Origin of the sequence: Photobacterium lutimaris (assembly GCF_003025555.1) — a bacterium.
Classification (GTDB): Bacteria; Pseudomonadota; Gammaproteobacteria; order Enterobacterales; family Vibrionaceae; genus Photobacterium; species Photobacterium lutimaris.
This window is the reverse complement of sequence record NZ_PYMH01000008.1, coordinates 1-56389: the sequence shown is the minus strand read 5'-3', so window position 1 is coordinate 56389 and position 56389 is coordinate 1. Positions and strand designations below refer to the sequence as shown.

The window sequence follows — 56389 nt, the reverse complement described above, 5'->3', positions numbered from 1 at the left end:
TTTGGCCGTTGGCCTGGCCTTGCAGGGCTCGCTGTCAAACTTTGCCGCTGGTGTTTTGATCGTTGCCTTCCGCCCGTTCAAATCCGGTGACTTTGTCGAGATTGGTGGTGTGTCTGGTTCGGTAGAATCGATCCAGGTGTTCTCTACCATATTGAAAACCCCAGACAATAAAATGGTGGTAGTACCGAATGCGGGGGTCATTGGTGGCCCAATTACCAACTACTCACGCCATAACACCCGTCGAATCGACTTGGTGATTGGTGTTTCTTACGATGCCGATCTCAAGCATACCAAAGCGGTGCTGAACCGGGTGATCGAAGCCGATGCACGTATTTTGAAAGATCCTGAGCCAACGGTTGGTGTGTTGGCGCTGGCTGATTCCTCGGTGAACTTCGCGGTACGCCCTTGGGTGAATACGGCTGATTACTGGGCGGTATACTTCGATTTGATGCAGGCGATCAAAGAAGAGCTGGATAAAGAGAACATCGGGATCCCGTATCCGCAGATGGATGTCCATCTCAACAAGGTCCTCGAGCAATAATATCGATACCAACAAAAAATGGAGCCACAAGGCTCCATTTTTTATCCTGCCTACTCAGCTGGCAATGGGATCACGGTGTTCGGCAGTGCCGCCAGCAGCTTGTCGAGATCGCGGCTGGCAAAGGCAAAGGTCAGCTCAGGTTTTCCCGGGGTAAACATCAGTTCGTCATGCTGGTACAGCACCGGATCAACCAAGAGGGAAATCGCTTCCGGTAGGCCGAATGGGCAGACCGCGCCGGGGACGCAGCCTATCACTTCAACCATCTCTTCATGGCTGCATACCGAGACTTTCTTCCCCAGTACCTGCTTGACCCGTTTACTGTCGAGCCGGCTGTCGCGGTGGGTCAGCAGCAGGCTGTGGCCTCCGCCCTTGAGGCGCATGAACAGGCTCTTGGTTGGGGCTGCTGTCCAGCCAAGCTCATTGGCAATTTTCGCGTCGGTCTCAAAGTCCAATATCGGCTCGTGCTGCCATTGCTGGTAGCTGACTTTGGTTTGGCCGAACAAGGCGAGGTTGCTCAGGTAAATCTGCTCTAATTTCTCAGGCTGCATATTGGCTCCATAATCCCTGTGCCAGATGAGTGGCGATGATGAACATCATAGCGGCAATGGCGAGGCCGATTCCGCGCTTAACCTTGGGTTTTGGCAATGTCGGACCTAATTTTGCTGCTCCAACGATAAGGCATCGAGCCACAAGCGGTTGCCTGAGCTGACACCGGATGACAGCAGGATGAAGCCCGCACTATGGGTAAGTTGCCCGGTGGCGATAGGTGACGGAGGGGGATTGCTGCAATAAATATAAAACAACGTACAAAAAAATCCTCAATCAAGGGAATTTTTTGTCTTTACCTGTTGTCATATGGTCAATGCATGAAAAAAGATGAATGAAATAGGAAATGGCCAGATGAAAAAACAACTTGTCGCAGTCATGTTGGGATTGGGTTTGCTGGGCACCAGTGGTATGGCTGCAGCCACGGTGAGTGTTCCGCATTTACAGACAACCGGTAATGGCGAGATCACCGCGCAGCCGGATATGGCGGTGTTTGCCGTCGCTGTGGAAGAGATCCGTCCCACGGCGAAAGAAGCCAAGCAAGCGGTGGATAAAGCCGTTGAAGCCTTTGTGACGCGCTTGCTTGAGCAGGGGCTGGATCGCAATCACATCCAAAGTGCTAATATCAGCTTGCAGCCTCAGTATCGCTACCCGAAAGACAAAGAGCCTGAGCTTAAGGGCTACCGTGCCAGCCGCCATGTGACGGTAACGGTCAATGAGTTGGATAACCTCAATACTTACCTTGATAACGCGCTGGGTGACGGTATCAACCGCATCAATAACATTGAACTTAAGGTCAGCAATGAAGATGAGTACATGGAGCAAGCGCGCCAGGCAGCAATCAAAGATGCCATTGCCAAGGCGGAGTCATTGGCTAAAGGGTTTGGCGAATCCTTGGATGGAGTATGGCAGATCTCCTATCAGGCAAGCCAGCCTCGCCCGATGATGATGCGCATGGCGATGGACGCCGCACCGGAGAATTCCGTCAGCTATCAGGATACCCAGATCACCATCCGTGATCGCGTTGAGGTGGTGTTTAAGCTGGAAGAGTAGCCAATAGCCAATAGCCAGAATTAAAAAGGAGAGCCCGGTGCTCTCCTTTTTCGATCTTGGTTGCCGTGAATGTCTAGTGCAGGATACGGGCGCGGATGGTGCCGTCGATTAATTTCAGTTTCGACAGAGCTTCTTCCGAGCGCTCGGTTTCGACATCTATTACCACATAGCCGATTTCAGCACCGGTCTGCAGGTACTGGGCGGCGATGTTGATCCCTTCCTCGGCAAAGATGGTGGTGATCTGGTTGAGGATCCCCGGACGGTTTTCGTGAATGTGCAGCAAGCGCGAACACTCTTTGTGTTCAGGCAGAGAGACTTCTGGGAAACCAACCGCAGACAGGGTCGAGCCGTTGTCCGAGTATTTCGCCATTTTGCCGGCGACTTCAATACCGATATTCGCCTGTGCTTCTTGGGTCGAACCGCCGATATGCGGTGTCAGCAGTACGTTGTCGTACTTGGTCAACGGGCTCTCGAACGGGTCGTTGTTGGTTTTCGGTTCTAGCGGGAACACATCGATAGCGGCACCGGCAATATGGTTGCTTTCCAGCGCGCTGCATAGCGAGTCGATATCGACCACGGTACCACGGGCCGCGTTGATGAAAACAGAGCCAGGCTTCATACGGGCGAACTCCTCGGCACCCATCATATCTTGGGTTTCTGGGGTTTCCGGCACGTGCAGGCTGATCACATCACATTTGTTAAGCAGCTCGGTCAACGACGGTACTTGGGTCGCATTGCCCAGTGACAGTTTGTTTTCGATATCGTAGAAGTACACCTTCATGCCGAGGTTTTCGGCCAAGATCCCAAGCTGGGTACCGATATGGCCATAACCGATAATACCGAGGCGCTTGCCACGGGCCTCGAAAGACTGATCGGCAGACTTGAACCACTCGCCACGGTGGGCCTTGGCATTTTTTTCTGGAATACCGCGTAGCAATAGCAGGATTTCACCGAGCACCAGCTCAGCCACACTTCGGGTGTTGGAGAACGGCGCATTGAAGACCGGGATCCCGCGTTTGGCTGCGGCACCCAGTTCAACCTGGTTGGTACCAATACAGAAACAGCCGACGGCAATCAGCTTTTGTGCGGCACTGAAGACTTCCTCTGTCAGCTGGGTACGGGATCGGATGCCGACGAAGTGGGCGTCTGCAATGGCAGCAAGCAGCTCGTCACCGGAAAGGGAGCCTTTGTGGTATTCGATGTTGCTGTAGCCAGCTTGCTGTAGTACCTCGATTGCAGAAGGGTGAACGCCTTCTAACAGCAGGATCTTTATTTTGTCTTTTTCCAGTGAAACTTTAGCCATTGATACTCATCCTTAATGCTGGTGGCAGAGGGCTCATGGCAGCTGGGCAGAGGCAGGAAAAGGAAGGGATAGATTTCCTGTATACGGGCAATCCATGAGCACCATAATTAGGTTTGCTTACATGCTGCCAGTTAAGTTATCAAAAAATAACCAGAATGGGTAAGAATATTACAGGATTGATAATAAAAAACGGCATATATTATGCCGTTTTGAAAGTGAGTAACGTTAAAAGCGCCTTTTTCCTTGTCCGCCAAGGTAAAAAAGGGCTAAGTGATTACTTCTCGAATTTTTTCACGCCTTCTGGGCTGCCAACCAGTAGCACATCGGCACCGCGGTGGGCAAATAGGCCAACAGTGACAACACCCGGCAGAGCGTTGATTTTGTCTTCCATTGCTTTTGGATCGGTGATGGCCATATTGTGAACATCCAGGATGATATTGCCGTTGTCAGTGACACAGCCTTCGCGGTATTCAGGATCACCCCCCAGTTTAACCAGCTCGCGGCCGATGTAAGAGCGTGCCATTGGGATCACTTCAACCGGCAGCGGGAAGTTGCCCAGTACATCAACTTGCTTGGTGTCATCAACAATACAGATAAACTGCTTGGCAATCGCTGCCACGATTTTTTCGCGGGTCAGAGCGGCGCCACCGCCTTTGATCATGTCGTATTCGCCGTTGATTTCGTCAGCGCCATCAACATAAATATCGAGGCTAGAGACTTCATTGGCATCAAATACTGGGATACCGATTTGCTCAAGGCGCTCGGTCGATGCGACAGAGCTTGATACTGCACCTTTGATTTCTTCTTTGCGGGTAGCCAAAGCATCGATGAAGTGATTAACCGTCGAGCCAGTACCGACACCTACAATGCTGCCTTTCTTCACGTACTCTAGAGCAGCCCAGCCAGCAGCTTTCTTCATTTCATCTTGTGTCATGCTTATCTCCTAGTGATGACAAACGTTGCGCGGAGCGCTGATTATAGCCAAATAGCGGTCGGGCGTCAGTCCCTATCTGGCCTGATAAATGCAACCTAAGTTGGAGTAAAAAGACAATTCTATTAATAACATAGGCTTAAGTTGTTAGCTGTGGCACAGAAAAAACAAACGTTTGCGTCTGGTTGGCGTTTTTTTATCAATATTGCCGTTTTTAATCTGTGTTTGTCGGTATTTACCAGTGAAAATGGTAGGACGGGGTGATGATCTCGGGGAGCGGAACATCCCAGGCTTCAAACGGCAGGCTGTCGACTTGTTGGCAGTCATGAGCCAAACCGACCGGTCGTGGGCCGCGTCGGTTATTGTGCCACTGGCTCAAGGTACGGTCGTAATACCCCCCACCCATTCCCAGCCGCTGGCCGGTATTGTCGAAAGCAACCAGGGGCGTGCAGATAGTATCGAGCTCCATGACCGGTTTGACGAGTCGGATATCCAAAACCGGTTCTTGAATGCCATAGCGGTTGCGGTTCATTCGCGTTGCTGGGGTGTAGCGGAGGAACAGCAGATGGCCTTTGCTAAATGGGTGGAGTACCGGTAGGTAGACCTCTTTTCCTTGCTGCCATAGCCATTCGATCACCGGGGTGGTATCGAGCTCACCATCGTTGGCGAGATAGAGGGCAATATGCTGCGCATCGAGTAGGCTGGTGGCTTGCTTGCAGTGTTCGAGTAAATCGCGCGCGGCGTGTGTCTGCTGGATGGATGTTAGCTGACGTCGATGTTCACGAGTTTGCTTGCGAAGTTGCTGCCGGGTGGCTGATGCAGGTACCGCAGATCTCATAGGTCGTCCAATGACAAAAGGTTCTGAGGAGTCGAGGGTCGATAACTGTCAGCAGTGCTTGCCAATCAAGTTCATCGTAAAAGGTATGCCCCAAGGTGCCGTTGCGCATTGTGGCCCTTGAACCAGATGTTCAAGGTGGATCAGCAACATTAACCGCAGGCTTCTCGGTACGGGCCGAGCTTGCTCAATAGCTAATCAAAGCTGATCCTGGGTTTTTGCTTATCGGCTCGGGGACGTTAATCCGCTGACGCACACCCCAGGGTCAATTCATTATCAACGCTTTGGCTGATATTGCAATGCTTTCTCCAGTAAATCTTCCATCTCATTGATTCTATTGGATAGTTTTTCAGCATTGCGCTGTTGTTCTTGGCGCTCGCTATGCAACTCGTTACAAATGTTCAACCCGGTAAACATCAGCAGCTGTTCGGCGTTAGTGATTTTGGTTCGCTCAGAAAGATCTTTTAAGCGTTGATCAAAATCGGCGGCTGCTGCACGCAGGGCGTCTTCCTGGCCTGCTGGGCAGTTCACCTTGAAGCTGCGGCCATATACCTGAATTTCTACTGCCTGGTTACTCATAAATGTTTAATCTGCTCCGTGCCAGATCGTCCAATTTGGCATTCCGCTGCGATACGCGCTAGGAGGCCCAATATAGAAAAAGCCCTATCAACATGCAAGCGGGCCCGTCATGCTTTGGACCTAAATCTGTCTAATTAATCAGATATTAACCAGATTGAGGTAAATTAGACGGGAAATGGCGAGTGACTGATCTTTTGTATAAGTGGTAGCATACCATAAAGACGATTTACACCCATGATAATAAGGTGAACAGCCCATGAGCGACGTAAAACTCCCTGCCTATGAAACCCTGGAGCCAATGCTGAAAGAGCAAGGTTTGGCCGTGACCCCATCAGAGCTGCATGGCCTGATCTGCGGGATGATTTGCGGTGGTATGGCTGTTGACGGTGAGCAGTGGCTGGCACCGGTTTGCGACTATGCCAACCAGGGCGATGCGATGACCGATGGGGCCAAAACAGTTGTGCGCTCGGTGTTTGACGCGGCCGCCCGCGAGCTGGGCGGATTGACCCAAACCCTTTTCACCTCGACGGCTGCCGAGTTGGCTGACGTTGATTTCACGGTTGAGTTGCTGCTTCCTGGCGAAGACGGTGAGCTGATGCTCCGTGCCGAGGCGTTGAGTGAGTGGGTGACCAATTTTATCTCTGGCCTTGGCCTGATGGGGATGAACAAGCAGCAGTTGTCTGACGATGTCACCGAGGCGGTCGCAGCGCTGGAAGAGATTGCCCAGCTTGGCGTTGATGAAGACGAAGATATGCAAGAGCAGGCAATGTTGTTTGATAACGTGGTGGCTTATGTGCCGGAGTGCGTGCTGACGTGCCTGATCGGTCTGAGTCAACGCGGTGAAGCTGAAGATGAAACGGCACACCCAGCAGACAAGTCAACTCTCCACTAAGCACAGGACTTTCAGTTAAGGGACGGATGTGAAGCAGTACGATGTCGTGATAGCCGGTGGTGCAATGGCCGGCGCAACCCTGGCAATTGCATTGGATAAACTGAGTGGCGGTAAGCTTCGTATTGCCGTTGTCGAAGCGGTCGAGCCGAAGCTGGATCGGCACCCTGGCTATGACGCGCGCAGCATTGCCCTTTCTCTGGGCTCGGCCCAGCAACTCGACAGGATCGGTTGCTGGCAGGCGCTGTCAGGCGTGGCGACCGCTATTTCCCAGATCCACGTATCTGATCGTGGCCACGCTGGCATTGTCCACCTCGATGCCCACGAGCAGGCGGTGGACGCCTTGGGCTATGTGGTTGAACTGGCGGATGCCGGGCGGATCTTCCACCACAAATTGGCTAAGTTGGATCGTGTTGATCTGGTTTGCCCGGCCAAGATCGCCGAGATCGAGCGTCACCAGCAGGGCGTTGATCTGATCTTGGACAATGGCGAGCAATTGCAAAGCCGCTTGGTGGTTGCCGCCGATGGTGCCCTGTCGTCTGTGAGTGACATGCTGGGCCTCGGGCGCAGCGAGTATGACTTCGAGCAGGTGGCAGTGATCGCCAATGTAACCACCGATGAGGCGCATCAGGGCAGAGCGTTTGAACGCTTTACCCCGCATGGGCCGGTTGCCCTGCTGCCAATGTCGGAAGGCCGGAGTTCATTGGTGTGGTGTATTCGCCCCGATGCCCAGGCTGAAGTGATGGGCTGGAGTGACGAGACGTTTCTTGCCAAGCTGCAACAGATCTTCGGCTGGCGCCTCGGCCGCTTGAGCCATACCGGCATACGCCATGCCTATCCGCTGTTGTTGCGCCAATCCCTACGCCTGACTTCACACCGGGTCGCCGTGGTTGGCAATGCGGCGCAGACGCTGCATCCGATTGCCGGTCAGGGTTTCAACCTTGGCCTGCGTGATGTGATGAGTCTGGCGGAGGAAGTCTGTCGTGAATGGGCCGATACCGGTGATGCCGGACATGCACGGGTATTGAGCCGTTATCGCCAGCGGCGGGAGCCGGATCGTGGCGCGACGGTTGGCATGACCGCAGGCTTGGTCAGTATTTTTGCCAACGACAGCATGCCTTTTGTTGCAGGCCGTAATCTTGGTTTGATGGCGATGGAATGTGTAGATGTATTGAAAGCTCCGCTGGTACGGCGGGCGATGGGACAGGTAGATAGATAATCATGATGCAAAGTGTTGATGTCGCTATTATCGGCGGCGGTATGGTCGGCCTTACTCTGGCGGCAGCCCTGGCTGATACCGAGCTGCGGGTTGCGGTGATTGAAGGCAAGCTGCCTGATACGGAGTTGGATCCGCTACCAGATGTCCGGGTCTCGGCGCTGAGCCGAGCCAGCGAGCGAATACTGCGCAGGGTTGGTGCCTGGGAAGGTATTGTCACTCGGCGGATGGCGCCATACAGCAAGATGCAGGTATGGGAGCAGGACAGCTTTGCCAGTATTGCCTTTGATGCCGCCCGGCTGGCCCAGCCTGATTTGGGTCATATCATTGAGAATCGGGTCATTCAGCTATCGCTGATGGATCGGGTCAAGCAACTGCCTAATGTCACCCTGGTGGCGCCGGAGCGCTGTCAGAGTATAGCCTTTGGCGAAAGTGAAGCCTGGCTGAGTTTGGAGTCGGGCCGGAACCTGACCGCCAAGCTGGTGGTCGGTGCCGATGGTGCCAACTCCTGGTTGCGCCAGCAGCTCGATATCCCTCTGACCCACTGGGATTATGGCCACAGTGCAATTGTCGCCAACATTCGTTGCCGTGAACCACACCAAGATACGGCGCGCCAGATCTTCCGCCCTGAAGGGCCGCTGGCCTTCTTGCCGCTGGCTGAACCGGATCTGTGCTCGATTGTCTGGTCCTTGTCACCTGAAGACGCGAAGTTGTTGTGCGAGATGCCAGCTCCGGAGTTCAACAAGCGCCTGACCGCGGCATTTGATAACCGCCTTGGCTTGTGCCGTGTTGAAGGCGAGCGCCAAGCCTTCCCGCTCAAGATGCGCTATGCCCGCGATTTTGTCCGCGAGCGGGTTGCGCTGGTGGGCGATGCCGCCCATACGATCCACCCGCTTGCCGGTCAGGGGGTAAACCTTGGTCTGTTGGATGCGGCGAGCTTGGCGCAAGAGCTGAAGCAGTTGTGGTTGGCAGAGAAAGACATCGGGCGTCAGAATCACCTGCGTAACTATGAACGCTGGCGTAAAGCCGAAGCGGCGAAAATGATTGCGGCAATGCAGGGGTTCAGGGATCTGTTCGATGGTAGCCACCCAGCCAAAAAGCTGATCCGTGATTTGGGGATGCTGTTTGCTGATAAGGCGCCGGGAGTGAAGGACGAGTTTATGCGCCGGGCATTGGGGCTAAGCGGAGAGCTGCCTGAACTGGCCCGCCACGAGTGAGACCACCGCTTTTCTCATTAGCGTAAAAGCCGCCTACGGGCGGTTTTTTTGTGCCTTCTTGCTGTGGTCAAGCGCTCAGATATGGAGCTAACGCCTTGTTAGATAATGGAGGTCAATGAAATGACAAAAAATTGTTATCCAACTGAGTGATTTTCTCCTACATTAAATATCAGGAATAAAACAGAGCTGGCGGTAACTGGCCAAGGCGTTAGATTTCATCTTGTTAGCCCCAACAAATACTGGCTTTGCTCTTCCCTGCGATCACTGATTCTGCTAGCCCATATTGAGAGTGGCAATAGGCAGGCTTTCATAAGGAAGTTTCACTATGAGCAACATTCCCTCTGAGTTGAAGTATACCAATACCCATGAGTGGGTCCGCCCCGAAGGTGATGGGGTATTTACGGTGGGTATTACCGATCATGCCCAGTCGCTATTGGGTGATATGGTGTTTGTTGATTTGCCGGAAATCGATGCGGCAACCGATGTGGGTGAAGATTGTGCGGTCGCGGAGTCGGTCAAGGCAGCTTCTGATATCTATGCACCATTGTCAGGGTTTGTGATAGCCACCAATGAAGATTTGGAAGGCTCGCCAGAACTGGTGAATAGTGACCCTTATGGTGACGGCTGGTTATTTCAGCTCAAGGTCGAGGATGAAGGGGAGTTTGCCGATTTGCTCGATGCCGATAGCTATGCGGACTTGGTTGATGAGGACAGTGACTAGGAGCTGTTTACCTTTTACAGTCTCGATAAAAGAAAAGCCCGTTATGGGCTTTTCTTTTTTCTGCGAGATTAGCAGTCTTTGAGGCGGCGAATTTCCTGGTTTATTTCACTTACCGTTTGGTAATGGCGATGCTGGGCCTTCACTGGCACCAATAATTGACCGTTGTTGAACTCATAGCCGCCCCGACCGTCAATGTAGATCCTTCCACTGAATAAACGACTTACGTGCTTTGCGATCATTTTCGGCACGTAGCGTTTGAACATCCGCATAGTTAGCCAACCTTTCCATTTGTTTTTGACGGCAAGGATTATAAAACAATGCGCATGTTGCTTTTGTGATGCCTTCAGCATAATAGGGATGTTAAATAACTCAATAATTGCCATTTCTTTTATGTAATCTACCTTGTCTGGAGTTTTATACTTTTATTTTATGTTTTAAATTAAGCCATCAGGCTGGGGGATGATTCGTGGTTTATTGCATGATTTGCATTAAATTAAATACTTTTAGTCACTTAGGTGCAGGTTTTGACCCAAAGTGGAAAGTATCCCGGCAAGCCCCTGGCGGTAAGGTAGCTCAAAAATTCACCAGCAAAAAAGTCGTAAGCCGTGCTACACAGATGAAAATGCTGATTGTCTCAACTGGACGGATCTGAGCGAAAGCTGTTTTTGATCAAAGATTATTATTGGCATATGCCAATAATAACCGTTTTTAGCCATTACCCTATTGTGAACCATGCCTAGACCGAAAATCCAACGGCGGATCCGCTGTCGCCCTGCTTATAGTTGTTTCAAGCCCAACGGGGTACCGATGTCTGATCTTGCTTCCCTGCCTTTGGCGGCTGATGAATTGGAGGCGTTAAGGCTCGTGGATCTTAACGGACTCAGCCAGCAGGCTGCCGCACAGGAGCTGGGAGTATCCCGTCAGACTCTGGGCAATATCGTGGCAGCAGCCAGACACAAGGTGGCGAGCGCGCTGGTCAAGGGTATGGCATTAGAGCTGGATACTGTCGTTCAGCCAAACAATGAAAAGGAGCCATTATGTCAATAGCCATCGCCATCACCCCACATCATGAAGTGGCTGGGCATTTCGGAAAAGCCGCTGGCTTTGTTGTTTACGATGAACAAGGGCAGTTGATTGCCGAGCTGGTCAATAGCGGCCGCCGTGAGGTAGGTTGCAAGCACAAGAAGCAGCTTCAGGCACAACTGGCAGAGCATCAAGTAAAAACCTTGCTGCTTGGTAATGTTGGTCAGCGTTCGCTAGCCCGTTTGTTGCGAGCCGGTTTTGATGTCTTTCGGGTGCCCAACCGATCATCGGTACAAGATGTATTGAATGGCAAAGTAACCCGTGAGCCATTGCTATCTGCAGAGCAGGGGCGGCCGTGCAAGCGTGAGAAAGGCGGCTGTGGCTGTGGTTGCGGCAGTAAGAAAACCGAGAAACCCGCTAAAATTGGTATGACTGCTGGTGGTAATTCCAACCTACAGGGGCTGACCAAGATTGGAGGGTTTAAGCTATGACCTATTTGTTCACGGTACTGATCTTTTTGCTGGTGATCGGGGCGATGGCAATTGGCTGGGTATTTCGCCGAAAAGCGATTCAGGGCAGTTGCGGCGGGCTTGCCAATGTGGGGGTCGACAAGGAATGTGGCTGCAAGGAGCCCTGCGATGAGCACAAGCTCTATCAAATCAGCGAGCCGGAAGTAAAACAGTAGCTATACCCAAAAGCGCAGATCCTAATCTGCGCTTTTTGGTTTCAGTTTTGGTGTCTTCGAGCCTGGTATCAATGGGTTTTGCGTAACTCTTCCAGCCGAAGGGTGACAGCCTCGCCGACGCACTGGCGCAGCCACTCCAACCGTGGGTGGTTGCTATTGCGGCGGAGCCATAGCATGTTGATATCGAAGTCGGGAATATCGACCGGCGGGCGGCATTGGCTCAGTTCATCGTTGAATACATCCAGCTTCGCCATCAGGGTCGACACCACGCACAACAGGTTTCGTCCACTCAGTAAGTGGCGGATGGTTAGAAAGCTGCTGGAACCTACCGCAATGTGACGCTGGAATCCCTGCTGCTGCAGCTGGTTGTCGACATTGGTCATCAGCTTGCCGTCAGGGGAAACCAAGGCCTGAGGGGTTTGGATATATCGCGCCAGATCAATCGGCGAGGATAAACCGGTTGCTTTGGTGTCGAACAGGCAGACATGGTCTTCGGTATACAGGTACTGACTGTCGAACTCATGGGGCAGATTGGTCATCGAGCCGATGATCAGATCAATTTTCTGGGCTTCGGTTGCCTGCTGGTAGTTGTTGCGATCAACATTGCAGAAGCTGAGCTGGCTGTGCGGTGCTGCTTTGCGGATCGCATCGAACAGGGCCGGGGCGAACAGCAATTCGGCATAGTCGGTCAGGCCGATCCTCAGCGTGCCTTGATAGTCTTGGGCTGAGAACTTATCCGGCTGGAGGATCTCGCTGGTGATCAGCTGGAGAATATGCTCGACCACCGGAATGAGCTCAATCGCTTTCTCGGTGGCAATCATCTGGTGACCGCGGCGTTCGAACAGCGGATCGTCAAGCAAGGCGCGCAACCGTGACAGATTGTGGCTCATGGCTGATTGGCCGATAGACAGCTTAGTCGCGGCTTTGGTGACACTGCGGGTTTCCATCAGGGCCGAAAAGGCGACCAGCAGGTTGAGGTCAATGCCTCGCCAGTTGATATTGTTCATGCAGCCCCCATTTAACGGCAGATATCGGCAAACATAGGATCACACAGCACCAACAGATCATCGGTTGCCAACTCGACACCGGCCATCCGATCGCCACTGCTGATATTGACCAGGTTGTGGGCGGTGATCTGGTGATCGAAAATAACCGGAAGAGGGCGTTTGAGCCCTATCGGTGCAACCGTTCCGATCACCAGTCCTGTGATTTTTTCCACATCACTGGCATCGGCGCAGGTCATCCGGCGGCAGCCGAACATGGCCCGGACTTTTTTCGGATCGACCTGGGCCGGGCCGGGAACGCATGCCAACACATGGAATCCGCCCATGTCGCGTAGCAAGATGGATTTGACCATCTGCTGGGGATCAACGCCCCTTTCGCGGGCTGCTTCCTCGATCGTTTTGGCCGGCTGGCGATGAGGAAGAAGGCGGTATTCCACGCCTTCGCTGTCTAGGTAATGGGTAACCGGGGTATTCATGGCTTAGCGGTTGTCATCCAGTGAATAGGGCAGCGCTTGCTGGTGCCATACATCTTCGGTGCCTGCTAGGCGGAAAGCCGTGCCTTCGTCCAGATCGTTTGGCAGTACGACCAGTGCTGTCGCTTGGCCGTCGGCAAATCGGTAACCGGCGACGATGGTGCCGCCCTTGCGCCAGTTTTCACCGACACTACGCTCCAGGCTGTCGCCAGCTTGCGGGCAGTGCTTGGCTGGGCCGCTGACAATATACATCGCGCGCTTGTTGAGCCCGCGGTACTTGGCGCGGGCCACGGTTTCCTGGCCAGTGTAGCAGCCTTTGGTGAAGCTGATCCCATCCAGTGCCTGCAGATTGACTGCCTGCGGGATGAATTCCAGCTCGGTTGCCGCATCGATGTACGGGATCGCGGCCTGGATATCATAAAGATCCCATAGGCTATCATCACTCAGTGCCGCCGTGGCTGCCAGCTGGCTAGCAACGTCTTTGGCCGCGTCGGCGTTGAGAGCCAGCAGCCAGCGTTGGCTGTCAATCTTGACCGCCGTACCGCCGTTGATCGCGCGGACATCACCTTCCCCGCCAAACAACTGGGTGATTTGGGCGTCTGCTTCGCTACCCGCAACGCCCAACAGGATATCAGTACTGGCTTCGATATCGACTTTGGAAAAAATGGCGTATTTCTTCAACTCGGGTAGTTGGGTATCCATAATGCTGCGGCGCTGCAAGAAACCGTAGCCATTATTGTGGTGGAACAAACGAAAGACGGTTCGCAATTTACCTTTGGCATCACAGTGGCCGGCAAGGGTGCTTCGATCAGCAGTAAGGCCAACCACGTCACAGGTCACTTGTCCTTGTAGGTACGATTTTTTGTCGTCGCCGATCAGGGTTACCAGTGCCCAGTTGGCAAGATCGACCAAGGCAAGAGAAGGCAGGGCATCGCCGGTTGCTAGGGAAAGGCGATCAAAATTGAGGTTTTCAGACCAGTTGCTCATGGGACGTCCAGTTGAGGAATCATTTATGACTATGTTAAAGCGCTGGTTGTGATTTGTCAGCAATATTGGCAGTCAGATATTGCCGTTAGTTGTCGCTTGTTATACCCCGCGCAGCAAAATCGATCCTAGCTCTCAACTTGGGGTAATGTTTGTGCTACCTCATGGTCGCTGACAAAACGGGCTGCTAGTATGGTCAACATTGTTAACGTCCGGGCTGCCTTCATCGGTTTAGGTCTTTCTACGGGGGCCCGGGATCAGTAATGAGGTTGTAAAATGTTAAGTGCAGACGAAAAAGCACGGGTTAAGTGGGCTTGCCGCCGTGGCATGCTGGAGTTGGACGTACTCATTATGCCGTTTTTCGAAGAGTGTTTTGATGAGCTTTCCGAGCAAGAGCAGCAGGACTTTGTCTCGCTCCTGACGTGTGACGATCCCGATCTGTTTACTTGGATGATGCAGCATGGCCGCAGTGAAAACCCAGCCCATGCCGCAATGGTCGATAAGATTGTTGCCCACAACAACAGCAAGCTTCGCTGATCTTACCCTTACACCTTCCTACCGTCTAATGGGCGCACTGGCATTATTGTATGCCTGTGCGCTTGTTCTGCTATTGCTCAGTGCCGTGTTCCAGTTTATTCCTTGGCCGGCCTTTTTTGCCGCAGGCTGGTGGCTGCTTGATGAATGTGAAAGGCGTTTCGCCGACATCTGCCATGTGACCGGCCGGCTGCAAATCTCCTTGCAGGGGGATATCCGTTGGCGGGGCCAGCAATGGCGGCTGCAGACCGCGCGTATTCGCTCAGGCCTGATCCTCGTTTGGCGCCTCAATGGTGCAAACGACAATATATGGTTGCCAATCTGTCCTGATGCCTGTTCGCTTTCCGCCTACCGCAGCCTAGCGTTGTACTCCCGTCATTTCCGCTCAATATCCGCGTAATTCTGTACTTGGCACAAAAAAAATTAAGCGAGTTAATAGTAGGCATGCTCCTGAACTTTAGGCGTTTTTTTGTGTGAAATGGCTCGCTTGTTGATGACGTTGTTATGTTATGTTTCAAGAGATTTTCTACTGTGCCGATGAACTTAGGTTGCTGCATGTAAGCAGTATTATGCAACTATAGACGGGGTAGAAATGAAAATTAAAATAAAGTTGCTGGGGCTGACGCTCATTTCAGTTGCGGCATTGGGCGCAGTGCTGGTGATCGGTCTGATGGCCGGTGAGCGGGTGGTTCGTCTCAACCAAGCCAAGACGACAGTCACTGAGATGGAAGTGACGCTATTGAACCTGCGCCGAAATGAAAAAGATTTCATGATGCGTATGGACATGAAATATCGCTCAGCATTCGAGGACAACTATACCCGTTATCAGTCCTTGCAGGCAGATCTGGCCAGTCGGGCCCAGCACTTGTCACTGTCTATTTCGCAGCTGGATCAATTCACCGCGGTAACGGCGAAGTACCGCGAGGGAATGCTGGCATTGATCGCTGGCTATCAACAGCTAGGGCTATCCAATAATGAAGGGCTCCTACGCGAGTACTTTTCCACGGTGGATACGCTAGTCCATACTGCCAGCGCTCAAGGGGAAGGTATCGGCCCGCTATTTTCATTGGTAATGGCCAGCAAGGTGATGGTGCTGGAAGGGGACCAGAGCAGTATGGCGGATTACCAGGCATTGAAGCAGACGCATGAAGCGCAGTTGTCTGCATTATTCGGCCTGAATTTTCAGCGTTACCAGCAGGCTGCCGAGCAGGCCCGCTTGCAATTGGTGCAGATCGGCCTGAGCCATAATGAAGGACTGCGAGGTGATATCCGTCGTCAGGCCCATCAGGTTGAACAGATGTTTTCGGTGGTCAAGCAGCAGCTGGATAAAACCGTGGCTGATGAGCAGCACAAACTCACCACGCTATTATCGATAATCGTTGTGCTGGTGGTGCTGGCCCTGCTGGGGCTCTCATGGTGGATTAGCCAGTCTATCCACCGCCGCTTGGCAGGCATGAGCCTGTTGATGGCGGAGATTGCAAGCAGTCATGATCTGACCCGTACCGCCGATCAGGACGGCAATGATGAACTGGCCGAGATGGCGGTTAACTTTAACTATCTGCTGGCGAGTTTGCGCCAGCTGGTGGGGGAGGTGCAGGTCGCCGTTTCCGAGTTGGGCGATGCCTCGAACCAGCTTCAGCAACGTAGCAATGAGTCCGAGCAGTCCCTGCGTCAGCAGGAAGGCGAGACAGAGTCTGTTGCCGCGGCAGTGACAGAAATGGGGGCGACAATCCGTGACATTGCTCAAAATACCGAAATAGCCGCAGGGCATGCCGAACGAAGCTTCCAGGGGGCGACCGAAGGATTGCAGGAAGTGGCAGATACTAAACACAAAATCGATACGCTTTCTGACGATTTAGCCAGTACTAGCGAGCAAGTGTCCAGCTTGTCTAACCTATCGGCCAACATCGGCTCGGTACTGGATGTGATCAAGGACATTGCCGAGCAAACCAACCTGCTGGCGCTTAATGCTGCTATCGAGGCGGCCCGCGCCGGCGATCAGGGCCGCGGCTTTGCTGTGGTTGCCGATGAGGTCCGGTCCTTGGCACTGCGCACTCGTCAGTCGACGGAGGAAATCACCGCCATTATAGGCTCCCTTCAGGGTCAGACAGCACAGGTGGTGGAGCACATCAGCCATTGCCGCAAATTGGGTGGGCAGAGTGTGAGCCAGGCGGAAAGTGCCGAACGGCAAATCAACCATATCATGGCGAATATGCAGCAGATTATGGATACCAGTCACCAGATCGCGGCGGCGGTTGAGCAGCAGAGCCTGGTGTCGGGCGAGGTCGGGCAGAATGTCTCGGCCATCAGCGATTTGACGTCGCTCAACACCAAGGTGGCCCATGACAATGTGCAGGCGTCCCAGTCTGTTGCCCAGCAAGCGAATGGGTTAGAGCAAGCGATAGCCGGGTTCCGGGTTTAGCGGGCGGTAACAAAAAGCGTGCACGGCTATACGTTAGCCATAAAAACGAGGGCCATTTGGCCCTCGTTTTTGGTTCTGGTAGTGCTTTACGGCTACTGCTGATCCGGGATCAGCACGGTTGGCTTGGCTTGCTCTACGGCTTCAGGGTAATCAAGGGTATAGTGCAGCCCGAGGCTTTCCTTTCGCTCGAGGGCGCAGCGTACCATCAGCTCGGCAACCTGAAGCAGATTACGTAGCTCCAGCAGGTTGTTCGAGACTTTGAAGTTGCTGTAGTACTCATCGGTCTCGTCTTTTAGCAACTGGATCCGGCGCATCGCCCGTTCTAGGCGCTTGGTGGTGCGAACAATCCCCATGTAGTCCCACATAAACAGGCGCAGCTCGTGCCAATTATGCTGAATCACCACTTCTTCATCTGAACAGCTGACTTTGCTTTCATCCCAATATGGCAGTGGCGGTGGAATCTCGACGCTGTCCATGTTCTTGGCAATGCTTTCAGCGGCTGCCCATGCATAGACCACACACTCCAGCAGGGAGTTGGAAGCCATACGGTTGGCCCCGTGCAGGCCGGTGTAGCTAACCTCGCCGATAGCATAAAGGCCATCGAGATCGGTTTGGCCCTGTTTGTCGACCACCACGCCGCCACAAGTGTAGTGGGCGGCCGGGACTATCGGGATCGGCTCTTTGGTGATATCGATGCCGAAGGTCAGCAGCTTCTCGTAAATGGTCGGGAAGTGCTTGGTGACAAAGTCGGCCGGTTTGTGGCTGATATCCAAATACATGCAATCGGCACCGAGGCGCTTCATTTCAAAGTCGATAGCCCGGGCAACCACATCTCGCGGTGCCAGCTCGCCTCGCTCATCGAAATCTTTCATAAACCGTGAGCCATCGGGGCGGCGCAGGTATGCCCCTTCGCCGCGCAGGGCTTCGGTCAGGAGGAAGTTACGTGCATCAGGGTGGAACAGGCAAGTGGGATGGAATTGGTTGAACTCCATGTTGGCCACTCGGCAGCCGGCACGCCATGCCATCGCAATCCCGTCACCGGAAGAGACATCCGGGTTGGAGGTATATTGGTAAACTTTCGATGCCCCACCGGTTGCCAGTACCACAAACTTGGCGCGAACGGTTTCTACCGCTTCAAGGTTGCGGTTCCACACATAGGCACCCAGAATACGATTCGGCTGTTCGGTATTGCCCAGCTTGTGGGAAGTGATCAGATCAAGCGCATTGTGGCGCTCAAGTACCTCGATATTGGGGTGGTTGTGAACATTGTCTTGCAATGAGTTTTGCACTGCCATGCCGGTGGCATCGGCGGCATGGAGGATACGGCGGTGGCTATGTCCGCCCTCGCGGGTCAGGTGATAGCGCGGGGCGTCGTCACTGTCGCTCTCTTCGCGGTCAAACGGTACCCCGCCATCGATCAGCCACTGGACGCAGTGCTTGGCATTTTCGGCAATGAAGCGGACAACCTCTTCATCACACAAGTGGGCACCAGCAATCTGGGTGTCCTCGACGTGGGAATCGACACTGTCTGATTCGTCAAAGACGGCGGCAATTCCGCCTTGGGCATAGAAGGTCGCTCCTTCGCTGCGCGGTCCCTTGCTCAGTACGATCACTTTGCCCATGGGTGCCAGTCGAAGGGCCAATGACAGTCCTGCTGCACCACTACCAACAACAAGCACATCACATTGATGTTCACGGTTTTCGTTCATAATGATTTCATATCCCTGTGGTAATCCCGCTATCTTACCAAATTCCATTCATTTTGTTCATTTTTGACGGATGGTTCACAAATCCCCCGCCTGAAGCGATATAATGCACAAATCAGCGTGACCAAAGCGTGCACACAGCAGACATACTGCTTTAATACAATGGAAAAATCGCGCACTATTATTGAGAAATAATATTTTCCTTGGGAACTTTGCTCGTTCCCCTAGGTCTTAAATAGTGCTCACGCTCATACATTTTTATCATACTGTTTTGATTGAGCATACTCGTCATAGCTAGGCGAGTTCGGCACAAGGGGGAGCCGCGGGAAACGTGTGTTTTTTGGGACCCTGCCGTAACAACAGATAAAAATGCGGGTGAATTTGATATAGGAGTACACGCTCGAATGAGCGAGCAGCAAACTGATCAGGTATTAATTGAGCGGGTACAGCGTGGTGACAAGCAGGCATTCAATTTACTGGTAGTGAAATACCAGAATAAAGTCTGCAACTTAGTTGCCAGATACGTCAGCAACTCCGGTGATGTACCGGATGTCGCTCAAGAAGCATTTATTAAGGCGTACCGAGCACTGCCGACTTTTCGGGGTGAGAGTGCGTTTTATACATGGTTGTATCGAATCGCTGTTAACACGGCGAAAAACTATTTAGTTGCTCAGGGGCGTCGCCCGCCTGCGTCGGATGTGGATGCGGAGGAGGCGGAATATTATGAAAGTGGTAGTGCACTGAAAGAAATTTCGAACCCTGAGAACCAAATGTTGTCTGATGAATTAAGGCGGGTAGTTTTCAGTACCATTGAAGGGTTACCGGATGATCTCAAAACGGCGATCACCTTGCGCGAGCTGGAAGGCTTAAGCTATGAGGAAATCGCAGAGGTCATGGGGTGTCCGGTCGGTACAGTACGCTCCCGTATATTTCGAGCGCGAGAGGCGGTTGAAAAACGTATTCGACCTCTTACACAGCGATAGTGTTGGGCCAAACGGTGAAAAAGATGGCTGATAAAGAAAAAATCTCGTCATTGCTTGATGGCGAAGAGCTGGATCAGAGCATTATTAATGCATTGGCTGTCGATGACGATAGTCAGCAGACCTGGCAGAACTTCAACCTCATTGGTGATGTGATGCGCGGGGAAGCACCGCAAAACAAGGAATGGGACATTGCGGCTAAGGTAGCACTGGCGCTGGAGGATGAACCTGTTCATACGGGTACTACCGTACAGGCAGAGCCTGCCTCTGTGGTCTCTATTGCAACGGCGCGTGAGACGCGGGTTGAAGAATCTCAGCCGACACCTCAGCAAGCCAAACGTAAGATGCCAGCTTGGCTGACCCAGTTCGGGCAGGTGGCGGTTGCCGCTTCGGTGTCTTTGGCGGTGATTGTGGGTGTCCAGCAATACAATGGTGGTGAGAGTTCACTTACGACAGCGGTAGGAGAGTCTCAGTTACCGGTTCTCGAAACTATCCCGTTTGCAGGTACGGCTGAACCAGTGAGCTTGACTCGTGATTCAGTACGTTCGAGCCGTCATGCCGGCCCGAGCGAAGAGCAGGTGATGGAGCAACGTCGCCGCATCAATGCCATGCTGCAGGATTATGAATTACAGCTTCGCCTCAATGCTGAAGACGGCTCTATTGACCGTACGATGCTCGACGTGAATTAATCGATGGCGGATAAATGAAGAGACTTCTGGTCGGTGTATTGACACTGGTCAGCCTCGCGATGCCGTGCCAAGCCTCTGCTGAAGAACCGGTTTCTTCTGCCGAGGCTTTGTTGCATCAAATGGATGAGGCGAGCCGAAAACTCAGTTATGAGTTGTCATATATCTTAATCAAGAAAAACAGTATCGAGCCCCTGCGTTATCGTCATGCGTTGGAAGATGGCGAGACCTTTGCGCATCTGGTTTATCTCAGCGGTCCACCCCGTGAGGTTATCCAGCGTGGGCAGGAGGTCAGTTATTTCGAACCGGGGTTGGATCCGTTTACCATCGACAGCAACAAAATGGTGGCACCACTGCCGCCAATCATGAAAACCGACATCAATGAATTGGCCGGCTACTACGACTTTATCTCGATGGGGCGTGCCCGAGAAGCGGGGGTGCCGTGTGATGTCGTGCGGATTGCCCCTAAAGACGGTGCTCGCTACTCCTATCTGCTATGGATTGATACCCTCAGCAAGCTGGTGATGCGGGCCGACTTGCTCGACCGTGACGGTGAGCCGCTGGAGCAGTACCGTGCGGTATCTTATGTCATCAACCCGAAAGTGGCTGATGTCCTGAAAAGCCTGAAGACCATCGAGCTGCCGGCTGTGGTGCAATTGCCGCCTCAGCCTCAGGCTGAACTCGATTGGCAGGTTAACTGGTTGCCTCAAGGGTTTGAATCTATCTCGCGCAACCGCCACCGGTTAATGATGACCGAGCGCCCGGTTGAGAGCAAAATGTTCAGTGATGGCTTGTTCAGTTTCTCGATTTACATTTCATCAGCCGACAACTTTACCGTTAGGGAGCAATTGGTGCGCCAAGGCCGGCGGACATTGCATAGCTACCTGCTCAATGACAAAGAAGTGACCGTGGTTGGTGATATTCCGCCTGCCACCGCGCGGCGGGTAGCGGAATCTGTGGTGTTTAATGTGGCCGGGAGCCATACCCCATGATGCGCTCACTGGCTGAAGTGATCGCCGCCGAACCCGGTGAGATCACTGTTAGCTGCCAGCAACAAACCAGTTGCGGCAGCTGTGCCTCGCGCGATAGTTGCGGCACTGGTATCGTCAGCAAAGCGCTGCCGGGGCGTCAGCACCAGCTCAAAATTGCAACCGATAAACCGGTTAAGGTCGGTGATGTGGTCGAGATTGGCTTGTCCGAACGCAGCATGCTTCATTCGGCAACCTTAGTTTATGTGCTGCCTTTGCTATGCTTAGTGCTAGGAGCGGCGCTTGGTCAGTGGTGGTTTGTGACATTGGCAGGTGGCGGAGAGCTGGGAGTGATCTTGACGGCACTGGTAAGTGCGGCGCTTGGATTGGGTTTGGCACGCCGATTGGCGATGCGGGTAGAAGGGACCTCAGCCTATAAACCTCACCTGATCCGGGTGCTCGGTAATCCGGTTTCGGCAGCGTTAGCAATAAATGGCGCATCGAAAGATAGCGGCTAGCGGCGAAATTCGGTAGAATCCGTCAACTTGATCTGTAGATCCCATTCATTTTTAATCACGAGTTAGTCACGCCAATTCATGAAGCACATTCGTAACTTTTCGATTATTGCACATATCGACCATGGTAAGTCGACCTTATCCGACCGTCTAATCCAAGTCTGTGGCGGCCTTTCCGATCGTGAAATGGCTGCGCAGGTTCTGGATTCCATGGATCTTGAACGCGAACGCGGTATCACTATCAAAGCCCAGAGCGTGACGCTCGACTATACGGCTAAAGATGGTGAAACCTACCAGTTAAACTTTATCGATACCCCGGGACACGTGGACTTTTCATATGAAGTATCGCGTTCTCTGGCGGCCTGTGAAGGTGCGCTATTGGTTGTCGATGCCGGCCAGGGGGTTGAGGCTCAAACACTGGCAAACTGTTACACAGCAATGGAAATGGATCTGGAAGTCGTGCCAATCTTGAACAAGATTGACTTGCCAGCGGCCGATCCTGAGCGCGTAGCAGAAGAAATTGAAGACATTGTTGGTATCGATGCCCTAGAAGCGACGCGTTGTTCAGCGAAGACGGGTCTGGGTGTTGACGATGTTCTAGAAAATATTGTATCTGCTATTCCAGCGCCAGAAGGCGATCCTGACGCGCCGCTTCAGGCTTTGATCATCGATTCATGGTTCGATAACTACCTGGGTGTTGTTTCTTTGGTCCGTATTAAAAACGGTAAACTGAAGAAGAACGACAAAATCAAGGTAATGAGTACCGACCAGGTTTGGGGTGTTGACCGTCTCGGTATCTTCACACCAAAACAAGTCGATACCACAGAGTTGAATACGGGCGAAGTAGGCTGGGTTGTTTGTGGTATCAAAGATATCCTGGGTGCGCCTGTGGGTGATACCTTGACCTTGGCGAAGAATGGCTGCGAAAAAGCGCTTCCTGGTTTCCAAAAGGTGAAGCCGCAGGTATATGCTGGTTTGTTCCCGGTCTCTTCTGATGACTACGAGAACTTCCGAGATGCGCTAGGTAAGCTTAGCCTTAACGATGCCTCTTTGTTCTACGAACCAGAAAGCTCAGCAGCTCTAGGTTTTGGTTTCCGTTGTGGCTTCCTTGGTATGCTGCATATGGAAATTATCCAGGAGCGTTTGGAGCGAGAATATAACCTTGCGCTGATCACCACGGCACCGACGGTAGTTTACGAGGTCGAGAAATCTGATGGTTCGATGATCTATGTTGATAGCCCATCGAAATTACCAGCAGTTAACGATATCGAAGTGATCGGCGAGCCTATTGCACGCTGTAATATCTTGGTACCAAGTGAATACCTCGGCAACGTGATCACCTTGTGTGTTGAGAAGCGTGGTATGCAGGTTGACATGGTTTACCACGGTAACCAAGTTGCCCTGACATACGATATTCCGATGTCTGAAGTGGTATTGGACTTCTTCGACCGCTTGAAGTCGACGTCTCGCGGTTATGCATCGCTGGATTACAACTTCCAACGCTATGAGCCATCTAACATGGTTCGTGTTGATGTGATGATCAATGGTGAGCGTGTTGATGCGCTGGCGATTATTACCCACAAAGACAATGCCAATGGTCGTGGTCGTGATTTGGTTGATAAAATGAAGGAATTCATTCCTCGCCAGATGTTCGATATTGCTATCCAGGCTGCAATTGGCGGTATGATCATCGCTCGTGCAACCGTTAAGCAGCTACGCAAAAACGTAATCGCGAAGTGTTACGGCGGTGATATTAGCCGTAAGAAAAAGCTCCTGCAGAAGCAGAAAGAAGGTAAGAAGCGAATGAAGCAGATCGGTAATGTCGAACTGCCACAGGAAGCGTTCCTTGCTATTTTGCACGTAGGCAAAGACAAATAACTATAACTTATTGTTATCAGTGGACGATTTTATGTCCCCCTTGCTACCATAAGCAAAGACATTGATAACAGAAGCAATGCAGCAGGCTCGTCTTGCTGCATTGTTATATCGAGTGGGCTGTAATCGGCAGTAGCCGTTACGCTGACTTGGTAATTGATATAAGTAGGGAAGATAATGGCAAATACTTTTTCGCTTATCCTGGTACTGGCAACATTGGTAACCGGGATCATTTGGGCTCTGGATAAATTTATCTGGGCGCCGAAGCGCCAATTAAAAATTGAAGCGGCGGCAGCCAATGCCGGCGAACAGGTGGATGCTAAAACTCTACAGACCGTGGCACCGCAACCGAGCTGGGTAGAATCTGCCAGTTCGATGTTTCCGGTGATCGCGCTCATTATGGTATTTCGCTCATTTATTTATGAGCCGTTCCAGATCCCATCCGGTTCGATGATGCCGACCTTGCTAGTCGGTGATTTCATTCTGGTTGAGAAGTTTTCCTACGGTCTGAAAGACCCGGTTTTCCGTCATCAGATGGTTGAAACCGGTGAGCCAGAGCGTGGTGACATTGTGGTATTCAAATACCCGCCTCAGCCGAACATCGATTACATCAAGCGTGTCGTTGGCTTACCGGGCGATACCGTTCGTTACAGTGCCCACAAACAAATTTGTGTGGCGACGAAAGGATCAAGCGAGTGCAAGCCTGTACCGTTGACAGAGATGACCGATAGCGAATTTAGCCAGGGTATGACCCGTCTGGTGCAGTTCAACGAACAGTTGGGCGAGCATGAACACCAGATCCTGGTACACCCACTGAAACGTGACCGTACGTTGGCCTACCAGCCACGCCCGGGGAGCAGCGAGTGGGTTGTGCCTGAAGGCCAGTATTTCGTGATGGGCGACAACCGCGACAACAGTGCAGATAGCCGTTACTGGGGCTTCGTACCTGAAGCTAATCTAGTGGGCAAGGCGGTCGGGATCTGGATCAGCTTTGAGTTTGAACGAGGTGCTGACAGTGCACTTCCATCTTGGATTCCTACCGGTGTGCGCTTTAGCCGCATCGGTGGCATAAACTGATCGGGAAAAAATGACCACTCCTGCAAACAGGCTCCAGCGCAAGCTGGGCTACCAATTTAACAATCTTGATTTGATGACCCTGGCACTGACACACCGCAGTGCCAATGGGACACACAACGAGCGTCTGGAATTTTTGGGCGATTCGATCCTCAGCTTCGTGATCGCTGATGATCTCTACCACCGCTTCCCTGAAGTGGATGAAGGCGACATGAGCCGCATGCGTGCCACGCTGGTACGCGGCAAGACACTGGCTGAGTTAGGCCGCGAGTTTGATCTTGGCGATCACTTGTTGCTTGGCCCTGGCGAGTTGAAGAGCGGTGGTTTCCGCCGTGATTCGATTCTGGCTGACTGTGTCGAGGCAATCATAGGCGCTATCTACCTCGATAGCGATATTGAGAAAGTGCGCGGTATCGTGTTGAGCTGGTATCAGTCCCGCCTTGAAACGATCAAGCCGGGCATCAACCAGAAAGATCCGAAAACGCGCCTGCAGGAATGCCTGCAGGGACGTCGCCAGCCATTACCTGCCTATACGGTAACTAAGGTACATGGTGAGGCACATAACCAAGAGTTTACGGTGCAGTGTGAAGTGGCAGGCTTGGAGAAGCCTGTTATCGGTAAAGGCGGCAGTCGGCGCAAGGCAGAGCAGGCAGCGGCAGAAATTGCGCTTAAGCAGTTGGAATCATGACAGATAAGCAACACTGTGGCTTTATTGCCATCGTCGGTCGCCCGAATGTAGGCAAATCGACGCTCCTGAACCGTCTTGTCGGACAGAAGCTCTCTATTACTTCGCGTAAACCTCAGACTACGCGCCACCGTATCATGGGTGTTGATACCCGCGATGGCTACCAGGCGGTTTATGTTGATACCCCAGGTCTGCACATTGAAGAGAAGCGGACTATCAACCGTTTGATGAACCGTGCGGCCAGCAGCTCGCTGACTGATGTCGAGTTGGTACTGTTCTTGGTCGACGGTACCATGTGGACTGACGATGATGAGATGGTACTGAACAAGCTTAAAAAGAGTGAGTTACCAACAGTACTGTTGATCAACAAAGTTGATAATGTTAAAGAAAAAGGCGACTTATTCCCGCATCTAGATGCATTGTCTAAGAAAATGGACTTTGTTGATGTTGTGCCTATTTCAGCGAAAAGCGGTACTAACGTAGATGCCGTTGAGAAGATCGTACGTGAGCACTTACCTGAAGGCGAATATTACTTCCCGGAAGAGTACGTCACTGACCGTTCTCAGCGCTTTATGGCTTCAGAAATTATCCGTGAGAAACTGATGCGTTTCTTGGGTGATGAACTGCCGTACTCGGTAACGGTAGAAATTGAACGTTTCGATTTCAACCCACGTACTAACGGTTTTGATATCAATGGTTTGATTCTGGTTGAACGTAAAGGCCAGAAGAAAATGGTGATCGGTAAAAATGGTGAGAAGATGAAAGTCATCGGCCGTGAAGCCCGTATTGATATGGAAGATCTGTTCGAGCGCAAGGTGTACCTTGAGCTATGGGTAAAAGTGAAATCCGGTTGGGCAGATGATGAACGTGCCCTGCGTAGCCTAGGCTATATTGACGATCTATAAGGTAGCGAATGGAAGGGCTTCAGCGTTGTTTTGTCCTTCATTCTCGTCCTTATAGCGAGACGAGCCTGATCCTCGATGTCTTCAGCGAGGATTCAGGCCGTCTTACTCTCCTGTCAAAAGGAGCGCGCCGCAAGCGCTCTAACCTCAAAGGGGCACTCCAGCCCTTCACTCCACTCTTCATGAAGTGGTCCGGCAAGGGCAGTATGCCCGTATTAACTCATGCCGAGCCAATCAGTATCGGCCTGCCGATGCGCAGTTACATCTTGTATTCAGCCATGTACGTCAATGAGTTATTGGCTCGAGTACTGGAGACGAATACCCCTTACCCTGTGTTGTTTCTGGATTACCTGAATGTGCTGCGTGAACTGGCACAGGCGGAGAATCCAGAGCCAGCATTACGGCGTTTCGAGCTCGCGTTACTGCAACATTTGGGCTACGGCATCGACTTTCTCCACTGCGCGGGCAGCGGCTTGCCGGTGGATGATTCGATGACCTACAACTACCGGGAGCAGCTGGGCTTTATCGCCTCGCTGAAAATGGGGCAATTGACCTTTACCGGTGAGCAGCTCAAAGCCGTTGCGGCCCGCCGTTTCGAAACCCCAGACCAGCTCCGGGCGGCAAAGCGCTTTACACGCATCGCCCTAAAGCCTTATCTTGGCGGCAAACCATTAAAAAGCAGGGAATTGTTTATCCCTAGAGGAAGGAGTACCGGAAAATGAACAACATCTTACTCGGCGTGAATATTGACCACATTGCAACTTTGCGTAATGCCCGCGGCACCCGTTACCCGGATCCAGTGCATGCGGCCGAGGTGGCAGAGCGTGCCGGAGCAGACGGTATTACCATCCACCTGCGTGAGGACCGTCGTCACATTACCGACCGTGATGTACGTATCCTACGCGAAACTATCCAGACCCGTATGAACCTGGAAATGGCGGTGACCGATGAGATGGTCCAGATCGCGCTGGACACCCAGCCTGAGTTTGTTTGTCTGGTACCGGAGAAACGTGAAGAACTCACGACGGAAGGTGGTTTGGATGTGGCTGGCCAGCTGGAGAAAATCAAAGCCGCTACCGCCACTCTGACTGAAGCTGGGATCAAGGTTTCACTGTTTATTGATGCTGATCGCACTCAGATCGATGCGGCTGTTGCCTGTGGCGCGCCTTACATCGAGCTTCACACCGGTCACTACGCCGATGCCGAGACTGAAGAAGAGCAGCAGGCGGAGCTGAAGAAAATCGCCGCAGCGGCAAGCTATGCTGACGATCAGGGCATCAAGGTCAATGCCGGACATGGCCTGACTTACCACAACGTGAAGCCGATTGCGGCCCTGCCTGAGCTGTATGAGCTGAACATTGGCCACTCTATCATTGGCCGTGCGGTCTTTGACGGTTTGGACAAAGCGGTTGCCGATATGCGTGAAGAAATGCTGAGTGCCCGCCGCTAATGGCTATCGTCGGCTTGGGTACGGACATTGCTGATATCGAGCGGGTGGAGCAAGCTTTTGCCCGTACCGGGGATGCCTTTGCCCAGCGCCTGCTGACCCCGAGCGAATATGAGTGTTACCGAGCACTCAAGCATCAGGGGCGCTTTCTGGCTAAACGCTTTGCGGTCAAGGAAGCGGCGTCAAAAGCGCTGGGGACCGGTATTGCCTGCGGAGTGACCTTCCATGACTTCATTGTCACCAACGATGAGCGCGGTAAACCCTTGCTGGCATTATCGGGCAAAGCGGCCGAACTTGCCGAGGCGATGGGAGTGAACCATGTTCATCTGACCATTGCCGACGAGAAGAAATACGCCGTCGCGACGGTGGTATTGGAGAGCTAGCTCTCCGGCCCGTGGCAAGAGGCTATTGGCAATAGGTTGTTAATGCGAACTGTCAGCCCACAAGATATGAGTTTCAATAAAAATCCCCGATTTATCGGGGATTTTTTTTAGTGTGTATCTACTTTACGGGGGTCATATCACCATAGCCCATAGCCCATAGCCCATAGCCCATAGCCCATAGCCCATAGCCCATAGCCCATAGCCCATAGCCCCGTTTAATGCCGATACGCTTTCGACGCCTTGACCACGTTGTTCATCTCGTCGACAAGCTCGAACAGTTCCGGCTCGATATCATCGATGGATGCACCGGCCTTGAGCTCGCTCTCGATGGTGTGGCACAGACTCTTGAGGCGCGGTACGCCGCTGTAGGCACAGCTACCGTGGAGCTTGTGAATAGGCGGCCACAGCTCGATATCCTTGCCATCAAGTGCTTCGTTGACCAGCATCTCCACTTCGGGCATGAAATCGAGCAGCATTTGCAGCATATCTTTGGCCAGCTCTTCCTTGCCGGCAGCTTGCTTCAATGCCAACTCCCAATTCCAGCTGACATTGGAGTTGATTACCGCTTCTGTGTCATTGTTCGCGGTGTCTAGCATTGCGTCAGCTTGCTCAGTGCTTGGTATCTCGATCTCAGCAATCGGCTTGTCGTGCGGTGTACTCCACTTGGCAAGAATCTGTTGCAGGATCCGCTCTTCAATCGGCTTGGTCAGGTAGTCATCCATTCCCGCCTCAATCAAGCGCTCGCGTTCACCGGCCATGGCATGGGCAGTAACGGCAATCACGGGAGTGGCATGGTTGAGCTTGGTTTCGTGGATCGCCTGACAGGCCATGACCCCATCCATTTCCGGCATTTGGATATCCATGAAGATCAGGTCGAAGGCTTTCTGGTGGGCATATTCAACGGCTTTGCGGCCCCCGCTGGCAGTGATCACCGTTTCGACCCGCTCGCACAGTAGTGCCGAGATCAATTTGAGGTTAGCCGGGTTATCATCGACAGCCATAACCGTCAGTGGCTGGATACTTGGTGCTTCGTTGCTGATCGGTTGCGGCTCTGGCTCGCTGAACGGATCCGGCTCACAGACCAAGGATTCGAATAATTTACGGTGTCCCAAAGGCTTAGGCAGGCACGAGGTCACCCCTGCATTGATCAGGCGCTCGGACAGGGCCAGTTCGGTGGTCGGCAGGCTGACAATCACTTTCTCACTGAGTTGCTCGGCCTTGAAGACCTGATCGAGTAAGGTTGCCAGCGGTGGTTGTTCACCCGGTGACAGGTTGAGCAGGGTAAAGTCGTGGTGCTCGGCATCGTCGGGCATGCTTGAGCGGTACGTGACATGAATACCAGCACGGATCAGGCGCTGCTGGATTACCGATGCAGCCTGCATGTTTGGCTCGATCAGTAGCAGCTTCTTGTTCACTAGCGAATGGGTGTCGATTGGCTGGGACACCGGTAGATCGGTCTTGTTCAGACGCAGGCTGAACCAGAAGGTCGAGCCTTGGTGCAAGCGGGACGTTAAGCTGACTTCACCGCCCATCTGGCTGACCAGCTTCTGGGTGATCACCAGACCAAGTCCGGTACCGCCATAGCGGCGTGAAATACTGGCATCGGCCTGGCGGAAGGCTTGGAATAGCTGCGCCTGCTGGCGTTCAGAAATACCGATCCCGGTGTCACGCACCATAAATTGCAGCTCTAAGCTTTCATCACGCTCGGTTTTGAGCTCGACAGAGACATCGATATTGCCGCGCTCGGTAAATTTCACCGCGTTACCGATCAGATTGGTCAGTACCTGCTGGATCCGCAGCGGATCGCCAATCATCCCGCTCGGAATACGGTGGTCGACTTTGAGGGTTAGCTCAAGCCCTTTTTCATGGGCGCTCGGGGCCAGCAGCTTCATCACTTCATCCAGCGACTCGGTGAAGTCGAATGGGATATTTTCCAGCAGCAGTTTACCGGCTTCCAGCTTGGAGAAATCAAGGATATCGTTGATGATGGTCAGCAGGTTGTTGGCCGACTTCTCGATGGTCTGCAGGTAATCTTGCTGGCTGGTGCTCAGGCGGGTTTTGAGCATTTGGCGGGTAAAGCCGATCACCCCGTTAAGAGGGGTACGCAGTTCGTGGGACATATTGGCGAGGAATTCGGATTTGACCCGTGCTGCTTCCTGTGCCCGTTTTTTAGCGATATCCAACTCGACGTTTTGGATTTCCAACTGCTCTAGAGTTTCGCGTAGATCCGAGGTGGCCTGATCGATACTCTGCTGCATTTCGATATGGTATTCCGACAGTGAAATCGCCATGGCATTGATCCCGTTTTTCAGGATATCCAGCTCACCCAGCAACTGGCCTTCGATACGGACATCAAGGTGGCCACGGCGGATTCGGTCGACCACGCTGACCATATGCGAGATAGGACGGGTCACATCCTTCATTAACCGATAGGCAAACAAGGAGGAAAGCGTCAGGCCAAACAAGAGCACCATCAAGGCGGTGAATACTTCTTGGTATTGCTGTAGGCGAAGCGCACTCAGGTCGAGTTCGAGCGCGATGTAGCCGAGGACTTCGGCCTGATAGCCGGGGATGGACGAGCTGCTAAATTGTCCCTCTTTAAGGATTGGTGCCCTTAGGATCAGCGAGTTCTCATTGAGCCGGGTTTCCAGCAGCATGGGGATCGGTTGGCCCTGGGGGTACATCAACGCCTCGAAGTTGCGGTGGAAATTCGAGGTAACAAACAACTCATTATCGGTATTGAAGACCGCGATGCTGCGCACGATTTGCGAATGCTTACGATGGGCGTAGCTGATCAACCGCCGGACCGGTTCGCGGTTCTTGTCGGCCATGCCATATTCGGTGGAGATCGCCAGAGGCTCGATAATACTGGCACCGGTTGAGATCAGCTGGTGTTCAAGATCGCGATACCGGCTCATGGTAAAAAATGTGCTCAAAAGCAGGCCAATAATCAGCGTCGGTGCTAATGTCAGGGTGAATACCCTGGCACGAAGTCCATATTTGGTCATGGTTCTCTTAATTACAAGAATGCGATTCTATGGGACAATTATCCCATCTATGGCCGCTAGCTTAATGAAAGTCAGGCTATTCGACAATCAACTCATCCTAAACTGTTGTTGAAATCACCAGTTTGGACCAATTGCTCCGTGGATCCAATTACTATGGCACGCTTTTTTAAGCCTCAGAAACGAAAATTAACCGATACCAAGCATAAAGAAATCACTATCAGCCGGCTCGACCATCAGGGTGCTGGTATTGGTCACCTCGACCGCAAACCGGTATTTGTCGAAGGGCTATTGCCTGGAGAAAAGGCCATTATCCAGCTGACGGATGACAAAAAGCAATTTGCCCGCGCCAAAGTGATCCGCCGCTTGAGTGATAGCAGCGAACGGGTGGCTCCGGCTTGCCCGCTGTACGATCAGTGCGGTGGCTGTAACTTGCAGCATTTATCACATCAAGGCCAGGTAACGGCTAAACAGCAGTCGCTGGGGGAGCTGATGGGCAAATTCGCCCCAGCTGGCGAGCCCGTTGAGCAGGTTGCACCGATCACAAGCGATGAATGGCAGTACCGTCGCTGCGCCCGCCTCAGCATCATGCCTAAAGGCGGAGAGCTGAAGATTGGTTTTCGCAAAAAACAGAGCAAGGATGTTGTGGATGTCGAGCACTGTCCGGTATTGACACAGTCACTGAATGAACTTTTACCCGCTTTGCGTACCCTGCTATCTCAGCTCAAGGGGCGCAAGCACCTTGGCCATGTCGAACTGGTTGAAGCCGATAACGGGCGGGTGGTGCTGATCCGCCATTTGCAGCCATTTTCTGACAAAGACATGACCGCCCTCCGTCAGTTTGCTGACCAACATCAGTTAATGTTGTACCTAGCGCCCACTTCTGATGCCTTGGATAGCATTTCCGATTCGGTCCCTTATTATGAGTTGGATGGTCAGCAGCTTGCCTTCTCACCGAAGGATTTTATTCAGGTCAACCGCGAGGTAAACCAGAAAATGGTGGCACAGGCAATCGACTGGCTGGCTGTTGGGCCTGATGACCGTGTGCTTGATCTATTCTGTGGACTAGGTAATTTCAGTTTACCGCTCGCAAAGCGAGCAAATGCACTGGTTGGTGTTGAAGGTGTCGACGAGATGGTGCATCGTGCATCAGAGAATGCAAAAAACAACCAACAGGTTAATGCTGAGTTTTACCAGGCGAACCTGGAAGAGGATGTCACGGCAAAATCGTGGGCAAAAGAAAAATTCAGTAAGGTATTGCTCGACCCTGCCCGGGCCGGCGCAGCAGGCGTCATGCAGCACGTGGTGAATCTGGGGCCGGAGCGAGTGGTGTATGTTTCTTGTAATCCAGCAACGTTGGCACGAGACAGCCAGGAATTACTGAAGCAAGGTTATCAGTTGGAACGGTTGGGTATGATGGACATGTTCCCTCATACCGGACATTTGGAGTCGATGGCATTATTTATCAAGCGATAGGCTCACATTATTAGAGTAAACAGGATAGAAAAATGGTCGCAGTTCGCGGTGCGCATTTAAAGGAAAATGATACATTTGAGCTTTCTTCTTGGGTGGATAGTCTGCAGCAGGATGCTAAGGTTGCGAAGCATCTGAGCAAGGCTTATCAGCAATGTATCGAGTTAACGACAGGGGACGAGCGCGCGTCATTATTGTTATGGCGGGGCCGCGAGATGGTCGAGATCCTGGTAACACTGAGCATGGACCGAGATACGCTGGTGGCAGCCCTGCTGTTTCCGTTGGTTGAGGCCGGCGTATATAGCCATGAGCAACTCAAGGAAGACTACAACAATACCATTTTGCAGATGGTCAAGGGTGTCAGCCAGATGGCGGCGATAGGCCAACTCAATGCAACGAAGGAAGGCGCCGAGCAGTCAGCCCAGGTGGATAATATCCGCAGAATGCTGTTATCGATGGTGGATGATTTTCGTTGCGTGGTGATCAAGCTTTCTGAGCGGATCTGTAACTTACGCGAAGTGAAAGACGAGCCGGATGAGGTACGCAGGGCGGCCGCTAAAGAGTGCGCCAATATCTACGCACCGCTGGCCAACCGTCTCGGGATCGGTCAGCTTAAGTGGGAGATTGAGGATTACGCCTTCCGCTACCGCCAGCCTGAAACCTACAAGCAGATCGCCAAACAATTGTCTGAGCGCCGGATTGACCGCGAGCAATACATCGATCACTTCGTGACGGACCTGGCTGATGACATGAAGGCGTCAGCCATAAAGGCCGATGTACAGGGCCGGCCTAAGCATATCTACAGTATCTGGCGCAAAATGCAGAAGAAGAGCCTGGCGTTCGATGAGCTGTTTGATGTCCGTGCCGTGCGGATCATCGCCGACGAAATCCAGGATTGCTATGCCGCGCTGGGCATCGTCCACACCAAATACCGCCACCTGCCGAAAGAGTTTGACGACTATGTCGCCAACCCGAAACCAAACGGTTACCAGTCGATCCACACGGTCGTACTGGGGCCGGAAGGCAAAACCATCGAGATCCAGATCCGGACCAAGCAGATGCACGAGGAGTCGGAGCTGGGGGTGGCTGCCCACTGGAAATACAAGGAAAGCGGCTCTTCTTCAGGTGGTGCTAAATCGTCATACGACGAGAAAATTAACTGGTTGCGTAAACTGCTGGCCTGGCAGGAAGAGATGTCCGACTCGGGCGAGATGCTCGATGAGCTACGCAGTCAGGTGTTTGATGACCGTGTTTATGCCTTTACGCCGAAAGGGGATGTGGTCGACTTGCCATTGAATGCGACCCCGCTGGATTTTGCTTACCATATTCACTCCGAAGTCGGTCACCGCTGTATTGGCGCGAAGGTTGAAGGGCGTATTGTGCCTTTCACCTATCACCTGCAAATGGGCGAGCAGGTCGAAATTATTACCCAGAAAGAGCCGAACCCATCGCGGGACTGGCTGAATCCTAATCTTGGCTTTGTTACGTCGAGCCGTGCCCGCTCCAAGGTACATGCGTGGTTCCGCAAGCAAGATCGGGACAAAAACATGGCGGCAGGCCGTGAAATTCTAGAAATCGAGCTAGTGAAAATTGGCGCGAAAATGAAGGATGCCGAAGCTTACGCGCTCAAGCGTTTCAATGTTAATTCCGCGGACGAGTTGTTTGCTGGGATCGGCAGCGGTGACTTGCGGATCAATCAGGTTATCAACCACATTAACTCCCTGGTCAACAAGCCGACGGCCGAGGAAGAAGATCAGCAATTGCTGGAAAAATTGACCGAAGCCAGCAGCAAACCGGCCACAAGCAAAAAACCACAGCGTGATGCGGTGGTGGTGGAAGGGGTCGATAATCTGATGACCCACCTGGCTCGCTGCTGTCAGCCTATCCCGGGCGATGATATCCAGGGATTCGTTACGCAGGGTCGGGGGATCTCGGTTCACCGCAGTGACTGTGAACAGCTTGAGGAGCTGCGCCATGTAGCACCTGAGCGGATCATCGACACGGTATGGGGCGGTGGCTTTGTGGGCAACTACCATATCACGGTCCGAGTGACGGCCGCTGAGCGCAACGGTCTGCTCAAGGAACTCACCAACACCTTGGCCAACGAAAAAGTCAAAGTGGCCGGAATGAAGAGCCGAGTCGATTACAAGAAGCAGATGTCGATCATGGATTTCGATCTCGAATTAACCGACCTTGAGGTCTTGAGCCGGGTACTCAAGCGTATCGAGCAGGTGAGAGATGTCGCCGAGGCCAAGCGATTGCACTAAAATGGCAATCAGAACATAACTATTTGAAGCGGGAAGCGAAGGCGACCCGCTTTTTTTTAGCCAAAGAAAGGAAATCACAGTATGAGCGAGAACAAAGCGCCCATTGAGCAATTGGTTGAGATTATGACTACATTGCGTGACCCACAGCAGGGTTGCCCCTGGGACTTGAAACAGACCTTTTCCTCCATTGTGCCGCATACCCTGGAAGAAGCTTACGAAGTGGCTGATGCTATCGAGCAGCAGAATTGGGATGATGTGCGTGAGGAGCTCGGTGATCTGTTGTTCCAAGTGATTTTCTACAGCCAGCTTGGCAAAGAGCAGGGGTTATTTGATTTTGATGATGTGGTCCGTGGTATCAACGAGAAGCTGACCCGTCGTCATCCGCATGTGTTTGCTGATACTGAGTTTGCCAATGAGGCAGAGATCAATGCCAACTGGGAAGCGGAGAAAGCCAAGGAGCGCTCAGTCAAAGGGGAGGATGCCAGTGTATTGGCTAACATCCCGCAGGCTATGCCTGCGCTTATCCGGGCCGATAAAATCCAGAAGCGCTGTGCCAAGCACGGATTTGATTGGGACACCCTAGGGCCGGTAGTCGGCAAGGTGCATGAAGAGATTGAAGAGGTGATGGAAGAGGTCATTCAAGTGTCACCCGATCAAGGTAAAATCGAAGAAGAAATGGGGGATTTGTTGTTTGCTGTCGCCAACTTCAGCCGTCATGTGCAGGTCAAACCGGAAGTGGCTCTGAAGAAAGCCAACCAGAAATTCGAGCGCCGTTTTCGCGAAGTGGAGAAAACTGTGCTAGAAAGAGGGAAGCGAATTGACGATTGCTCCCTGGATTATTTGGATGCTATCTGGGATGAGGTCAAGCGTAACGAGCTGAAGACAAAGTAAGCGAGGTGGGGGAGATAGTGGCAGTCGCACGGATGAATGCTCAATCTATAGTCATCTAGTTTAGTAGAATTGATTTGAGACAAAAAAAAACCAAACGTGCTGTGATAGTTTTCACGTTGTGGCAATAAAGTGTGTCTGGTATACTAATTTCCCGTCCAGATACACTTTATCCTCTATACCAATCTTCCAGGTAAAACATGACGACGAATTACATTTTTGTTACGGGCGGGGTCGTATCCTCACTAGGTAAAGGTATTGCTGCAGCATCGCTGGCGGCTATTCTAGAAGCGCGTGGTCTTAACGTGACCATGATGAAACTAGACCCTTACATCAACGTTGACCCAGGCACAATGAGCCCAATTCAGCATGGTGAAGTATTCGTAACGGAAGACGGTGCAGAGACTGACCTTGACCTAGGTCACTATGAGCGTTTCATCCGTACCAAGATGACCAAGCGCAATAACTTCACTGCGGGACGTGTTTACGCCGATGTACTGCGTAAAGAGCGTCGTGGTGACTACCTAGGTGCAACGATTCAGGTTATCCCACACATCACCAATGCGATCAAAGAACGTGTTATTGCAGGTGCAGAAGGCCACGACGTAGCAATCGTCGAAGTTGGCGGCACTGTAGGTGATATCGAATCTTTACCATTCATGGAAGCGATCCGTCAGCTAGCGGTTGAGCTTGGTCGTGAGCGCGCAATGTTCATGCACCTGACGCTTGTTCCATACTTGGCAGCTGCTGGCGAAGTGAAAACCAAGCCAACTCAGCATTCAGTGAAAGAACTGCTTTCTATCGGTATCCAGCCTGACATCCTAGTATGTCGTTCTGACCGTAACATCCCTGCTAACGAGCGTGCGAAAATCGCCCTGTTCTGTAACGTGCAGGAAAAAGCTGTTATCTCAATGAAAGACGTAGATTCTATCTACAAGATCCCACAGCTTATCAAGGCTCAAGGCCTAGATGACTTGGTTTGTCAGCGCTTTGGCATTACAGCCCCAGACGCAGACCTGACTGAGTGGGAACAGGTGATCTACGAAGAAGCAAACCCAACTGCCGAAGTGACTATCGGTATGGTGGGTAAGTACATCGAACTACCAGATGCATACAAGTCAGTGAATGAAGCACTGAAGCATGCCGGTCTTAAGAACCGTCTGTCAGTGAAGATTAAGTACGTTGATTCTCAGGATGTTGAGTCTAAAGGTACAGAAGTACTGGAAGGCCTTGACGCTATCCTGGTTCCTGGTGGCTTCGGCGGCCGTGGTGTGGAAGGTAAAATCCAAACTGCACAATACGCCCGTGAAAACAAAATTCCTTACCTTGGCATCTGCCTGGGTATGCAGGTCGCTCTTATTGAGTTTGCCCGTAACGTGGCAGGCCTTGAAGGCGCACACTCAACAGAGTTCGACGCCCAGTCTAAGCACCCAGTAGTTGGCTTGATCACTGAGTGGGTTGACGGCGAAGGTAACGTTGAAGAGCGTACTGAAAAATCGGATCTAGGCGGTACAATGCGTCTGGGTTCTCAGCTATGTCACTTGGCTGAAGGTTCGAAAGCGCGTGAGCTATACGGTAACCCAACAGTACATGAGCGTCACCGTCACCGCTATGAAGTAAACAACAACCTACTTCCTCGCCTAGAGAAAGCAGGTCTGAAGGTTTCTGGTCTGTCAGCAGACAAGAAATTGGTGGAAATTATTGAGATCCCTAACCACCCATGGTTTGTGGCTGCTCAGTTCCACCCTGAGTTCACCTCGACCCCTCGCGATGGTCACCCTCTGTTTGAAGGTTTCGTGAAGGCTGCTGGCGATAACCAGCGCGGTGAACTTAACAAGTAAGGATTACGGATAGCTGTAGCAGTGATGGCTGCAGCTATTTTTTTAGCTTTTAATTTCAAGATAAAGCAAGAGGAAACACAATGTCTAAGATCGTTAAAGTTCTAGGTCGTGAAATCATTGATTCACGTGGTAACCCAACTGTAGAAGCTGAAGTTCACCTAGAAGGCGGTTTCGTAGGTATGGCTGCTGCTCCATCTGGCGCATCAACTGGTTCTCGTGAAGCTCTTGAGCTACGCGACGGTGACAAGTCTCGTTTCCTAGGTAAAGGTGTTCTTAAAGCTGTTGAAGCTGTGAACGGCCCAATCGCGGAAGCTCTTGTAGGCAAAGATGCTAAAGCTCAAGCTGACATCGACCAGATCATGCTTGACCTAGACGGCACTGAAAACAAATCTAACTTCGGTGCAAACGCAATCCTAGCTGTATCTCTAGCGAACGCTAAAGCTGCTGCAGCGGCTAAAGGCATGCCTCTATACGAGCACATCGCTGAGCTAAACGGTACTGCTGGTCAGTTCTCTATGCCTCTTCCAATGATGAACATCATCAACGGTGGTGAGCACGCTGATAACAACGTTGACATCCAAGAGTTCATGATTCAGCCAGTTGGCGCGAAAACGCTTAAAGAAGGTCTACGCATCGGTGCTGAAGTATTCCACAACCTAGCTAAAGTACTTAAGGCGAAAGGCCTAAGCACTGCTGTTGGTGACGAAGGTGGTTTCGCTCCTAACCTAGAGTCAAACGCTGCTGCACTAGCTGCAATCAAAGAAGCTGTTGAAGCTGCTGGTTACGTTCTAGGTAAAGACGTTACTCTTGCTATGGACTGTGCTGCATCTGAGTTCTACGACAAAGAAGCTGGCAACTACAACATGAAAGGCGAAGGCAAAATCTTCACTTCTGAAGAGTTTAACTTCTACCTACAAGATCTTGCTAACCAGTACCCAATCGTTTCTATCGAAGATGGCCTGGACGAGTCTGATTGGGCTGGCTTCAAGCACCAGACTGAACTAATGGGCGACAAGCTTCAGCTAGTTGGTGACGATCTATTCGTTACAAACACTAAGATCCTTGCTGAAGGTATCGAGAAAGGCGTAGCTAACTCTATCCTTATCAAGTTCAACCAGATCGGTTCTCTAACTGAGACTCTAGCTGCAATCAAGATGGCTAAAGACGCTGGTTACACTGCAGTTATCTCTCACCGTTCAGGTGAAACTGAAGATGCAACTATCGCTGATCTAGCGGTAGGTACTGCTGCAGGTCAAATCAAGACTGGTTCTATGAGCCGTTCTGACCGTGTTGCTAAGTACAACCAGCTAATCCGTATCGAAGAAGCGCTAGGTGAGAAAGCACCTTACAACGGTCTTAAAGAAGTTAAAGGCCAAGCTTAATTAAAAGCTGCGCATCGGGGTTACCCGAGCTGATACTAAAAACCGCCCCCTAGGGGCGGTTTTTTTATGGGCGAATAGCGGCTTGGCGGCCTACTGCCCCTAGTGTCAACGTGCAAGTTATGGGAATATACCGAACTGAGTAATATTCAGTTTGGTATTATTACCAGCGGCTTGACACGTCTTTGTGTTTCAATCTGTTATGATTAGCTTAATTTCTTACATCATTGCCAAGAGGGTGCAATGCGATTGTTAAACCTCCTGCTGCTGGCTATCCTCAGCTGGTTACAGTATGACTTCTGGCTCGGCAAGAACGGCATGGTTGACTACGTCGCGGTGCGCGATAATGTGGCTGTGCAGCAACAGGCCAATGCCGAGCTGGTCCAGCGTAACCAACAGATGTATTTCGAAATTCATGACTTGCACCGTGGTCAGGAAGCAATCGAAGAACGCGCCCGCAACGAGCTGGGCATGATTGGAACAGATGAGACCTTTTTCCGTATTGTCAGCGACTGACCCCCAGAGACTTGCCTGGCTTGAGCCAGCTTTGAAGATGCATGAATGATAAATTGATCGCAGTCGTTCCGGCTGCTGGTGTCGGTAGCCGTATGGCGGCTGACCGCCCAAAACAGTACTTGCACATCGCTGGCAAGACGATTCTTGAACATACCATTGACCGTTTGCTCCAACACCCAAAGGTAGAACGGGTAGTGGTCGCGATCAGCGAGAATGACCCCTATTTCCCAACCTTACCGTTGGCGGATCACCCGCAGGTGACCCGGGTTGATGGTGGTGCAGAGCGGGCTGATTCCGTATTTTCCGGCTTGGCCGCTATTGATGATCCTGATGCCTGGGTGCTGGTCCATGATGCCGCACGTCCTTGTTTGCGTCAGCAGGATCTCGACCGGTTGATCCTCGAGGCACAGGCGAGCGAATTCGGTGCTATTTTAGCAGCACCGGTTCGTGACACGATGAAACGTGGCAATGGCCATCAAGCGATAGCCGTCACGGTTGACCGGAGTGATCTGTGGCATGCCCTGACGCCGCAGATGTTCCGTGCTGGCCAGTTAAAGCTCGCACTGGAAAAGGCGCTGGCCGACGGTGCGGTGGTCACAGACGAGGCCTCGGCGCTGGAGCATTGTGGCATGGCACCTAAATTGGTCACCGGGCGTGCCGACAACTTAAAGGTTACCCAACCTGAAGATCTCGCGCTCGCGGAGTTTTACTTGCAACATTTATTGAAGGATGAGCAATGATGCGTATTGGACACGGCTTTGACGTGCACAAATTTGGTGGCGAAGGCCCGGTAATTATTGGTGGCGTTGCGATTCCTTATGCGCAGGGGCTGATCGCCCATTCCGATGGTGACGTGGCCCTGCATGCGGTATGTGACGCCTTGCTGGGTGCCATTGGCGCTGGTGATATTGGTCGCCACTTTCCGGATACCGATGCTGAATGGAAAGGGGCTGACAGTCGTATGTTGCTGCGCGACGTATACCGCAAAGTAAAAGCAAAAGGCTACCGCTTGGGGAATCTGGATGTCACCATCATTGCCCAGGCACCCAAAATGGCACCGCATATTGATGCGATGTGCCAAGCTATTGCCGAGGATTTGGAAACGGACGTTGAGAATATCAATGTTAAAGCGACCACCTCGGAGCGTCTTGGTTTTACCGGACGCAAAGAAGGCATTGCCTGTGAAGCCGTTGTGCTGATCGGTAAAGAATAAATCGGGCAGGGCTATGTAGCCTTGCCTTCTGGCATCTCGGTGCTGCTAAAGAATGGTGTAATTATGTCTACGGTAATGGACAACTTCAGCTGGTTGTATGGAAAACCAAGCTGTCAGGGCCGCATTAAGGTTGAACCTGAAGATTTTGTAGTAAAGGAAAACCTTGGCTTCGAGTTTGCCGGAGTGGGCGAGCATTTTATGGTGAAGATCCGCAAAACCGGAGAAAACACCAAGTATGTGGTCAATGAATTGGCTAAAGCCTGCGATGTTAAGTCGCGGGATGTGAGCTGGGCTGGCTTAAAGGATCGCCATGCGGTGACCGAGCAGTGGCTCAGTGTGCACTTGCCGGGTAAGCCCGATCCTGACTTGGCACAATTTGTGGCCGAACACCCTGGCGTCGAAGTGCTGGAAACCGCCCGCCATGATAAAAAATTGCGTCCTGGTGACTTGGCGGGGAACTGGTTCCAGCTGACACTGCGCGATCTGGATCAGGCCGATGACGTGATGGTACGTTTGGAGCAGGTTAGCCAGCTCGGTGTGCCGAATTATTTCGGTGAGCAGCGCTTTGGTCATGGTGGTAATAATGTCATTAAGGCCCGCGCTTGGGGGAATGATGAATTCCGTGTTCGCGACAAGAGCAAGCGTAGCTTCTACCTTTCGGCAGCACGCTCTTGGTTATTCAATATGGTGCTCTCAGCGCGCATTGAGCAGCAAACTGTACATACGGTGGTTGCAGGCGATATGCTTGAGACCGAGGGAGACGATCGCGGCCGCTTGGTAGAATCGGATCTCGAGCAATGGCAGCAGGCGGTAGACAATGGCACGGCAAGCATTACGGCACCCATGATGGGTGACAATGCCCTACCGACCAGCGCACAGGCTGAAGCCTTTGAAATGGCAATCGTCGAGCAGGAGCCTCTGCTGCTCAAGCTGATCCGAGACAACCGGATGCGCCACGAGCGTCGTCCGCTGCTGCTGAAACCCCAGCAGATGGTATGGCAGCAAGAGGGCGATAGCGTCACCGTTTCTTTTGCGCTACCGGCAGGCTGTTTTGCCACCGCGGTAGTTCGCGAGCTCATGGTTGAGCTGGAACAACAGGAAGGACACAATGCGAATTCTGATCAGTAACGATGATGGTATCTTTGCCGAGGGGATCAAGACCTTGGCGAAGATATTGAGCGACATCGGTGAGGTCACGGTGGTCGCACCGGACCGTAACCGTTCTGGTGCCTCCAATTCACTGACCCTGGATAATCCGCTGCGGATCCGTCATGAAGGCGATCAGCGGATCTCCGTTGAAGGGACACCGACGGATTGTGTCCATTTCGCACTTAATGAATGGCTGGATGAACGCCCGGATGTTGTTGTTGCGGGTATCAACCATGGGGCCAACCTAGGGGATGATGTGCTGTACTCGGGTACGGTTGCAGCCGCAACGGAAGGCCACTTCCTCGGCGTGCCGGCCGTTGCCGTTTCGCTGGTGGGTCATCAGCATTTTGAGACCGCGGCACAGGTTGTCAAAGAGCTGCTGCTAAAAGCGCAGACACAGCCGTTGCCAAACAATAAAATATTGAATATCAATGTGCCGGATGTCGCTTATTCACAATTGGGTAGCTGGCAGGTGACCCGCCTTGGGGCCCGCCACCGTGCTGAGAATATGGTTAAGGACACGGATCCTCGGGGCAAAGAGCTATATTGGCTGGGTCCTCCGGGGCCTTGTCAGGATGCCGGCCCGGGAACCGACTTTTATGCCATTGAGCAGCAATGTGTATCGATTACCCCACTGCAGGTTGATCTCACCGCGCATGATGCGTTGGAAGAGATCAGTGAGTGGGTTGAGCAACAGGAGAAATAGTCGCAATGCGCTATGTGGACGAGCGGACGCTTTTGCTGAACTATTTACACCAGCAGGGGATCTGTGATGATAAGGTGCTCCAGGCGATGGCGTCTGTCCCGCGGGAGCGGTTTATCGATGAAGCCCTGTCACACAAAGCTTATGAAAATAATGCTCTGCCTATTGGTTGCGGCCAGACCATCTCGCAGCCGTACATTGTCGCCAAGATGACGGAGCTGATGGCTCTGTCTGCTGACTCAAGAGTACTTGAGATTGGTACGGGGTCGGGATATCAAACGGCGGTGCTGGCACACTTGGTTAACCACGTGTACTCGGTTGAGCGGATTAAGGCATTGCAGTGGCAGGCCAAACGACGCCTGAAACAGCTGGAGCTGCATAATGTCTCGACCAAGCACAGTGATGGTTGGCTTGGCTGGGCCGGAAAGGGGCCGTTCGATGCCATCATTGTCACGGCGGCGGCCGCTGAAATTCCCGTGGAGCTTCTTGGCCAGTTGGCTGATGGGGGCCGTTTAGTGATCCCTGTCGGTGAGCATGCACAGGTATTGAAGGTGATTGTCCGTAAAGGGGATCGTTTTGCCTACCGCGATATTGAAGCGGTACGCTTTGTTCCACTTGTCGCCGGGGAGTTGGCGTAGGTCATATGATAAGGGTGTTGTCTTCAGCAAGGGCGTGGAAGCTGGCAGCGATAGCTGCCGGCCTGATGTTGTCTGGCTGTAGTAATCATAGTCCTGCGCCGGTGATGAGCCTTGGCAAGGACTACGACAGCCTGGAGCGCGGTAGCTATCGTGGTAGCTATTATCAAGTCCAGAAAGGCGATACGCTGTATTTCATTTCTTATATCACCGGGCGGGATGTTGACGATATTATTGCAAGTAATAAATTGTCGAAGCCTTATACCATTTTCCCTGGTCAAAGGTTGCAATTGTGGCGGCCGAAATACGTTGCACCGCAGTATGGCAGGGCTGCACCGATTGTTGCTGCCACACCGGCACCGATTGTTGTTGCTGCCACACCTGCAGCGAAAACCCCAACAAAAACAAAAAGCTCAATACCTGTTCAAACAAAACCTGCGGCTAAGACGCAGCCTATGACACAACCGGCCTCCCAGAAGCCGGCTCAGTCAGCTGTAACTAAGGCGCAAAACGAGCAAAAAGTCGCCAATAAAAATGTTGATCCGGCTCCCACAAAAGAGTACTCTCAAAAAACCAAAAGTAACAAGGTTGTTACATCTAAGCCGCAATCTAGCAACGCCAAAGTGGCTAACTGGTCTTGGCCGTCGAAGGGGCGTGTGATTGCCAAGTTCTCCAATTCGGAGAATGGTAATAAGGGGATCGACATCGCTGGGCAGCGTGGACAAACTGTCAATGCGTCTGCTAATGGGGTGGTGGTTTATGCTGGTAATGCGCTCCGGGGATACGGCAATTTGGTGATTATCAAACATAACGATGATTATCTCAGTGCTTACGCCCACAACGACCAAATTTATGTCAAGGAGCAGCAAAAGGTATCGGTTGGTCAGAAAATTGCCTCAATGGGCAGTTCCGGCACAAGTACCGTGAAGCTGCATTTTGAGATCCGTTACAAAGGTAAGTCCGTAGATCCAATGCGATATTTACCTAAATAGACAACATGGCATAGTAAAGTTGTAATGTCTTGCTAACTCGCCATCTGGGAGGCGCTATGAGTGGAAGCAATACTGCTGCAGATATTGAAGACTTTGAGTTCGACGAAGAAACGGAGGTTGAATCCGCGACCGTTGAAACCAAAGCTGAAGGTGTTAGTGCTAGTGACGATGATGTCGATATGTCGCAATACGGGGCCACGCAGAAAGCCCTCGACGCGACGCAACTCTACCTCGGAGAAATTGGTTTTTCACCTCTACTAACCGCAGAGGAAGAAGTCCTCTATGCCCGTCGTGCTCTACGAGGGGATCACGTTGCCCGCAAGCGCATGATTGAAAGTAACCTCCGTCTGGTCGTTAAAATTTCCCGCCGTTACAGCAACCGTGGTTTGGCTTTGCTCGACTTGGTCGAAGAAGGTAACCTTGGTTTGATCCGTGCGGTTGAGAAGTTCGATCCGGAGCGAGGCTTCCGCTTTTCAACCTACGCAACATGGTGGATCCGCCAAACCATTGAACGAGCAATCATGAACCAGACACGGACTATCCGTCTGCCCATTCATGTCGTTAAAGAGCTGAATGTTTACCTTCGTACCGCCCGTGAGTTAGCACAGAAATTGGACCACGAGCCAACGGCGGAAGACATTGCGTTTAAGCTGGATAAATCGGTGGATGACGTCAACCGGATGCTACGCCTCAATGAGCGTGTCGGTTCAGTCGATAACCCGATCGGTGGCGACTCCGAAAAAGCCCTGCTTGATATCATTCCGGATGAAAAGAGTGGTGGTCCCGAAACATCAACTCAAGATGACGACATCAAAACATCCATCGTTCACTGGCTACAGGAACTCAACCCGAAACAGCGAGAAGTGCTGGCACGCCGCTTTGGCTTGCTTGGTTATGAGGCGTCGACATTGGAAGATGTTGGCCGTGAGATCGGCCTGACCCGTGAAAGAGTGCGTCAGATCCAGGTTGAAGGCTTACGCCGCTTACGCGATATGCTAACCCATCAAGGGCTGAGCATTGAGTCGCTGTTCAACCAAGAACAACTGTAAACCGGTCCACTTTAACCTTACTTTTTCCGGTTCAAATCAAAAAGGGATGCCAGATGGCATCCCTTTTGTTTTCCTTTATTTACCCGCCCGGTTACATCAGAGCCTTCAAGCGGTACAACTCATCCAGTGCTTGGCGTGGTGTCATTTCGTCTGGATTGATCCGCGCCAGTGCTTCTTCGACTTCGCTTGGCTCCGGCAGCAGGCTCAGCTGTTGTTCGACTATCGGTTCTTGGCTGTTAGTGCTAGGCGTAACGGCTTGCTGGTGGCCACTGGCTTCTAGTTGCTGAAGTTTGAACTTGGCACGTTTGATCACCGACTTCGGCACACCGGCCAAGCTAGCAACGGCCAAGCCGTAAGACTTGCTGGCTGCCCCTTCCTGTACCGCGTGCATAAAGGCGATTTCATCACCGTGCTCTACGGCATCTAGGTGGACATTGGCCAAACCGTCCATCAGCGATGGTAACTCGGTCAGTTCAAAGTAGTGGGTAGCGAACAACGTCATAGCCGAAATTTTATCGGCTAGCCATTCGGCACTGGCCCATGCCAGCGACAGACCGTCATAGGTACTGGTACCGCGCCCGATCTCATCCATCAATACCAAGCTATTTTGCGTGGCATTATGCAAGATATTGGCAGTTTCGGTCATTTCTACCATGAAGGTCGAGCGGCCCGAAGCCAGGTCATCAGAAGCACCGATACGGGTGAAGATCCGATCCAGCGGACCGATTTTAACGGCTTCGGCCGGTACGAAGGAGCCGACATGGGCCAATAGGGCAATCAATGCTGTCTGGCGCATATAGGTTGATTTACCACCCATGTTCGGACCTGTGATGATCAACATCCGGCGATCATGGTGGAGTGAAATCGGGTTGGCGATAAACGGTTCGCTCAGTACCTGCTCGACCACTGGGTGGCGACCGGCCGTGACTTCGATCCCGGTGCTTTCTGTTAACTCGGGACGGCAATAGTTCAGGGTATCTGCACGCTCGGCCAAGTTGGCAAGGACATCTAATTCCGACAGGGCACTAGCGGTATTTTGCAGTTGCTCAAGCTGAGGTAGCAGCTGATCAAATAGCTCTTCCCAAAGCTTTTTCTCCAGCGCCAACGCTTTAGATTTCGAGTTAAGTACCTTATCTTCGTGCTCTTTGAGCTCAGGAATGATGTAGCGTTCGGCATTTTTCAGAGTCTGGCGACGCACATAGTGGCTCGGTACCAGGTGGCTTTGCCCACGGCTGACTTGGATAAAGAAACCGTGAACATTGTTGAAACCCACTTTCAGGCTATCGATATCATGGCGTTCGCGCTCGTTGGCTTCCATCTCCTCAAGGAACTTGGTTGCCCCGTCGGCCAGATCTCGCCATTCGTCCAGCTCGGCATTGTAGCCCGGTGCGAGTACACCACCATCACGGATCACCACTGGTGGGTTCTCGATAATGGCACGCTCAAGCAATTCGCACAGCTCGTCCATCGGGGCGGCAAGCCCTGCCAGCTCACCAATACGGACCTGGTTAATTTCGCCTAGTCGTTCAGCTAGTTCCGGCAGGTGTTGCAGTGCAGTCCTCATACGAGCGAGATCACGTGGGCGGGCAGATCGCAGAGCCAGTCGGGCAAGGATACGTTCCAGATCGCCCATGTGACGTAGTACCCCGGCTAAATCCAAGAACAGTCCGGAGTCCTTGAAGGCGGTAATGGCATCAAGGCGGCCGTTGAGCTGCTGGCGATCTCGGATCGGCTGGTGTAACCAGCGCTTGAGCAAGCGGCTACCCATCGGTGTTGACGTTTGGTCGAGGACCGAGGCCAAGGTATTGTCGAAGCCGCCAGCCAAGTTCTGGGTCAGTTCGAGGTTGCGACGGGTGGCGGCATCTAGGATCACCGAATGATCTTTAGTATCCAGTGTGATGGCCCGGATGTGAGGCAGGGCAGTGCGCTGGGTATCTTTGACATATTGCATCAGGCAGCCAGCCGCACACAGACCGTGCTCGGCCTGTTCGACGCCGAAGCCAACTAGATCGCGGGTACCGAACTGCATGGTCAGTTGCTGTCGCGCGGTCTCGAGATCAAACTCCCAAACCGGACGGCGACGGGCACCTTTCATACCATGGAACAGGCCCGGCAGATCGAAATCTTCCGGATACAGCAATTCAGCCGGGCTGGTACGCTGCAACTCGGCCTGCATCGCTTCTTCGGTTTCTGGCTCGGCAAGCATAAAGCGGCCCGAGGTAATATCCAGCGTAGCGTAACCGAACTTGCTGCCTTCGTGATAGATGGCGGCAATCAAGTTGTCTTGGCGCTCGCTGAGCAGCGCCTCGTCGCTGACGGTACCCGGCGTGATAATTCTCACTACCTTACGCTCGACCGGCCCTTTGCTGGTCGCGGGATCACCGATTTGCTCACAGATAGCAGCGGAGACACCTTGCTGAACCAGTTTGGCAAGGTAGCCCTCAATGGCATGGTAAGGGACTCCTGCCATCGGGATCGGCTGGCCATTGGAAGAACCACGCTTGGTCAGCGAGATATCCAGCAGTTGCGAAGCCTGCTTTGCGTCATCAAAAAATAGTTCGTAGAAATCACCCATCCGATAAAACAGCAAGACCTCCGGATTCTCTGCTTTGATCCGTAAAAATTGCTGCATCATAGGTGTATGTTTTTCTAAGCCTTTTATTGTCACGTTGTTGCCTGCTACATTGTGCCGGAGGGCCGGATGACCCTGCTGTATCCGGAGGAAGTTTCTGGTCGCTTAGGATACGTGATCCCGACCTTTCGGCAAAGGGGAGAGCGTGTATTTTTCCTGCTGCAAACGTTGCGGTGGGCCGTAGGCTTGCCCGCTGTGGCTGAGCCAAGTAATGTGTACGTAATGCATGGCTAGCGGCGTATTTCAGTGACACGGAACGGTTTTTCCGTACTCGTCTCGCCGTTTTAGTCTGGTCGTATTAACTAGGAGTGATGATGGCATTAGCACAACAGGTCGGGCAGGCCTTGGCCCTGCGTAACTGGGTGGCAGTCACCGCCGAGTCCTGTACCGGGGGCGGAGTATCTACCGCGATCACCGATATTGCCGGTAGTTCGGCATGGTTTGACCGGGCATTTGTAACCTACAGCAATGAGGCCAAGCACGAAATGCTCGGCGTTAAGGTAGAAACATTGGCCCAGTTTGGCGCGGTGAGTGAGCAGGTTGTCGCCGAAATGGCAACGGGGGCGCTGGCCCATTCACGAGGTGACATCGCCGTGGCCATCAGCGGTATTGCGGGGCCTGGTGGTGGTAGCGAAGAGAAGCCAGTCGGTACCGTGTGTTTTGGTTGGGCTGATCAAACCGGCAAGCTAAAGGTGGAAACCTGCCTGTTTGCTGGTGATCGCCAAGCCGTTCGCCAGCAAGCTATTGAAAAAGCACTATCTGGACTGATTGCGTTGATGGCACAATCCTGAGGCGTTCTTGAGCCGAGATCAATTTGGCGAAAAAATTTTCATCCAGTGCTAGACACTGTATGAATAGACAGTATACTAATCATCAATATCAGTACTTAGTTTAAGCATTAATTAAGCATCCCTTGGAGAGTCGAATGGACGACAACAAGCAGAAGGCACTCGCCGCCGCGTTAGGTCAAATTGAAAAGCAATTCGGTAAAGGCTCGATCATGAAATTGGGCGACAACCGCACAATGGATGTCGAAACCGTGTCTACCGGTTCTCTGTCTCTCGATATCGCCTTGGGTGCTGGTGGTCTGCCAATGGGCCGTATCGTTGAAATCTACGGTCCTGAATCGTCGGGTAAAACCACGCTGACACTGGAAGTCATTGCGGCTGCCCAGCGTCAAGGAAAAACCTGTGCCTTCATCGATGCTGAGCACGCGCTTGACCCAATTTACGCCCAGAAGCTGGGTGTCGATATCGACCAGCTATTGGTTTCCCAGCCGGATACGGGTGAGCAAGCATTGGAAATTGCCGATGCCCTAGCTCGCTCTGGTGCCGTCGATATTCTGGTTGTCGACTCCGTTGCAGCCCTAACACCTAAGGCTGAAATCGAAGGTGAGATGGGTGATTCACACATGGGTCTGCAGGCGCGTATGCTGTCTCAGGCGATGCGTAAAATCACCGGTAACCTGAAGCAGTCGAACTGTATGTGTATCTTCATCAACCAGATCCGTATGAAGATCGGTGTGATGTTCGGTAACCCAGAAACCACAACCGGTGGTAACGCGCTGAAATTCTACGCGTCTGTTCGTCTTGATATCCGTCGTACCGGCGCTGTCAAAGAAGGTGATGAAGTTGTTGGTAACGAAACCCGTATCAAGGTTGTGAAAAACAAGATTGCGGCACCGTTCAAGCAAGCTGAAACCCAGATCCTTTACGGTAAAGGCTTCAACCGCTACGGCGAGCTGATCGACCTGGGTGTTAAGAACAAGCTGGTTGAGAAAGCGGGTGCATGGTACAGCTACCAGGGCGACAAAATTGGCCAGGGCAAGGCAAATGCGTGTAAGTACATCGAGGAAAATCGCCATATTGCCGAAGAGCTTGAAGCGAAATTGCGTGAGCTATTGCTAACGCCGGCTGTGCTTGAAGAAGCCACGGCTGAAGCGGAAGAAAAAGCTGAAGATAAAGCATTCTAATCATGCTTAGCCGATAAGGCGGGATGAGCAGAACAGAAGAGCGGGCGGGTATTTTTACCACGCCCGTTTTTGTTTTTAGCAGGAGAGGCTAATGAAAGCAAAGAAGCCGGCCCAAAGTGCCACGCGATTGGCGGTCAGGTATCTGTCACGCCGTGACCATGCAGAGAAAGAGTTGCAGCAAAAGCTGCTAGCCCGTGGCTACGAGCAGGCCGACGTTGATGAAGCGGTGGCACTTTGCCAAGACTACAACTGGCTGGATGATGCAAGGTTTGCCGAGCGATTGCTTGGTAACGGTATCGCCAAGGGGTGGGGGTTGCTGCGCATCCGCCAGGAGATGGAACACAAGGGGGTGCATGAGGCCATCGTTTGCCAGTTGTTCGAACACGATGAGTTCGATTGGTATGAGCACGCCCGTGAGGTTGCCCTGAAAAAATTCGGTGAAACACCGATGGAGACTGAAAAAGAAAAAGCCCGACGGCTGCGTTTTATGCAGTCCCGAGGGTTTGATTTCGAGCAGATCAAATATGCCCTTGATGTCGAAGATGAATACTGACCCAGCTTTCCCCTCGCTCTAAACACCAAAAAATCCCCCCATCTCCCCCTTGATATCCGAATGGCGGGGATAAATTGCCTTATTTCTGAACATAACATTTCCCGTATTGGCTACCGTTGTTTTACAATAACCGCCAAAGAATTTATTTTAGTCCCATCACTGCCTGCCCAAATTGTCCTGCCGAGGGCATGGTGGAACTCAGGGCAGGTGAGAAGACAGTTAAATTCGACCATTCAGTTTACATAAAAGCATTATTCAGGATTTGCCAATGTACATGAGCACTGATGAGATTCGCCGTGCGTTTCTTGCGTTTTTTGAGAGTAAAGGCCACCAGATAGTTGAGAGTTCATCTCTTGTGCCTGCCAATGACCCTACGCTGTTGTTCACTAACGCGGGTATGAACCAGTTCAAAGATACATTCCTAGGTCTGGAAAAGCGCAACTACACTCGAGCAACAACCGCTCAGCGCTGTGTTCGTGCCGGTGGTAAGCACAACGACCTGGAAAATGTTGGTTTTACCGCTCGTCACCACACGTTCTTCGAGATGTTGGGTAACTTCAGTTTCGGTGATTACTTCAAGCAAGACGCGATTAAGTTTGCTTGGGAATTCCTGACCGTCACACTGAAGCTGCCAGCAGATCGTCTGTTGGTTACCGTTTACGAAACCGATGACGAAGCCTTCGAGATCTGGAATAAAGACGTGGGCGTACCGGCTGATCGCATCGTGCGTATCGGTGACAAGAAAGGCGGCAAGCCATTTGAGTCAGACAACTTCTGGCAGATGGGCGACACAGGCCCTTGTGGTCCTTGTACTGAAATTTTCTACGATCACGGTGATCACATCTGGGGTGGCCGTCCGGGCACTCCGGAAGAAGATGGCGACCGTTTCATCGAGATCTGGAACAACGTATTTATGCAGTTCAACCGTCAGGCTGACGGCACGATGGATCCGCTACCTAAGCCGTCGGTAGATACCGGTATGGGCATCGAGCGTATCTCTGCCATCATGCAGGGTGTGCACTCCAACTACGAAATCGATATCTTCCAGACGCTGATCAAAGACGCAGCTGCAGTGATTGGCCACGACGATCTGGGCAACCAGTCGCTACGTGTTGTTGCCGACCACATCCGCTCTTGTGCGTTCTTGATCGCTGATGGTGTGATGCCGTCAAACGAAGGCCGCGGTTACGTACTGCGCCGTATCATCCGCCGTGCGGTTCGTCATGGTAACAAGCTAGGTGCCAAAGGTGCCTTCTTCTACAAACTGGCTGCTCCGCTAGCTGAAATCATGGGCACCGCCGGTGAAGAGCTGAAGAAGCAGCTGGAAATGGTCGAGAAAGTACTAAAGATCGAAGAAGATAACTTCGGTCGTACATTGGACCGCGGCATGACGATTCTTGCTGAAGCGCTGGATAACCTTGATGGCAAAGTGCTTGACGGCGAGACTGTGTTCAAGCTGTACGATACCTACGGTTTCCCTGCTGATCTGACCAATGATGTCGCGCGTGAGCGTGGCTTCTCTATTGATGAAGAAGGCTTCAACAATGCGATGGAAGCACAGCGTCAGCGTGCCCGTGATGCCGGCCAGTTCGGTGTTGATTACAACGATGCGATCAAAGTCGATGCAGAGACTGAGTTCTGTGGCTACGGCGCAACGGAAGGCCAAGCGAAGGTTGTTGCCCTTTACCGTGAAGGTGAAGCGGTTGAAGCGATCAATGCTGGCGAAGAAGCATTGATTGTGCTGGACAACACCCCGTTCTACGCCGAGTCTGGCGGCCAGTGTGGTGACACCGGTGCGATGACTGCTGACGGTGTGCAGTTCGTTGTGGCGGATACCCAGAAGTTCGGCAATGCCATCGGTCACAGCGGCAAGCAGGCCGAAGGTTCACTGAAAGTGGGCGATAAGCTGACGGCAACCGTTGATGCAGCACGCCGTGCGGCGACTAGCCTCAACCACTCAGCGACCCACTTGCTGCATGCTGCTCTGCGTAACCTGCTTGGTGAGCACGTGACCCAGAAAGGTTCACTGGTTAAGCCTGAAGGTTTGCGTTTTGACTTCTCTCACCTAGAAGCGGTGAAGCCGGAAGAACTACGTGAAATCGAACGTGTGGTGAACGAGCAAATCCGTATCAACCACGCGATCAACACTGATGTGACGGACATCGAGTCAGCCAAAGAAAAAGGCGCTATGGCGTTGTTTGGCGAGAAATATGATGACGAAGTTCGCGTCCTGAGCATGGGTGACTTCTCCGTTGAACTGTGTGGTGGTATCCATGCGGCTAACACCGGTGATATCGGTTTGTTCAAGATCGTTTCTGAAGGGGGTATCGCTGCTGGTATCCGCCGTATCGAAGCGGTGACGGGTGAAGCGGCAATCGCGGCACTGCATGATCAGGAAGCACTCCTGGCTGAAACTGCAAGCTTAGTGAAATCTGATGCCGCATCAGTGGCGACGAAAGTTAGCGCGCTGGTTGCTCACAGCAAACAGCTGGAAAAAGAAATCCAGCAACTGAAAGACAAGTTGGCCGCGCAAGAAAGTGCAGGCCTGATCAACCAGGTTCAGGAAATCAACGGCGTTAAGGTGCTGGTCACCAAGCTTGACGGCGCTGACAACAAAGCACTTCGTGGTATGGTTGATGAACTGAAGAACCAGCTAGGTAGCGGTATTGTTGTTCTGGGTAATGTCAGCGGCGATAAAGTTGGCCTGATTGCCGGTGTTACTAAAGACTTGACGAGTAAAGTTAAAGCGGGCGAGTTGGTTAACTTGGTTGCCCAGCAAGTTGGCGGTAAGGGCGGCGGTCGTCCAGACATGGCGCAAGCCGGTGGTACTGATGCAGCGGCATTGCCTGCAGCATTAGAGTCAGTGACCCCATGGTTGGTTGAAAAACTGTAATAGTTGGAGAGGTGCAGTGGCACTATTGGTGCAGAAATTTGGTGGTACGTCGGTCGGGAGTATCGAACGTATTGAAGCGGTGGCTGAGCGTGTGATCCAGGCACGCCGGCTGGGTCATCAGATTGTCGTGGTTGTTTCTGCGATGGCTGGCGAGACCAACCGTTTGTTGGGAATGGCCAAGCAGATAGATGCTGTTCCGACCCAGCGGGAGCTGGATGTATTGTTGTCAACTGGCGAGCAGGTCACCATTGCCTTGCTTGCTATGGCCCTCAATCAGCGGGGGTATCCGGCAACATCATTGACCGGTGATCAGTTGGGGATCCGCACTGATACTGTATTCAACAATGCCACGATCACTAAGGTAGAGACCGAGGTGGTGACAGCGTTGCTCGAACGCGACCACATTGTTGTGGTCGCAGGGTTCCAAGGGCGTGATAGTCGAAACAACATCACAACCTTGGGGCGTGGAGGGTCTGATACCACAGCGGTCGCTATTGCCGGTGCACTGGCTGCCGATGAGTGCCAAATCTTCACGGATGTCGACGGGGTGTATACGACCGATCCCCGTTTGGTCAGTGAAGCGGCTCGCTTATCGACGATTCATTTCGATGATATGACGGCCATGGCGCGCCATGGCGCAAAAGTGCTACAATTACAGTCGGTTGAATATGCTGAGCAACATCAGGTTCCGTTGAGGGTCCTTTCATCATTCGATGAAGGGGAAGGAACCTTGGTTAATTTCTCGATGGTACCATCCAATGGTGCCGTAGGGGTCGCTGTAAAAAGCGGACAGGCATTATACCGTGTTGCACAACCGCTTGAGAAAGTGGAGCAGCAACTTGGCTTGTTAGGATTAGATGCTTGGTGCTATGGTGATAGACAGCAAGCAACCTATCCTTCAGCCTATATAGTTGCGGCCGATGACGAGTTGGCCCGGCTGAATGTTATTTTAGATACAATTGAATTAGCTCAACCTTCCGTCGCTATACTGACCCTAGTCGGGGAAAGGGTAGAAAGGGACAGTGCGCAAGTGACTGCCTCGTTGGCAGAGAAAGGGGTGAGTATATATCAACAAAAAAGTACTGCTCGTTGTGTTTCATTATTGATCAATGGGCAACATTTACAGTTAGCCGTAGAACACATCCACAAAAAATTTGTGGTGGAGCCAGAAAGTCTGGATAATCGACCACTTCTCGCTGTTTCTTGAGCAGTGAACATTTACGTAATTGTAAATATTGTTGGATAAAAAACGTTAACTCTTATAATACTGAGATTACTCAAGGAGCACACGAATGCTAATTTTGACACGACGCGTAGGTGAAACGCTAATGATCGGTGATGAAGTCACCGTTACTGTTCTTGGCGTTAAAGGTAACCAGGTTCGAATTGGTGTAAATGCACCGAAAGAAGTCTCTGTACACCGCGAAGAAATTTACATGCGAATTCAAGCGGAAAAAGAATCAGGTTCCCAGGGGTCTGGAAACTACTAATTCGAAGAAGGCCAGCATTTATGCTGGCCTTTTTTGTAATTGCCAGTCGCGCCATATTCTTGAATCTAGAAGAGATACTGGGCCATTACGCGTGATAATATGCCGTGTTGGCTATTAAGTGCGCATCCGCGCAGTGGATGTCGTTTTTTCACAATAAAGTGTTTGACTTATTTTCGGCTGGCAGTAATATGGGCCCCCGCAAGACGGTGAGGTGGCCGAGAGGCTGAAGGCGCTCCCCTGCTAAGGGAGTATACGGTTTATAGCCGTATCGAGGGTTCGAATCCCTCCCTCACCGCCATTCCTTATTATTAATGAATGGACTTGCATTGCGCGCTCGTAGCTCAGCTGGATAGAGTACCTGGCTACGAACCAGGCGGTCGGAGGTTCGAATCCTCCCGAGCGCGCCATTATTGACAACGTACGGCTGCAAGGCGGTACTATATAAACCGAATTAAGTGTGCGCTCGTAGCTCAGCTGGATAGAGTACCTGGCTACGAACCAGGCGGTCGGAGGTTCGAATCCTCCCGAGCGCGCCATAATTTGTGTGGTGAGGTGGCCGAGAGGCTGAAGGCGCTCCCCTGCTAAGGGAGTATACGGCTTATACCCGTATCGAGGGTTCGAATCCCTCCTTCACCGCCATTTTTTCTTGTTCAAGCGTTGCTTGATGAAGAATGCCTGCGCGTCCGTAGCTCAGCTGGATAGAGTACCTGGCTACGAACCAGGCGGTCGGAGGTTCGAATCCTCCCGGACGCGCCATTATTGACAACGTATTGCCGCAAGGCGGTACTATAAAACCGAATTAAGTGTGCGCTCGTAGCTCAGCTGGATAGAGTACCTGGCTACGAACCAGGCGGTCGGAGGTTCGAATCCTCCCGAGCGCGCCATAATTTGTGTGGTGAGGTGGCCGAGAGGCTGAAGGCGCTCCCCTGCTAAGGGAGTATACGGCTTATACCCGTATCGAGGGTTCGAATCCCTCCTTCACCGCCATTCTTTCTTGTTCAAGCGCTGCTTGATGAAGAATGCCTGCGCGTCCGTAGCTCAGCTGGATAGAGTACCTGGCTACGAACCAGGCGGTCGGAGGTTCGAATCCTCCCGGACGCGCCATTATTTCTAAGTACCAATGGATTGTTACTTATGCCAATGACGGAAACGCATTGGTCGTTAGGTGTTTCCTAACCAAACAGATTTTGCGCGCTCGTAGCTCAGCTGGATAGAGTACCTGGCTACGAACCAGGCGGTCGGAGGTTCGAATCCTCCCGAGCGCGCCATTATTGACAACGTACTGCCGCTAGGCGGTACTATAAAACCGAATTAGTGTGCGTCCGTAGCTCAGCTGGATAGAGTACCTGGCTACGAACCAGGCGGTCGGAGGTTCGAATCCTCCCGGACGCGCCATTATTTCTAAGTACCAATGGATTGTTACTTATGCCAATGTCGGAAACGCATTGGTCGTTAGGTGTTTCCTAACCAAACAGATTTTGCGCGCTCGTAGCTCAGCTGGATAGAGTACCTGGCTACGAACCAGGCGGTCGGAGGTTCGAATCCTCCCGAGCGCGCCATTA

At 52.3% G+C, this 56389-nt stretch carries 55 protein-coding genes, 11 tRNA genes, 1 other RNA gene and 1 pseudogene (1 of these 68 cut by a window edge); 53 read left to right on the top strand and 15 right to left on the bottom strand.

Annotated elements, in window-relative coordinates:
• Positions 1-541: the 3' portion of a small-conductance mechanosensitive channel MscS gene (gene mscS / locus C9I99_RS16395; RefSeq protein WP_107350110.1), read on the top strand. The gene continues 383 nt to the left of window position 1, outside the view; the window shows 541 of its 924 coding nt (coding positions 384-924); its start codon lies off the left edge, out of view; the stop codon is at positions 539-541.
• A gap of 50 nt (positions 542-591) precedes the next feature.
• Here the strand turns inward: mscS and C9I99_RS16390 are convergent, their stop codons facing one another.
• The 3 genes and pseudogenes from C9I99_RS16390 to C9I99_RS27710 all read right to left on the bottom strand — a co-directional run bounded on the left by C9I99_RS16390 (position 592) and on the right by C9I99_RS27710 (position 1344).
• Complete coding sequence (locus C9I99_RS16390) at positions 592-1089, bottom strand: YbaK/EbsC family protein (RefSeq protein WP_107349948.1); 498 nt, start codon at positions 1087-1089, stop codon at positions 592-594.
• A pseudogene (locus tag C9I99_RS27455) lies at positions 1079-1219 on the bottom strand (amino acid transporter); the annotation flags it as partial. The pseudogene C9I99_RS27455 and the gene C9I99_RS16390, both read right to left, overlap by 11 nt.
• Positions 1195-1344, bottom strand: coding sequence for a hypothetical protein (locus C9I99_RS27710; protein ID WP_208113429.1), 150 nt, complete (start codon positions 1342-1344; stop codon positions 1195-1197). The gene C9I99_RS27710 and the pseudogene C9I99_RS27455, both read right to left, overlap by 25 nt.
• A 97-nt stretch (positions 1345-1441) precedes the next feature.
• On the opposite strand from C9I99_RS27710, the gene C9I99_RS16380 reads away from it, so the two are divergent.
• Complete coding sequence (locus C9I99_RS16380; RefSeq protein ID WP_107349947.1) at positions 1442-2140, top strand: oxidative stress defense protein; 699 nt, start codon at positions 1442-1444, stop codon at positions 2138-2140.
• 73 nt (positions 2141-2213) lie between these two features.
• Here C9I99_RS16380 and serA read toward each other — a convergent pair whose 3' ends face one another.
• The 5 genes from serA to zapA all read right to left on the bottom strand — a co-directional run bounded on the left by serA (position 2214) and on the right by zapA (position 5788).
• Positions 2214-3443, bottom strand: coding sequence for a phosphoglycerate dehydrogenase (gene serA / locus C9I99_RS16375; RefSeq protein ID WP_107349946.1), 1230 nt, complete (start codon positions 3441-3443; stop codon positions 2214-2216).
• A 274-nt stretch (positions 3444-3717) separates the two neighbouring features.
• Positions 3718-4377, bottom strand: coding sequence for a ribose-5-phosphate isomerase RpiA (rpiA, locus tag C9I99_RS16370; RefSeq protein ID WP_107349945.1), 660 nt, complete (start codon positions 4375-4377; stop codon positions 3718-3720).
• A gap of 232 nt (positions 4378-4609) precedes the next feature.
• On the bottom strand, positions 4610-5212 hold the full coding sequence (locus C9I99_RS16365) for a 5-formyltetrahydrofolate cyclo-ligase (protein ID WP_107349944.1): 603 nt from the start codon (positions 5210-5212) through the stop codon (positions 4610-4612).
• An 83-nt stretch (positions 5213-5295) separates the two neighbouring features.
• Positions 5296-5478, bottom strand: a non-coding RNA gene (gene ssrS, locus C9I99_RS16360) — 6S RNA.
• A gap of 7 nt (positions 5479-5485) precedes the next feature.
• Positions 5486-5788 (bottom strand): cell division protein ZapA, encoded by a 303-nt coding sequence (gene zapA / locus C9I99_RS16355; protein WP_107349943.1) that lies wholly within the window; start codon positions 5786-5788, stop codon positions 5486-5488.
• Positions 5789-6044: 256 nt separating this feature from the next.
• Between zapA and C9I99_RS16350 the strand changes: the two genes are divergently transcribed.
• The 4 genes from C9I99_RS16350 to gcvH all read left to right on the top strand — a co-directional run bounded on the left by C9I99_RS16350 (position 6045) and on the right by gcvH (position 9831).
• Entirely contained in the window at positions 6045-6680 is a 636-nt protein-coding gene (locus C9I99_RS16350; RefSeq protein WP_107349942.1) for a UPF0149 family protein, read from the top strand.
• A 28-nt stretch (positions 6681-6708) separates the two neighbouring features.
• A complete protein-coding gene (gene ubiH, locus C9I99_RS16345) occupies positions 6709-7896 on the top strand; it encodes a 2-octaprenyl-6-methoxyphenyl hydroxylase (RefSeq protein WP_107349941.1) in 1188 nt (395 codons plus the stop codon).
• A gap of 2 nt (positions 7897-7898) precedes the next feature.
• Positions 7899-9110, top strand: coding sequence for an FAD-dependent 2-octaprenylphenol hydroxylase (locus C9I99_RS16340; RefSeq protein WP_166645471.1), 1212 nt, complete (start codon positions 7899-7901; stop codon positions 9108-9110).
• A gap of 334 nt (positions 9111-9444) precedes the next feature.
• Positions 9445-9831: a glycine cleavage system protein GcvH gene (gene gcvH, locus C9I99_RS16335; RefSeq protein WP_338069666.1), complete on the top strand. Its 387-nt coding sequence runs from the start codon at positions 9445-9447 to the stop codon at positions 9829-9831.
• A 68-nt stretch (positions 9832-9899) separates the two neighbouring features.
• On the opposite strand, the gene C9I99_RS16330 is transcribed toward gcvH, so the two are convergent.
• Positions 9900-10100, bottom strand: coding sequence for a DUF1107 domain-containing protein (locus tag C9I99_RS16330; protein ID WP_107350108.1), 201 nt, complete (start codon positions 10098-10100; stop codon positions 9900-9902).
• A gap of 463 nt (positions 10101-10563) precedes the next feature.
• Between C9I99_RS16330 and C9I99_RS16325 the strand changes: the two genes are divergently transcribed.
• From C9I99_RS16325 to nqrM, 3 genes are read left to right on the top strand one after another with little or no spacing between them, the layout of a single operon-like run.
• Complete coding sequence (locus C9I99_RS16325; protein WP_107349939.1) at positions 10564-10878, top strand: DUF134 domain-containing protein; 315 nt, start codon at positions 10564-10566, stop codon at positions 10876-10878.
• Positions 10869-11345, top strand: a complete 477-nt coding sequence (locus C9I99_RS16320) for a NifB/NifX family molybdenum-iron cluster-binding protein (protein WP_107349938.1) — start codon at positions 10869-10871, stop codon at positions 11343-11345. Before C9I99_RS16325 ends, C9I99_RS16320 begins: the two co-directional genes overlap by 10 nt.
• Positions 11342-11539 (top strand): (Na+)-NQR maturation NqrM, encoded by a 198-nt coding sequence (gene nqrM / locus C9I99_RS16315; RefSeq protein WP_107349937.1) that lies wholly within the window; start codon positions 11342-11344, stop codon positions 11537-11539. Before C9I99_RS16320 ends, nqrM begins: the two co-directional genes overlap by 4 nt.
• A 68-nt stretch (positions 11540-11607) precedes the next feature.
• Here the strand turns inward: nqrM and C9I99_RS16310 are convergent, their stop codons facing one another.
• From C9I99_RS16310 to ygfZ, 3 genes are read right to left on the bottom strand one after another with little or no spacing between them, the layout of a single operon-like run.
• Positions 11608-12546 carry a LysR family transcriptional regulator gene (locus C9I99_RS16310; RefSeq protein WP_107349936.1) on the bottom strand — a complete coding sequence of 313 codons (939 nt, stop codon included), beginning with the start codon at positions 12544-12546 and terminating at the stop codon, positions 11608-11610.
• Positions 12547-12557: 11 nt separating this feature from the next.
• Positions 12558-13019: an aminoacyl-tRNA deacylase gene (locus C9I99_RS16305; RefSeq protein ID WP_107349935.1), complete on the bottom strand. Its 462-nt coding sequence runs from the start codon at positions 13017-13019 to the stop codon at positions 12558-12560.
• Positions 13020-13022: 3 nt separating this feature from the next.
• Entirely contained in the window at positions 13023-14003 is a 981-nt protein-coding gene (ygfZ, locus tag C9I99_RS16300) for a tRNA-modifying protein YgfZ (RefSeq protein WP_107349934.1), read from the bottom strand.
• 273 nt (positions 14004-14276) lie between these two features.
• On the opposite strand from ygfZ, the gene C9I99_RS16295 reads away from it, so the two are divergent.
• The 3 genes from C9I99_RS16295 to C9I99_RS16285 all read left to right on the top strand — a co-directional run bounded on the left by C9I99_RS16295 (position 14277) and on the right by C9I99_RS16285 (position 16956).
• Entirely contained in the window at positions 14277-14537 is a 261-nt protein-coding gene (locus tag C9I99_RS16295) for an FAD assembly factor SdhE (protein WP_107349933.1), read from the top strand.
• Positions 14461-14934: a protein YgfX gene (locus tag C9I99_RS16290; protein ID WP_107349932.1), complete on the top strand. Its 474-nt coding sequence runs from the start codon at positions 14461-14463 to the stop codon at positions 14932-14934. Before C9I99_RS16295 ends, C9I99_RS16290 begins: the two co-directional genes overlap by 77 nt.
• A 192-nt stretch (positions 14935-15126) precedes the next feature.
• Positions 15127-16956 (top strand): methyl-accepting chemotaxis protein, encoded by a 1830-nt coding sequence (locus tag C9I99_RS16285; RefSeq protein ID WP_107349931.1) that lies wholly within the window; start codon positions 15127-15129, stop codon positions 16954-16956.
• Between the two features lie 92 nt (positions 16957-17048).
• Here C9I99_RS16285 and nadB read toward each other — a convergent pair whose 3' ends face one another.
• Positions 17049-18665 (bottom strand): L-aspartate oxidase, encoded by a 1617-nt coding sequence (gene nadB / locus C9I99_RS16280; protein ID WP_107350107.1) that lies wholly within the window; start codon positions 18663-18665, stop codon positions 17049-17051.
• A 401-nt stretch (positions 18666-19066) separates the two neighbouring features.
• Here nadB and rpoE point away from each other — a divergent pair, with 401 nt between their 5' ends.
• The 11 genes from rpoE to acpS all read left to right on the top strand — a co-directional run bounded on the left by rpoE (position 19067) and on the right by acpS (position 28177).
• The gene (rpoE, locus tag C9I99_RS16275; RefSeq protein ID WP_107349930.1) at positions 19067-19645 is read left to right on the top strand and encodes an RNA polymerase sigma factor RpoE; all 579 of its coding nucleotides are present in this window, start codon (positions 19067-19069) and stop codon (positions 19643-19645) included.
• Positions 19646-19668: 23 nt separating this feature from the next.
• Positions 19669-20331 carry an RseA family anti-sigma factor gene (locus C9I99_RS16270; protein WP_107349929.1) on the top strand — a complete coding sequence of 221 codons (663 nt, stop codon included), beginning with the start codon at positions 19669-19671 and terminating at the stop codon, positions 20329-20331.
• A gap of 14 nt (positions 20332-20345) precedes the next feature.
• Positions 20346-21320, top strand: coding sequence for a sigma-E factor regulatory protein RseB (rseB, locus tag C9I99_RS16265; protein ID WP_107349928.1), 975 nt, complete (start codon positions 20346-20348; stop codon positions 21318-21320).
• Positions 21317-21814 (top strand): SoxR reducing system RseC family protein, encoded by a 498-nt coding sequence (locus C9I99_RS16260; protein WP_107349927.1) that lies wholly within the window; start codon positions 21317-21319, stop codon positions 21812-21814. The genes rseB and C9I99_RS16260 overlap by 4 nt, the downstream gene beginning before the upstream one ends.
• 78 nt (positions 21815-21892) lie before the next feature.
• The gene (gene lepA / locus C9I99_RS16255) at positions 21893-23689 is read left to right on the top strand and encodes a translation elongation factor 4 (protein ID WP_107349926.1); all 1797 of its coding nucleotides are present in this window, start codon (positions 21893-21895) and stop codon (positions 23687-23689) included.
• A 174-nt stretch (positions 23690-23863) separates the two neighbouring features.
• Complete coding sequence (gene lepB / locus C9I99_RS16250; protein ID WP_107349925.1) at positions 23864-24763, top strand: signal peptidase I; 900 nt, start codon at positions 23864-23866, stop codon at positions 24761-24763.
• Between the two features lie 10 nt (positions 24764-24773).
• Positions 24774-25448: a ribonuclease III gene (gene rnc, locus C9I99_RS16245; RefSeq protein WP_107349924.1), complete on the top strand. Its 675-nt coding sequence runs from the start codon at positions 24774-24776 to the stop codon at positions 25446-25448.
• Positions 25445-26350, top strand: a complete 906-nt coding sequence (gene era / locus C9I99_RS16240) for a GTPase Era (RefSeq protein ID WP_107349923.1) — start codon at positions 25445-25447, stop codon at positions 26348-26350. Before rnc ends, era begins: the two co-directional genes overlap by 4 nt.
• A gap of 8 nt (positions 26351-26358) precedes the next feature.
• The gene (recO, locus tag C9I99_RS16235) at positions 26359-27069 is read left to right on the top strand and encodes a DNA repair protein RecO (RefSeq protein WP_107349922.1); all 711 of its coding nucleotides are present in this window, start codon (positions 26359-26361) and stop codon (positions 27067-27069) included.
• The gene (pdxJ, locus tag C9I99_RS16230) at positions 27066-27797 is read left to right on the top strand and encodes a pyridoxine 5'-phosphate synthase (protein WP_107349921.1); all 732 of its coding nucleotides are present in this window, start codon (positions 27066-27068) and stop codon (positions 27795-27797) included. The genes recO and pdxJ overlap by 4 nt, the downstream gene beginning before the upstream one ends.
• Positions 27797-28177 (top strand): holo-ACP synthase, encoded by a 381-nt coding sequence (acpS, locus tag C9I99_RS16225; protein WP_107349920.1) that lies wholly within the window; start codon positions 27797-27799, stop codon positions 28175-28177. Before pdxJ ends, acpS begins: the two co-directional genes overlap by 1 nt.
• A 215-nt stretch (positions 28178-28392) precedes the next feature.
• Here acpS and barA read toward each other — a convergent pair whose 3' ends face one another.
• Entirely contained in the window at positions 28393-31185 is a 2793-nt protein-coding gene (gene barA / locus C9I99_RS16220; protein ID WP_107349919.1) for a two-component sensor histidine kinase BarA, read from the bottom strand.
• A gap of 153 nt (positions 31186-31338) precedes the next feature.
• Here barA and rlmD point away from each other — a divergent pair, with 153 nt between their 5' ends.
• From rlmD to rpoS, 13 genes are all read left to right on the top strand, one after another.
• Positions 31339-32658: a 23S rRNA (uracil(1939)-C(5))-methyltransferase RlmD gene (gene rlmD, locus C9I99_RS16215; RefSeq protein WP_107349918.1), complete on the top strand. Its 1320-nt coding sequence runs from the start codon at positions 31339-31341 to the stop codon at positions 32656-32658.
• Positions 32659-32690: 32 nt separating this feature from the next.
• Positions 32691-34922, top strand: coding sequence for a GTP diphosphokinase (relA, locus tag C9I99_RS16210; RefSeq protein ID WP_107349917.1), 2232 nt, complete (start codon positions 32691-32693; stop codon positions 34920-34922).
• Positions 34923-35003: 81 nt separating this feature from the next.
• The gene (gene mazG, locus C9I99_RS16205) at positions 35004-35813 is read left to right on the top strand and encodes a nucleoside triphosphate pyrophosphohydrolase (protein WP_107349916.1); all 810 of its coding nucleotides are present in this window, start codon (positions 35004-35006) and stop codon (positions 35811-35813) included.
• A 197-nt stretch (positions 35814-36010) separates the two neighbouring features.
• Positions 36011-37651, top strand: coding sequence for a CTP synthase (locus tag C9I99_RS16200; RefSeq protein WP_107349915.1), 1641 nt, complete (start codon positions 36011-36013; stop codon positions 37649-37651).
• A gap of 80 nt (positions 37652-37731) precedes the next feature.
• Positions 37732-39033 carry a phosphopyruvate hydratase gene (gene eno / locus C9I99_RS16195; protein WP_107349914.1) on the top strand — a complete coding sequence of 434 codons (1302 nt, stop codon included), beginning with the start codon at positions 37732-37734 and terminating at the stop codon, positions 39031-39033.
• A gap of 240 nt (positions 39034-39273) precedes the next feature.
• On the top strand, positions 39274-39546 hold the full coding sequence (gene ftsB / locus C9I99_RS16190; protein ID WP_107349913.1) for a cell division protein FtsB: 273 nt from the start codon (positions 39274-39276) through the stop codon (positions 39544-39546).
• A 41-nt stretch (positions 39547-39587) separates the two neighbouring features.
• Positions 39588-40286 (top strand): 2-C-methyl-D-erythritol 4-phosphate cytidylyltransferase, encoded by a 699-nt coding sequence (gene ispD, locus C9I99_RS16185; RefSeq protein WP_107349912.1) that lies wholly within the window; start codon positions 39588-39590, stop codon positions 40284-40286.
• The gene (gene ispF, locus C9I99_RS16180) at positions 40286-40759 is read left to right on the top strand and encodes a 2-C-methyl-D-erythritol 2,4-cyclodiphosphate synthase (RefSeq protein WP_107350106.1); all 474 of its coding nucleotides are present in this window, start codon (positions 40286-40288) and stop codon (positions 40757-40759) included. The genes ispD and ispF overlap by 1 nt, the downstream gene beginning before the upstream one ends.
• A gap of 63 nt (positions 40760-40822) precedes the next feature.
• A complete protein-coding gene (gene truD / locus C9I99_RS16175) occupies positions 40823-41887 on the top strand; it encodes a tRNA pseudouridine(13) synthase TruD (protein ID WP_208113428.1) in 1065 nt (354 codons plus the stop codon).
• Entirely contained in the window at positions 41868-42614 is a 747-nt protein-coding gene (gene surE, locus C9I99_RS16170; RefSeq protein WP_107349911.1) for a 5'/3'-nucleotidase SurE, read from the top strand. Before truD ends, surE begins: the two co-directional genes overlap by 20 nt.
• Before the next feature lie 5 nt (positions 42615-42619).
• Entirely contained in the window at positions 42620-43249 is a 630-nt protein-coding gene (locus C9I99_RS16165; protein WP_107349910.1) for a protein-L-isoaspartate(D-aspartate) O-methyltransferase, read from the top strand.
• Between the two features lie 5 nt (positions 43250-43254).
• Positions 43255-44238, top strand: coding sequence for a peptidoglycan DD-metalloendopeptidase family protein (locus tag C9I99_RS16160; protein ID WP_107349909.1), 984 nt, complete (start codon positions 43255-43257; stop codon positions 44236-44238).
• A gap of 56 nt (positions 44239-44294) precedes the next feature.
• Entirely contained in the window at positions 44295-45287 is a 993-nt protein-coding gene (rpoS, locus tag C9I99_RS16155; protein ID WP_107349908.1) for an RNA polymerase sigma factor RpoS, read from the top strand.
• A 91-nt stretch (positions 45288-45378) separates the two neighbouring features.
• Here rpoS and mutS read toward each other — a convergent pair whose 3' ends face one another.
• Entirely contained in the window at positions 45379-47955 is a 2577-nt protein-coding gene (gene mutS / locus C9I99_RS16150; protein WP_107349907.1) for a DNA mismatch repair protein MutS, read from the bottom strand.
• 278 nt (positions 47956-48233) lie between these two features.
• Here mutS and pncC point away from each other — a divergent pair, with 278 nt between their 5' ends.
• The 17 genes from pncC (at position 48234) to C9I99_RS16065 (ending at position 56386) form a co-directional block, all read left to right on the top strand.
• Positions 48234-48710 (top strand): nicotinamide-nucleotide amidase, encoded by a 477-nt coding sequence (gene pncC / locus C9I99_RS16145; protein ID WP_107349906.1) that lies wholly within the window; start codon positions 48234-48236, stop codon positions 48708-48710.
• A gap of 134 nt (positions 48711-48844) precedes the next feature.
• Positions 48845-49891: a recombinase RecA gene (gene recA, locus C9I99_RS16140; protein WP_107349905.1), complete on the top strand. Its 1047-nt coding sequence runs from the start codon at positions 48845-48847 to the stop codon at positions 49889-49891.
• A gap of 91 nt (positions 49892-49982) precedes the next feature.
• Positions 49983-50444 carry a recombination regulator RecX gene (gene recX / locus C9I99_RS16135; RefSeq protein WP_107349904.1) on the top strand — a complete coding sequence of 154 codons (462 nt, stop codon included), beginning with the start codon at positions 49983-49985 and terminating at the stop codon, positions 50442-50444.
• Positions 50445-50712: 268 nt separating this feature from the next.
• On the top strand, positions 50713-53337 hold the full coding sequence (gene alaS, locus C9I99_RS16130; protein WP_107349903.1) for an alanine--tRNA ligase: 2625 nt from the start codon (positions 50713-50715) through the stop codon (positions 53335-53337).
• Positions 53338-53353: 16 nt separating this feature from the next.
• Complete coding sequence (locus tag C9I99_RS16125) at positions 53354-54544, top strand: aspartate kinase (protein ID WP_107349902.1); 1191 nt, start codon at positions 53354-53356, stop codon at positions 54542-54544.
• An 85-nt stretch (positions 54545-54629) separates the two neighbouring features.
• Positions 54630-54827, top strand: a complete 198-nt coding sequence (gene csrA / locus C9I99_RS16120; protein WP_107349901.1) for a carbon storage regulator CsrA — start codon at positions 54630-54632, stop codon at positions 54825-54827.
• Between the two features lie 205 nt (positions 54828-55032).
• Positions 55033-55125, top strand: a tRNA-Ser gene (locus C9I99_RS16115).
• 32 nt (positions 55126-55157) lie between these two features.
• A tRNA-Arg gene (locus C9I99_RS16110) sits at positions 55158-55234 on the top strand.
• A 52-nt stretch (positions 55235-55286) separates the two neighbouring features.
• Positions 55287-55363 (top strand) — tRNA-Arg (locus tag C9I99_RS16105).
• A gap of 10 nt (positions 55364-55373) precedes the next feature.
• A tRNA-Ser gene (locus tag C9I99_RS16100) sits at positions 55374-55466 on the top strand.
• 40 nt (positions 55467-55506) lie between these two features.
• A tRNA-Arg gene (locus tag C9I99_RS16095) sits at positions 55507-55583 on the top strand.
• A 51-nt stretch (positions 55584-55634) separates the two neighbouring features.
• Positions 55635-55711, top strand: a tRNA-Arg gene (locus tag C9I99_RS16090).
• 10 nt (positions 55712-55721) lie between these two features.
• Positions 55722-55814 (top strand) — tRNA-Ser (locus tag C9I99_RS16085).
• A 40-nt stretch (positions 55815-55854) separates the two neighbouring features.
• Positions 55855-55931: transfer RNA gene (locus C9I99_RS16080), tRNA-Arg, on the top strand.
• An 87-nt stretch (positions 55932-56018) separates the two neighbouring features.
• Positions 56019-56095: transfer RNA gene (locus tag C9I99_RS16075), tRNA-Arg, on the top strand.
• A 50-nt stretch (positions 56096-56145) separates the two neighbouring features.
• A tRNA-Arg gene (locus C9I99_RS16070) sits at positions 56146-56222 on the top strand.
• An 87-nt stretch (positions 56223-56309) separates the two neighbouring features.
• Positions 56310-56386 (top strand) — tRNA-Arg (locus tag C9I99_RS16065).
• The last annotated feature ends 3 nt before the right edge of the window (positions 56387-56389 follow it).

Excerpts from the sequence above, each read along its gene's own strand:
- C9I99_RS16390 (WP_107349948.1), bottom strand. The coding sequence starts at position 1,089 with ATGCAGCCTGAGAAATTAGAGCAGATTTACCTGAGCAACCTCGCCTTG.
- C9I99_RS16380 (WP_107349947.1), top strand. The coding sequence starts at position 1,442 with ATGAAAAAACAACTTGTCGCAGTCATGTTGGGATTGGGTTTGCTGGGC.
- serA (WP_107349946.1), bottom strand. The coding sequence starts at position 3,443 with ATGGCTAAAGTTTCACTGGAAAAAGACAAAATAAAGATCCTGCTGTTA.
- rpiA (WP_107349945.1), bottom strand. The coding sequence starts at position 4,377 with ATGACACAAGATGAAATGAAGAAAGCTGCTGGCTGGGCTGCTCTAGAG.
- C9I99_RS16365 (WP_107349944.1), bottom strand. The coding sequence starts at position 5,212 with ATGAGATCTGCGGTACCTGCATCAGCCACCCGGCAGCAACTTCGCAAG.
- zapA (WP_107349943.1), bottom strand. The coding sequence starts at position 5,788 with ATGAGTAACCAGGCAGTAGAAATTCAGGTATATGGCCGCAGCTTCAAG.
- C9I99_RS16350 (WP_107349942.1), top strand. The coding sequence starts at position 6,045 with ATGAGCGACGTAAAACTCCCTGCCTATGAAACCCTGGAGCCAATGCTG.
- C9I99_RS16340 (WP_166645471.1), top strand. The coding sequence starts at position 7,899 with ATGATGCAAAGTGTTGATGTCGCTATTATCGGCGGCGGTATGGTCGGC.
- C9I99_RS16330 (WP_107350108.1), bottom strand. The coding sequence starts at position 10,100 with ATGCGGATGTTCAAACGCTACGTGCCGAAAATGATCGCAAAGCACGTA.
- C9I99_RS16325 (WP_107349939.1), top strand. The coding sequence starts at position 10,564 with ATGCCTAGACCGAAAATCCAACGGCGGATCCGCTGTCGCCCTGCTTAT.
- C9I99_RS16320 (WP_107349938.1), top strand. The coding sequence starts at position 10,869 with ATGTCAATAGCCATCGCCATCACCCCACATCATGAAGTGGCTGGGCAT.
- nqrM (WP_107349937.1), top strand. The coding sequence starts at position 11,342 with ATGACCTATTTGTTCACGGTACTGATCTTTTTGCTGGTGATCGGGGCG.
- C9I99_RS16310 (WP_107349936.1), bottom strand. The coding sequence starts at position 12,546 with ATGAACAATATCAACTGGCGAGGCATTGACCTCAACCTGCTGGTCGCC.
- C9I99_RS16305 (WP_107349935.1), bottom strand. The coding sequence starts at position 13,019 with ATGAATACCCCGGTTACCCATTACCTAGACAGCGAAGGCGTGGAATAC.
- ygfZ (WP_107349934.1), bottom strand. The coding sequence starts at position 14,003 with ATGAGCAACTGGTCTGAAAACCTCAATTTTGATCGCCTTTCCCTAGCA.
- C9I99_RS16295 (WP_107349933.1), top strand. The coding sequence starts at position 14,277 with ATGTTAAGTGCAGACGAAAAAGCACGGGTTAAGTGGGCTTGCCGCCGT.
- C9I99_RS16290 (WP_107349932.1), top strand. The coding sequence starts at position 14,461 with ATGGCCGCAGTGAAAACCCAGCCCATGCCGCAATGGTCGATAAGATTG.
- C9I99_RS16285 (WP_107349931.1), top strand. The coding sequence starts at position 15,127 with ATGAAAATTAAAATAAAGTTGCTGGGGCTGACGCTCATTTCAGTTGCG.
- nadB (WP_107350107.1), bottom strand. The coding sequence starts at position 18,665 with ATGAACGAAAACCGTGAACATCAATGTGATGTGCTTGTTGTTGGTAGT.
- rpoE (WP_107349930.1), top strand. The coding sequence starts at position 19,067 with ATGAGCGAGCAGCAAACTGATCAGGTATTAATTGAGCGGGTACAGCGT.
- C9I99_RS16270 (WP_107349929.1), top strand. The coding sequence starts at position 19,669 with ATGGCTGATAAAGAAAAAATCTCGTCATTGCTTGATGGCGAAGAGCTG.
- rseB (WP_107349928.1), top strand. The coding sequence starts at position 20,346 with ATGAAGAGACTTCTGGTCGGTGTATTGACACTGGTCAGCCTCGCGATG.
- C9I99_RS16260 (WP_107349927.1), top strand. The coding sequence starts at position 21,317 with ATGATGCGCTCACTGGCTGAAGTGATCGCCGCCGAACCCGGTGAGATC.
- lepA (WP_107349926.1), top strand. The coding sequence starts at position 21,893 with ATGAAGCACATTCGTAACTTTTCGATTATTGCACATATCGACCATGGT.
- lepB (WP_107349925.1), top strand. The coding sequence starts at position 23,864 with ATGGCAAATACTTTTTCGCTTATCCTGGTACTGGCAACATTGGTAACC.
- rnc (WP_107349924.1), top strand. The coding sequence starts at position 24,774 with ATGACCACTCCTGCAAACAGGCTCCAGCGCAAGCTGGGCTACCAATTT.
- era (WP_107349923.1), top strand. The coding sequence starts at position 25,445 with ATGACAGATAAGCAACACTGTGGCTTTATTGCCATCGTCGGTCGCCCG.
- recO (WP_107349922.1), top strand. The coding sequence starts at position 26,359 with ATGGAAGGGCTTCAGCGTTGTTTTGTCCTTCATTCTCGTCCTTATAGC.
- pdxJ (WP_107349921.1), top strand. The coding sequence starts at position 27,066 with ATGAACAACATCTTACTCGGCGTGAATATTGACCACATTGCAACTTTG.
- acpS (WP_107349920.1), top strand. The coding sequence starts at position 27,797 with ATGGCTATCGTCGGCTTGGGTACGGACATTGCTGATATCGAGCGGGTG.
- barA (WP_107349919.1), bottom strand. The coding sequence starts at position 31,185 with ATGACCAAATATGGACTTCGTGCCAGGGTATTCACCCTGACATTAGCA.
- rlmD (WP_107349918.1), top strand. The coding sequence starts at position 31,339 with ATGGCACGCTTTTTTAAGCCTCAGAAACGAAAATTAACCGATACCAAG.
- relA (WP_107349917.1), top strand. The coding sequence starts at position 32,691 with ATGGTCGCAGTTCGCGGTGCGCATTTAAAGGAAAATGATACATTTGAG.
- mazG (WP_107349916.1), top strand. The coding sequence starts at position 35,004 with ATGAGCGAGAACAAAGCGCCCATTGAGCAATTGGTTGAGATTATGACT.
- C9I99_RS16200 (WP_107349915.1), top strand. The coding sequence starts at position 36,011 with ATGACGACGAATTACATTTTTGTTACGGGCGGGGTCGTATCCTCACTA.
- eno (WP_107349914.1), top strand. The coding sequence starts at position 37,732 with ATGTCTAAGATCGTTAAAGTTCTAGGTCGTGAAATCATTGATTCACGT.
- ftsB (WP_107349913.1), top strand. The coding sequence starts at position 39,274 with ATGCGATTGTTAAACCTCCTGCTGCTGGCTATCCTCAGCTGGTTACAG.
- ispD (WP_107349912.1), top strand. The coding sequence starts at position 39,588 with ATGAATGATAAATTGATCGCAGTCGTTCCGGCTGCTGGTGTCGGTAGC.
- ispF (WP_107350106.1), top strand. The coding sequence starts at position 40,286 with ATGCGTATTGGACACGGCTTTGACGTGCACAAATTTGGTGGCGAAGGC.
- truD (WP_208113428.1), top strand. The coding sequence starts at position 40,823 with ATGTCTACGGTAATGGACAACTTCAGCTGGTTGTATGGAAAACCAAGC.
- surE (WP_107349911.1), top strand. The coding sequence starts at position 41,868 with ATGCGAATTCTGATCAGTAACGATGATGGTATCTTTGCCGAGGGGATC.
- C9I99_RS16165 (WP_107349910.1), top strand. The coding sequence starts at position 42,620 with ATGCGCTATGTGGACGAGCGGACGCTTTTGCTGAACTATTTACACCAG.
- C9I99_RS16160 (WP_107349909.1), top strand. The coding sequence starts at position 43,255 with ATGATAAGGGTGTTGTCTTCAGCAAGGGCGTGGAAGCTGGCAGCGATA.
- rpoS (WP_107349908.1), top strand. The coding sequence starts at position 44,295 with ATGAGTGGAAGCAATACTGCTGCAGATATTGAAGACTTTGAGTTCGAC.
- pncC (WP_107349906.1), top strand. The coding sequence starts at position 48,234 with ATGGCATTAGCACAACAGGTCGGGCAGGCCTTGGCCCTGCGTAACTGG.
- recA (WP_107349905.1), top strand. The coding sequence starts at position 48,845 with ATGGACGACAACAAGCAGAAGGCACTCGCCGCCGCGTTAGGTCAAATT.
- recX (WP_107349904.1), top strand. The coding sequence starts at position 49,983 with ATGAAAGCAAAGAAGCCGGCCCAAAGTGCCACGCGATTGGCGGTCAGG.
- alaS (WP_107349903.1), top strand. The coding sequence starts at position 50,713 with ATGTACATGAGCACTGATGAGATTCGCCGTGCGTTTCTTGCGTTTTTT.
- csrA (WP_107349901.1), top strand. The coding sequence starts at position 54,630 with ATGCTAATTTTGACACGACGCGTAGGTGAAACGCTAATGATCGGTGAT.